This is a genomic window from Chryseobacterium sp. MEBOG06, from assembly GCF_021869765.1.
In the GTDB taxonomy this organism is placed as follows: Bacteria; Bacteroidota; Bacteroidia; order Flavobacteriales; family Weeksellaceae; genus Chryseobacterium.
This window is the reverse complement of record NZ_CP084580.1, coordinates 3,285,791-3,343,461: the sequence shown is the minus strand read 5'-3', so window position 1 is coordinate 3,343,461 and position 57,671 is coordinate 3,285,791. Positions and strand designations below refer to the sequence as shown.

The window sequence follows — 57,671 nt, the reverse complement described above, 5'->3', positions numbered from 1 at the left end:
ATCCTGATTATAAATCGGACGTATTTATTCATTGGAAAGGTTATCAAATAGAATTGGATAAAAGAGGAGATATTAGTACTATTTACAATGATATTATTGATATGTTAGAAGAACTAATTAATAATAATTCTCTATTTAAGTCAGGTTTTTTATCTAGTACATTCACGGCATATTGGAATTTCAAAGTTGAAGAAAGGACAATAAAAATAAAACCCCAATTTTTTGTAGCTAGTATAAAAAATAATGATATGTATTTAGCAAATGAAGAAATTAGAAAATTAGATTTAGATATTGAAATTGATTTTGATTATTTTATTAGTGAATGGAGTAAGCTTTTAAAAAGTATAAAAGAAGATTTATTAAAAGTCGGATATACCGAAGATTTAGAAAATTTTGAATATTTGAAAAATTTGAAATAGAAGTTGTTTAAACTTATTTTGGAAAAAAAGTTCCGAGAAAATTAGCAATTTTGGATTGCAATTTAAAAGACTAATAATCTGGAACTCATTAGCAAAGATAAAATAGAGAAATGGATTTTACCCCATTTAAGCAAAGGGAAAAGAGGATTTTCTACGAAGTTTGACTTGGTAAAAATAATTCAGACCATTATAAAACGGCTGAAAACTGGTTGCCAATGGCGGGAAATTTCGTTAAAGGACTATTTCGGGGAAGAAAAAATAAGCTGGCAAAATGTGTATTATTTTTTAATAAATGGAGCAAGGATGGCAGCTTCAGGAATATTTGGATTCATCTTTTGAATCGTAACAAGAGGATGTTGGATATGTCGTGTACTCAGCTTGACGGGAGCCAAACCCGATGTAGAATGGGCGGAGAATCAACAGGATATCAAAGCAGAAAATCGGCGAAAACCAGCAATATAATTTTCCTTTGCGACAATCGTGGTCAAATGATTTCGATGGGAAATCCCAGAAGCGGAAATCATCATGATTTATATGAAATAGAAGATGTTATGGGCGAGATTATTGAAATTTTATCCGAAGCGGAAATTTCTCATAAGGGTCTTTTTTTGAATGCAGATTCGGGATTTGACATTGAAAATTTAAGACAGAAATTAGAAATGGAGGAAATAATGGGTAACATCAAAACTAATCCCCGAAATGGAAAAACAGGAAATAATGATTACTATTTTGATGAAAAATTGTACAAAAGCAGATTTAAAATAGAGCAGGCAAATGCCTGGTTAGATGGCTTCAAGTCTTTGTTGATAAGATTTGAAACGCTGGATATTACTTGGAAGAATCTGCACTTTTTGGCGTTTTCCTTAAGACTAATCAAAAAATTAAAAGTTCAAACAACTTCATAGATAGTAAATTTATTACAAAGCATAATTTATTTGAGAAAATTAATAATGTGACAAAATCTTTAAAAGAAGAAGATTTAATGAAAATAGATCCAGGTTATCTAAAAATTTTAGAGGAAATATTTGCAAAAGAGACTAAAAACCAACTTGGTAGAAAAAGTACTGTGCGAATTTTATCAGAAAATGCATTAACAGGTAAAGAAATAATATTTTAAAATATGAAATTAGAAACATACATAGCACCAAAAACAAACTTTACTATTCATACTATTTACTGGAAACTAACAAAAAGTGATAGCTACATTCCGATAATAAATATTATTGGGAGAATTGATTCCATTAAGGAATTAGAGTTATTAAAATTTTATCTTAATGAAGAGTTTTATGATAATACTTATTATAGGATAATTAATTTTTCTGACCTACAAAATAATACAAATCAACCTTTTGAATTAAAACATATCTATAAAGATAGATTTATTTTTATAAAAGGGAATTTTATAATTGAAGAAAATAACGTTTTTGACACAAAATTAAATGCTATAAACTATTGTTCTGAATTATTTAAAAAAACATATTACGATGGAAAAACAAGAATATATGATGATAGATATAATAAACCTAAATTTATTAAGGCACTAGATCATGTCCATTTTTTTTCTTTTGAAATTAAACTCGACAAAAAAAATGAATTAGGCTATTTTAAAATAATAGGAACATATCCAGGATCCACCAACGATCTTGATGATGATATATTAGAAACTAAAAGACTTTATGCCAGTCTAAATAAATTTTTAAGGTTTTCAGGGGTAGAGCATATAATAATTGATATTACAAATTTTAAGTATCAATACTTAGACAAGTATTTAATGGATTTTATTCCTACTTATAAAGATTTTGATAATAACCCGTCTAAAGTAAGCTATATTATAAATAAGGATACGGATACTACGTATGGTTTTATAAAGAACTCAAAAATGTTTTATGATTTAGATGAAGCAATGAAAGCTTTTAAAGAGGAATAGAAAAAAATACTTTATTTTTATAAAATGTTTATTGTAAAGTATTAATTATTTTTTAATAAAATAGAGTATTGTCATGAAAATTCAGCAATAGTAAAAAAATATTTGCGGGTCTTTGTTGATTTAACAGAACCTGATAATTTACAAATTAGAGAAGTTTGCCATGTAATTTTACTTCATATAATTGAACTAACCATCAAAAATCTATCCCATGAAAAAAACACTATTCATTTGCTCCTTTCTCTTCACCCTTTCCTTTGCAAGCGCACAAACTATAGAATCCGGAAGTCACAGGGTAAAGTACTAACTATAAACCTGTTTGAAATTATTTGAAAAATGAGTTTCCAGAAAATTAGCAATTTAAAAGTCAAAGAAAAAGAATAAAAATAAATGAAGCTATGGAAAATATTGAGAAAGCTATGATTCAGATTTTATGAAACAGATTTACTAAAATATTGTTTTCAGGAGATGTTCCCCTGCTGCCGCATGAATCCCTTCGTTTGGCATTTTTACTATCCAAGATTTCTCAATAAGTTTTTTATCTTTATAAAAAACATACTTGATGAGTTATGATTACAAAAGCTAAAACCTTATTGAATCAAGGTTAGTTTTAGGAGCGGAAGTGGAAGGCTCTTAATCGTTAAAAATAAATATATGAAAAACAATGAATACATCATAAACATAATATCAAGTAAAAATATTGATGCTTTAAAAGAATGGATAAATAATGGTGGTGATGCAAAGACTATAATTGGCGGTCCTTATTATAAAGAGAGTTTAATACAATATATCATAGATGAGATTGAAGATGAAGACGAGGATACTTATGTAACAATGATAGAGGTTTTAATAGAAAATGGAGCAGACGTAAATTATTTTCATGAAGCTTATAATGCTCCCGTCTTTCAGACAATATATTTAAATAAACCAAAAGTTCTAAAGTTGATTTTGGAAAAAGGAGCTAAAATAGATATTGTAGGGGAAGAACGTGAGACACCACTCACAAAAACTTCTTTAAATCAGAATGTTGAGCTGATGAAATTATTATTAGCTTATGCAAATAAAGATCTTATCAATAAATCTGGGTCTTTTCAGGCGAAAACACCTTTAGGATTGGCATTTTATTTTGGAAATCTGGAGATGATAGAATTATTGCTGAAGTATAAAGCAGATCCTTATGTAAATGATGGAGAGGGTTATTTAACTATTGAAAATATTCCAAAAGATATTGATGAAGAATTGAAAAAGAAAATATTTAATCTTATAGAAAAGTATAAAGCTAAGTAAAAAGCTTTTAAAGCGAAACCTCAATTTGAAGTTTCGCTTTTTATTAAAAGTTTATCTTTCAAACAGAGAAGTAACAAAACAAACACCGGAGAATTTTTTTCTAGAATATTTAAAACAATAAATTAGCCTGAGATTTAAAACCAAATCCTGAAGTCGATAATAATGATGACCGATTTGAAGATTTAAACTAAAACCATGACAGATTTTATAAAAAAATTAGAAAAAGAATTTAACACTCAAATTATCTATTCCAATAAACATATCTGGAGAAATTATTATGATGTTGATAATGATGGAAATATTACAACGCTTTATTTAGATAAGATTGATTTAAAAGATCTTTATGTTTTATTGCCTGTCGCACACAGTTTGGTTAATCTGGGAGTTTTAGATTGCAATATCAGAACTTTAGTAACATTAAAATCATTTACTCGATTGGAAATTTTGAGCTTAAGGCAAAATAATTTATATGGTTCCACACTTGAACATTTAAGTTATTTGAAAAAGCTAAAAAAGCTTGATTTAAGAGGAACAAATCTTACGGATACATCATCACTCGGCACTCTTAATAATTTAGAGATGTTGTTTATTGGTGGAAGTGATCATCTTGATGAGATTAAAGGCTTGGAAAGTTTAAAATCACTATATCATTTAGATGTGTCTAACAGCTGTATTAATAGTATTGAGAACATCTGTGCAAATGAAAATATCCGTGTACTGAATTTAAAGGGCACTAATTTGAAAAAGATTACGCATTTGGAGCGATTTCCTAATTTGGAAAGTCTTAATCTGGATGGTACTTTAGTAGAAAAAATTGAAGGATTACAAGCTTCGAAAAATCTTAAAGAGCTTTTTATTTCTACATGGCGTATAAAGCGTATTGAAGGTTTGGAAAGCTTAACCAAATTGGAAGTTTTGGATTTATATTTGAACGAAATTTCAAAAATAGAAGGATTGGATAATTTAACCAATTTAAAATGGTTGAGTCTTAATAGCAATAAAATAACAAAAGTTGAGAAATTGGATAATCTGACAAACCTTGAACTTTTATTATTGGAAGCCAATGAGTCAATTACTTATTTTGATACTGCATTTTTTCACAATTTAGTCTCAGAATGTTATATATACATGCGAGATATGATGGAAATAGAAAGAATTCAAACGGCTGCACCCGAAAATGTAAAAATCAATTATAATGACGATTATCAATGGCCTACATCATTGTATAAAGTTCCTAGCAATATTTTGAATAACCTTTATTTACAATAGTATTCGAAAGATAAGTAATTAAAAAACATTTAAAGCGAAACTTCTACTGGAAGTTTCCCCTGCTGCCGCACGAATCCTTTTGTGTGGCATTTTTATTATCCAAGATTTTCTCAAAAGTTTTTATCTTTATAAAAATGGAGCTGATAAAACCATTTACCGATAGTATCAAAAGCTATTGCCAGCGGAAAATGTAGCCAAATCAATAGAAAATGCTTTGGGAAGAGCAATTCCTGTAGTGATTGGATTTTTTAGCTTCATTAGCAGGTCTTGAAAAAATGGTTACTCGAAAGGGGGACAGAAATACGAGAAGGTAATAATTAAATATAAATAAGATGAGTGATTTTTTCAATACTATAGGGAAATTAGAAACAGAAAGCAGAGCAGAGGATATTTTGCTACCTGTTCATGAATACTTGATTAACAAATTGAACGCTGAATGTAATTCAGAATGTTTTTATCTAATAAATGATTACGATAATAATGATTTTGATGCTATACCAATTGAAGACGTCGAAAAAATGTTAAATGATATACAAGAAGCGCCTAACTTAGGAAATGTTGAATACATACTTCCTTTTGGTAAAATAAGTATCAACTTTATAGCTAATCATCCGTTTTATATAAATTATATAATGATAAGTGCAGAGGATTTTGTTATTGAAAAATCAAGGCAAGAATTTTATTATTTTATATTGGAAATACATTTTAGATTTAATATATTACATACAATAGGAGGTTGGGGATTAGGACACTACTTAAAAGAGATAAGGCAAAATATCTATTCCTTAAAATATGAGCTTCTAATATCTTAAAAATAATAGCATAGATTGAAAGTTTTCTGATTATCCGTACACTCGAGTATTCAACTTTAAGAAAGTTAACCATAAAAGAGTATCAAAACCTAATGTCTATAATAAATCTAAAAATGTAGCGTAAAGAGTATGTGAATTTTGTTTCAAAAATTGTTGCAAGTTCATAATTATCAATGATTTGAAGATTAAAAAAAGATAGAAATTAAAACCATGACAGATTTTATAAAAAAACTTGAAAAAGAGTTTAATACTCAAATTATACATTCCAACGAACATATCTGGGAAAATTATTATGAGATGGATAAAGATGGGAATATTAGAACATTATATTTAAATGAGGTTGATTTAAAGGATATTGGTATATTATTACCAATAGCGGACAGTCTTGTTAAATTAGCTCTTCCATACTGCAATGTGAAAATGTTACGTCCCTTAAATGCTTTTTCACGGTTAGAAACATTAGATTTAACCGGTAATAAATTACCGGAAAAATCATTTAGGTATTTAGGAGATTTAAAAAGTTTGAAAAATCTGGATTTGGGAGCAACTAAACTTAAAGACACTTCTTTGTTGGGTGATTTAATTAATCTGGAAATATTATATATTAGTTGCAATCCGTATCTAGAAGTAAATGGTTTGGAACATTTAAAGTTCTTACAGCGGTTAGATGTCAGCCTGACTGAAATTGATCATATAAAAAAGATAAATGTTAATGAAAATATCCGCTCTTTAAATATTGGAGAAACTAATATTAAAAGAATAACTGATCTGGAGCGTTTTCCCTATTTGGAAGAATTGAGAATAAATGGAAGTAGGGTAGGCAAAATTGAAGGTTTGGATACCTTACACAATCTCAAACAACTTTTTATTTCGGCTACTCATGTAGAAGAAATTGAAGGATTAGATAGCTTGAAAAATTTAGAAGTATTAGACTTAAGTTATAATGAAATTTCAAAAATCAAAGGATTGGATAATCTGAAAAACTTAAGAGAACTAAATTTAAATGAAAATAAGATCACCAAAGTTGAGAATTTAGATCATCTCATAAATCTTGAGTATTTAATTTTTGAGGCGAATGAAATTAAAGAGTTTGATACGTCTTTTTTATCTAATTTAGTTTCCGAATGTTTTATTTCTCTATGTTTTACAGGAGATTATATTAAAGAGATTAAAGATGTTCCAAAGAATGTAACAATTAAGTTTGAAGATGATCATTTTGTACCAAGAACATTATATAGGTCAAAAAAATTGTTTCGATAATAATAAGAGCCTTGTTTTTACAAGGCTCTTTTACGCTCAAAATTTGCCCCTGCTGCTGTAATCTCAACCGATTTAGATACCCTCAAAAATATAGTTTTTCATTAAAGAAGAAAGCTCTTGTCAGATATATATCTTAATAAAGCAAGGCTCGGATTGTATAATCTGAGCCTTTTTTAATGATAAAACACCTATTGGTTGACTTTTAATTTTCGACACATTTATCCCAATTTATCGCACAAAAATAATCTGACCCGCAAAATACAGTTATGCATAATTGTTACTAGATATTACTGCAACTACAGAACACCTGGGTCGAAAAACTTTCCCGGGAGGAAAAAAAAGAGGAATTTTGAATTTCGAAATTAAATAATAAATCATCCGATCCTGAAAAATAAAGAATGCTGTAACCATAGCATTTCAAAACCAAAAAACTTTAACAGGAATACAAAAAGGATGAATTCTGAACTTTAAATCATTAACAGTAATAGGATCCAAAAAGTAATTGTGCTTATAAAATAGCAGTAAAGAATAGTAAAATATTATGAAAGAAAATAAACCAACACTCAGAGACCAATTAAAAACTTACTTTGAAAAAGGCAAATACCCAACACAAAGTCAGTTTGCCGATTTGATAGATTCTCTAAGGCTTAGAGAAGATGTCTATACCAGAAGAGAACTGGCAATCCTTGCCAATAGTTTAACGTCTATTGATAATATATTTGTTAGTTTTTTATTAAACAGTATCGGGAACTTAAAATTTTCAATAGTGGTAAGCACGAATGATGAACCTGACCAGGTGATTTCATCAGCGGATTTCAAAAGTTTTTTAGATAAACAATATTTAATCGGCAATGCACCTTACACAATTAAAGTAAAAGAAATCTTAGAGGGTGATTTAGGAGAAACTGAATATTATGGTTTGACTTATCAATTAAATCAGAGCTATTCTATTAACAGATTGTTCGGAAATAATTTGAAAACCCTTCCTGTTGGGTTTGACTTTGGAAAGCTTGATAGTATTGGATTACCCATACAACTTTCAAAGGGAGATTATGGAAAGAAAATAAACATTTTGAATACAGGGGTTACATTCGTTAATAAAACTGAAGTACCTATCCGGTATAGAATTGAAGCTCCAGGGTGGAGTAGCCAATATATAGCAGAAGATACCATTACTGATCATTATGATTTCGGAGATTATTTCTCTCTTTATTATAATGCGGACCTTACAAAAATTAATCAGTCCATAAAATGTGAGGTTTATAATGCTGATAACAATACCCTGTTGACGACAGGCTACTTACCTGCAGGGAAAAACCAAAATTCTTTGAACGGTGGTCAGGTCATAGCAGTCAGAAATATAAGAATCGAATGCAGCTATTCTCAAATTGAAAGCTAAAAAAATAAGCTGCTGAAACTACAGAACAGATAGGCTGAAAAACTTTCTTAGAAATAAAAAAATGAATTTTGAACTTTAAAAAGTAAGCATTAATTGAATCCCAAAAAACAAGATATAAGCAGTCATAAAAAGTAAAATATTATGGAAGAAAATAAATTAACCACAAGAGAAAAGCTAAAAACTTATTTTGAAAAAGGGAAACAGCCCACCCAAAGCCAGTTTTCGGATTTGATAGACTCTTTAAAACATAAGCAGGATTTACTGACTGATAGAGAAGTGATTATCCTTGCCAATAGATTGTCGTCTATTAATAGCCCATACATTAGTTTTGCAAACTATACCTCTGAAAATGAAAATTGTCCCATTGTTATAAGTTCACAGGATGAAGAAGATCAGATAATACAGTTGGGTAAAATAACCAACGGCGATCCGACAAAACAATATCTTTTGGGTAAAGGACCCTATAGCATTACAGCAAAGGAATTTTCAGCAAAAGCATTAACAGGCACGCAATACTATTATTTGCGTTACCAGATAAATTCAAACTATTGGATCTCCAGGCTCTTTGGGAGTAATCTGCCTGCCATTTCTGATGGGTTTAACTTTGGAATATTTGAAGATAAAGTATTTTACGTAGAAATCAGTAAGCTTGATTATGGAATAACCATGAACATTATCAATACAAAGATTAAGTTTCTCAATAAAACAGGAGAATCTATTCAATATATACCGTCTGGAGGGATTTGGAGCTATGGCTACACTGCTGAAGATATAGTGACTGATCATTATGATGCATCAGATTTTCTGGCTTTTAGCTACAAAGCGGACCTTCGGAACAGTAATAAATCCATTGAATGTAAAGTGTATAACGCAGATAACGACGATCTTTTAATGACAGCCTATCTGGCATCAGGACAGAATAATATGAATGTTTCGGGTGGCGGGTTGGCAAGCCAAATAAGAAATTTAAGAGTCGAATGTAATTATATGGCCGAATAAGAAATTACAAAGCAGCAAATAGCTAAGTGAGCCGGCATCTTTAATACATTTCATACAAAACTTAAATGTATTATTTTTCTTCTTAAAAAAACATGCCTTATAGACGCAATACCTGCAACGTTGGGCAATTATATTGTGTACCTGAATACATTTGCCGTTGTTTAAATTTGTTTTCCTTTTGATAGGGAAAGAACATCCGGAATAATTGAAATCTTTGTTTATGAGTAGAAAAATAGGCTTACTGCAGCTACAGAATAGATAGGCCGGAAAACTTTTATAAGAAGAAAAAAAGATCAATTTTGAACTTTCAAATAACGCACTTCATTATTAGAATTTCAGAAAATAATAGCTACTGCAACTACAGAATAGATAGGTCGGGAAACTTTTATAAGAAGAAAAAAAAGATCAATTTTGGACCTTCAAATAACGCACTTCATTATTAGAATTTCAGAAAATAACAGCTGCTGCAACTACAGAATAGATAGGCCGGGAAACTTTTATAAGAAGAAAAAAAAGATCAATTTTGGACTTTCAAATAACGCACTTCATCATTAGAATTTCAGAAAATAACAGCTTACTGCAACTACAGAATAGATACGCTGAAAAACTTTCCCAGGAATAAAAAAAGGATGAATTTTGAACTTTAAATCGTAAACAATAAGTAAATCCAGAAAACAATTATATTAAGGATATAAGCAATAAAGAACATTAAAATAACCATGGAAGAAAACAATAAACTAACCCAAAGAGAAGAGCTGAAAACCTACTTTGAGACAGGTAAATATCCCACGCAAAGTCAATTTGGCCAATTCATAGATAATTATGTCCATTTGAATGAGTTTAATTTTGGTCTTGATGTAAAACCCTCCGGAAAGTTTAAGACAAAATACTATCATTTCTATGTAGCTCAGGAAAAAGGTAAAACAAGTGTAGGGCATATAAACATCGAAGATAATGATGTAAAAGACCCGCAAAAGTTTGATCAATACAACCATGTTTTAAGTCGATACATAGCTTATAAATATTTAAATATAAAATTGTCAAACGAATTAGATATCGATAAATACCAGCCTAAGATCATCATAAAACGTTATAAACAAAAGAAAAAACTCAAAAGCGGGTATTTGAAAAAAGCAGGTTTTTACAAGGAACTTCCATCAGATGCGGAAGCTTTGGGGAGACAGTCCGAATATCCTGTAACATCTAATGAAATGGTTCTGGACATTAATCCTATTAACTATTTCAGACCTGGTAAGGATTATAAAGAATTTTATCCGTCAGGAACATTTAACAGACCTGGTTCATTTAGACATACCGTTCATCATAGAAAACCATATTCACTTATTCAGATGTTTTTGGAAATTGATGTGAACGGAACAAAATATAAGTCGCATCCCGTTGTTATAAAAATTATTTTGGGACGGGACGAGAATGATTTTATCAATTATATTATTGATTAATAATAAAAATTACCTCAATCGAGTAAGATACTCATTAAGGGGACGCCTTTTGCGCTTGGAATATTGGAATTTTCTGATGTATAAACATTAGAATCTCCTCCGGGAAGTGGAATAACCGTTTATCAGAACTGTTATTTTCTTTCAAGCGTAGATTGATTCTTTAAAAAGTAGGAAATCCAGTGAGTGAGAACCTCTCTGTAAGAACAGCTTCGGCGGTTCTGGTGAGACTCTCCAATGTGAGCTGCTTTTCGTTTGAGGTTTATTAAAGACACACACAATAAAGTGGAAACATCCTAAAGATGGAGTACACCTTATTTACACCCATAAAAATTACCTCAATCGAGTAAGATACTCATTAAGGGGACGCCTTTTGCGCTTGGAATATTGGAATTTTCTGATGTTTAGACATTAGAATCTCCTCCGGGAAGTGGAATAATAGTTTATGAGCACTGTTATTTTCTTTCAAGCGTAGATTGATTCTTTAAAAAGTAGGAAATCCAGTGAGTGAGAACCTCTCTGTAAGAACAGCCTCGGCAGTTCTGGTGAGACTCTCCAATGTGAGCTGCTTTTCGTTTGAGGTTTATTAAAGACACACACAATAAAGTGGAAACATCCTAAAGATGGAGTATACCTTATTTACACCCATAAAAATTACCTCAATCGAGTAAGATACTCATTAAGGGGACGCCTTTTGCGCTTGGAATATTGGAATTTTCTGATGTTTAGACATTAGAATCTCCTCCGGAAAGTGGAATAACCGTTTATCACCACTGTTATTTTCTTTCAAGCGTAGATTGATTCTTTAAAAAGTAGGAAATCCAGTGAGTGAGAACCTCTCTGTAAGAACAGCTTCGGCAGTTCTGGTGAGACCCTCCAATGTGAGCTGCTTTTCGTTTGAGGTTTATTACTTTTTACTGGTAAAATAACAGGTGTTTTTCAAAAATAAAAAAGACTAAAAAACCAATGGAGGCAAAACAAATACAAAAATTATTTACGCATTTAGAAGAGGTTATTACATGGCGTATAAACAATTCTTCAGAACATTTTAATGTTGGAGCACCTGAATTTAAAACTAGTGACCATGAAGGTTTTCAATTAGGAGACTATATTTCAGGGAAAGAGCTTGCCCATCAGGAAGTTGTTATTCTTTTAATGGCTTTACTACCAAGATTGGATCCGTCATTGCTGAAACGCATTTATTTAGAGTTTCCAGGTAGTGTCCTGTTTGACTTCTGTTCAACCAATGATAACGGCAGGCTCTTTTATCCAACAGTTCAGGCTGTTCAGTATATTTTGGGTGGAGACAGCATTTCAGAGCGATTGAAAGTAATGGATTATTTCGGCTCAAATTCAGTTTTGATTAAAGAAGAGCTTATTGTCTTTTCAGGCTCAGCACATGAGCATACCTCACTGAATAGCCAGATAAATATTCATTATGAAGCTTTTAATACTCTGATGTTTGGAACAGAACTATTGCCAAAAATGAGTAATGACTTTCCGGCAGAGCAACTACATACGCGCCGGTCATGGACAGATCTGATACTCCCGCCCGCCACATTAGATGAACTTCAAAGCATTGAGGCCTGGTACAACAGCAGCCGGATACTTATGGAAGACTGGGACATGCAGAAAAAACTTAAGCCGGGCTTCCGGGTGTTGTTTTATGGAGAGCCGGGAACCGGAAAAACTCTTGCCGCCAGCCTCTTGGGGAAATACACCAAACGTCCGGTCTTTAGAGTCGATGTTTCTATGCTGGTCTCAAAATATATCGGAGAAACAGAAAAGCAGTTGGCTAAGTTATTTGACAAAGCAGAAAATAAAAACTGGATTTTATTTTTTGATGAGGCAGACGCTATTTTCGGAAAACGAACCTCAGTAAGAGATGCCCATGACAAATATGCCAATCAGGAAGTTTCTTATTTGTTACAAAAGATAGAAACATTCTCAGGACTTATCATTTTGGCATCCAACTTTAAAAATAATATGGATAAAGCCTTTACGCGACGCTTTCATAGCTGCATACAATTCAATAATCCAAAGCATGAAGAGCGTCTGCGTATCTGGCAGCAGAATTTACCCGAACAATTAGACCTTGAAGACATTGATCTGGAAGAAATCGCCAAACGATACGAGCTCACAGGTTCTAATATTATGAACGTAATACAGGATGTAAGTTTAAAAACAATTGCGTTGAATGAACCAGGTTACAAAGTAAGCATAGAGATGTTATTAGACGGGATCAAAAAAGAATATGTAAAAGAAGAAAAGATCTTTTCATAAAAAAATCACACAGGTAAACGCATTCAATTTTAAAAACAAAAACTAATGAAAGCAAAGGTTCTGCTATTGATCATATTCTGCGGCCTCTTGTTGGGCTGCCGAAGCAAACACAAAATTACAACCACATATAAAGAAAATACAAAAGCAACAGAAAAAGTGAAAGTTGATTCTTCAGTCTTACAGACCTTACAATCAATTCAAAGCGAATCTACAGGTGCTACGTTGAGGGAAGAGAACAATAAAATATCCGGAGACCTGCTGATCAAAGGGAAATCTGATACCTCCAATCCCTTTGTATTCCATAATGTTGTGGGAAGCGATACTATTCAAAGCATTTCTATAATGGGAAACGCAGAATATACCATCAGTAATCATTATACAAAGGCTGGTAGTCAAAAATCTGAGATTAAAAAGAGCGAAGCTGTCTATGCTATTCAGGATATAACCCAGACAACAGCTTCAAAAGAAACTACCAAAGAAGTGACTTCAAAAGTCTCTGAAGAAACCAAAAAAATAAAACTTAATGGATTTGATATCGCAGCCTGGATCTTCATTACCATTCTTGGAATCACCTTAATACTCATCTTTTTCACCTATAAATATTTTAAGAAATGAAAACATCACAAAAAGGAATCAATCTGATTGTATCATTTGAAGGCTTCAGCTCTAGTCCTTATCTGGATTCAGCAGGAATTCCAACGATAGGTTATGGTAATACCTACTATCCGGGAGGAAAGAAGGTCACCATGAAAGATCCCGCAATCACAAGAGAAAAAGCGACAGAATTATTTTCGACTGTTTTACCAACTTACGAAAAAATTGTCAGCAATAAAGTGAAAGTGGTCCTTACCCAAAATCAATATGATGCCCTTGTATCACATACTTACAATACCGGAGGATCTGATACGCTATTTTCTTTAGTCAATAAAAAAGCAGGAGAGTCCGAAATCAGAAACTGGTTCACCACCAAATATATTACTGCCGGAGGAAAAGTTTTAAACGGTTTGATCCGCAGAAGAAAAGCAGAAGCTGATCTGTTCTTTTCGAAGTAAACAATGCGACTGTAAACAGTCTACAAAGTTTAAACAACTTTTGATCATAAAGAGTTCGGGATTCTATCGAACTCTTTCCTTTTAAATTAAATCATATTCTTTTGTTGTGATAATAATTAAAGATAGTTTCACATCGTATTATAGCTACTGTAAGGTGCTGATATAGAACTATTTATATTTGAGAGTGATCTTTCAAATTTATCATTTCTAAAAAAACAAAAAACCTCCTTATATAAGGGAGGTTTTTTACTTTTCTGTTATAATACAAATCTTCCCTTTTCCGAAAAAATATTCAGTACGATATAGATATAAAAATACTAAAGGGGTCAAATCCTCGTTGTGCTACAAAAAATATTCTCAGTATGGCATTTTAAAATAAAAAATGTACATAAAAAATAAAATCAGCATTATTTTTCAACAACTATTTGATAGATATCTGGAAAAATTTACTTTTGCAATTGAGAAAATAATACCATCATTGATGATATTGTTACAAAAAAACTAATAAACTAATCTTGAAAATTAATTAAACCATGAAAATGTACACAGCTACACTGTATTTATTTTACTAGTTTATCACAACTGATTGTTTCAAACAATATAGAACAATAGTAAGTCTTCAAAATTTTTTCAGAGCTACCAATCGTATTTAATCAATATGGTTAATTTGATTGTTTCCTCAAATTACCCGATAATAAGGTACAACGGATATTCCGTTATCGATTTGGAAAACAGAAATGCTCTTAGGGAAGTTGGATGAAGTCTGCTGTTGTATCAGTTGTAGTACTGCACTATCTGATCAATCAAAACATTATCAAAATCAACGTTGATTCACCGATTAAAATTCTTGTTTTTGCAAGAACAGGTTTTAGTTGGCAAAAAGTCTTCTCTCAGAGATCACTTTTTCATGGAGTTCAGAAACCATTCAAAGGAAGCGGAACCGAAAAGCTATATGAGTAGGAAAATATGACAAAATCTAAAATATGAGAAAAATACTTTTATTATTTGTATTCATCAGTTTGCATTCCTTTGCCCAATGCTGGCAAAGTCTTGGTGCAGGTAATGACCATTCAGTAGGAATAAAAACAGACGGCTCATTGTGGGGCTGGGGAGTTAATTTCTCCGGGCAACTGGCCGACCTAAACGTCAACGGCAAAAAGGTCCCGACCCGAATAGGAATATTAAGAGATTGGAAAATTGTTATTGCCGGCAATGACCAGACTTTTGCTATCAAAACAGATGGAACACTGTGGGCATGGGGAGATAATGATTATGGACAGTTAGGTGACGGAACTACTGTTTCAAAAAGAATTCCAATACAGGTGGGGACAGCCAACAACTGGCAGAGTGTCAGCATAGGAGAAAATCATGTGGCAGGACTCAAAACAGATGGAACATTATGGGCTTGGGGGAATAATAGTGATGGCCAATTAGGTGACGGAACTAAAATTACAAAAAAGACCCCAACGCAAATCGGAACCGCTACGGATTGGAAAAGTGTTGATGCTGGCAATAACTATTCTGCAGGAATCAAAACAGATGGGACATTATGGGCCTGGGGAACTAATTTTGACGGGCGGTTAGGAGATGGAACCAAAATTATAAAAATGATCCCGACCCAAATAGGAACCGATATCAACTGGAAAAGTGTTGATGCTTCTGATGGTTATTCGGTAGCGGTCAAAACAGATGGTACGCTATGGACATGGGGCTCGAATGTTTATGGACAATTAGGAAATGGAACGACGGTCAGCAGCAATATTCCTGCCCAAATAGGAACGGCAACCAACTGGCTCAATGCATCTGCCAGAAATGGGGCTACATTTGCAACGAGAGCAGATGGAACACTTTGGTCATGGGGGTATAATTATTACGGACATTTGGGTAATGGTACCAGTGGATCAGCCAATGGTGGAGCATCACCAGTACAGGTAGGCTCTTCTACGGACAACTTACAGATTTTTGCCGGAAAAAATCATGTGCTTGTAAAAACTATTGACGGTTCTTTAAAGGTTTGTGGAGTAAATAATTACGGACAGCTGGGTGACGGAACTTCTACTACCAATACCGTCAACAATGATAAAAATACATTTATTTCTATTGATTGTCCGGGGGTTTGCATTCCTCCCACACAATTGGCAGCAACCAATATTACTTCTTCAAAGGCTACTATTAACTGGACCGCAGCCACTCAGGCTCCCAGTAATGGATATCTGTATCTTTACAGCACCAATCCTGCTATTGGAGGAAATAATGGAGCTACTCCCTCTACAACAGTCAATTTGACTAATTTATTACCTGATACCACTTATTACTGGTGGGTGGCACCTGATTGCGGCTTCAGCTGGGTAGATTGGATAGCAGGAGGTTCTTTTACCACACTTCCTACAACTGAAACCGGATGCTGGCAAAGTGCTAAAGCTGGGAATTCTCATGCGATAGGGCTCAAAGCAGATGGAACACTATGGGCCTGGGGCGATAATTTTGACGGACAGCTGGGAGATGGAACCAATATTGATAAAAATAAGCCAACACCAGTTGGAACTGCAAATAACTGGACGAAAATAGCTGCTGGAACTTCTTATTCCGCAGGAATCAAAGCAGATGGAACACTTTGGACCTGGGGGAATAATTCCTGGGGACAGTTAGGGGATGGAACTACAACCAAGAGAAATACGCCAACACAGGTAGGAACAGCAACAGACTGGGTAAGTGTTGTCGCTGGATATAGCCATACAGTAGCTATAAAATCAAATGGAACACTGTGGAGTTGGGGAGGTAATTCCAAAGGACAATTAGGAGATAGTACAACGGTCAATAAAACCTTACCGGTGCAAATAGGAACAGCAGCAGACTGGCTCGCTGCCACATCCAAAGGAAATCATACGCTCGCCATAAAAACAGATGGAACGCTATGGGCCTGGGGAGATAATTCCAAAGGACAGTTAGGTAATGGTATTTCTGCAGCAAGCACTTTTCCTGTTCAAATAGGTACAGCAACGAATTGGAAAGATATTGATGAAGGAGGAAGCCACTCGATAGCCATTAAAACAGACGGAACGCTTTGGACATGGGGAGATAATAAATGGGGCCAGTTAGGTGACGGAAGTACAGGTTCAAGGAATATCCCAACACAGGTGGGAACAGATGCAAATTGGAGAAGTATTAACACCAACTTTAATGGTTCTGTTATTGCCACTAAAACAGATGGAAGTCTCTGGACATGGGGACATAATGGTTTGGGCCAATTAGGTGATGGTACAGAGACACACAGATCTGCACCGATGCGTATTGGGACAGCTTCCAATTGGGAGAATATTGCAGCAGGGGGAAATAATACACTGGCTGTAAATGCTAATGGATTTTTAGCCATCAGTGGTCAGAATACCTGGGGAACGATAGGAGATGGGACCAATATTCAAAGGAAAATTTTCACGCCTGTTGCCTGCCCTGCAGCGATTGTAGTTTTTAATGGAGGTTCAGCAAAAACGGCTAATGAAATTTCAGCGAAGGCAGATCAGCTGAAAGTTTATCCAAATCCTGTACAGGATATCCTGACGATCTCGTATGACCAAAAGATTCTTTCGGTAACGGTTTTCAATACCGCAGGGAAACCGGTACTTACGAAAACGATCAATGATACTAAAGGAACACTTGATGTTTCTGTTCTTTTATCAGGGGTTTATCAGGTGAAAGTAAATGGAGCTGATGGCTTTGTAAAAACAGTAAAAGTGATCAAGCGATAAATAATTTTAAAAACTGGCTTATTGAGATTTAAAATCCTGATAACCTGAGTTTTTAAAAGAGAATTTACGCGGATATTTCTTTTGAAAAAATTAAATATTTATTACATTTATGTTTAAAAGTAGTGTCACTTATTGATAAGTGGCACTATTCTTTAAAAACAGATCAGATAAAAGAGGCTTAAAATATCAGGTTACATGAATTTCTTTGTAACTAAAGAATGCGAAATTTGTAAAAGTGTAAACAAGTTTAATATCTTTAAGAAATCAAAAACAATAACCTTATTAAAATTTTAAAATCATGAAAAAAATAGGAATTATTTCCTTTCTTCTCTTCGGCCTTTCTATAGCAAGTGCACAAACGATAGAGTCGGGAAGCCACAGCACAAAAGGCTATATCAAATCTGACGGAACCATTGAAAACAGCAGCCATTCCACTGTGGGGTATATCAAGTCAGATGGAACAATCGAAAATAAAAGCCACTCCACCATCGGGTACATCAAAAGCGATGGGACTATAGAAAACAAAAGCCGTTCTACCGTAGGCTATGTCAAAAGTGACGGTACTGTAGAAAATAGCAGTCATTCCACCATGGGTTATATCAAAGACGATGGAACGGTAGAAAACAGCAGCCACAGTACTATTGGCTATGCAAGGGGCATTAAAAAAGAGTGGGCGGCTGTAGCGTATTTCTTCTTCAAAGTAGATTAATCAGCACTGCGAAAAAGAAATGATCCCGTTGAATGGATCAAAAAAATAAGGCTTGGATTTTTATAATCTGAGCCTTTGTTTTTTAGCTTATACATGCTTTACGGGACCATGTTCTTTTATTCTAATTCTAATGGATTTTCATATTTTAGGTTTTCTTCTCTTTCTTTTTCTCTTTGTCTTACCATTTCCTGCCCTTTTATGATTGTGGTTCCATAACTTGCAAGTACAGCAGCTGCATTGGCATCTGCATTTCTTAATGCCTGTTTAAGTTTCGGTTGTGTTGTTTCTATTGCTCCGGTAAATCTGCTTTTCTTAATGTTAATTAGTTTTCCTTTCAATTTAGAATCAGATACAGATTTTACAAGCTCAAAGCTATAATCTCCTTTATCATCTGATATCTTAATTATTAATCCTGGTAATCCACTAAATTTATATGGACCATAGGGTAGCGGAATTTCAGGAGAATACCATGCAATCCAATTTCTTCCTTTAAAGGTAGCTTCTGCTTTTTTACAACTAATTGTATTAATTATTTTTGTTTCATCTACAAGTTTCCAATTCTTTATTACTGGTTCTTTATAGGTGAGTAATGACATGCCAACCCATCTAAAGTATTGGACATTTTCATTGGATTGTATAATGGTAAATGATAAATTTGTTTTTGGAATTACTACTCCTTTTTTCCAACCAAGAGTTATACTTCCATCAGGATTATTTGTTGTTGTTCCAGAATTTGTCATTACTGAATCACCTTTAAGCGATATGGTACTAGCAAAAAATGAACGATTATCTCCTATTTGTAATGAAAATAGTTCTTCGTATCTATTCTCTGTTCGTGTATCAAATTTAGCTTTTAGCTGATAAGTAAACTCGCCACGCAAAGTATCCTGTTTGTATGATTGAGCATAAGATAAAACACTATAAAATAAGATGAATAGTTGAAGTAGCTTTTTATAATAATGCATAAGAGATATTTTCATTATAAAATTGCACTTATATTGGAATCGTTTCACTATAAGTGCAAAAATTTACATTACGCTAGATTATTGCCAGGACCACTATGAGTAGGCGTTGCGCAGTAATTTGCTTCAAGCCTCTCACGCCATGCATCAGCTTCTGCTGCAGTCCAATTCTGAGTCGTTGTAGCTTGTACACCACAAGATGTATCAGCAAACCAAGCTTGTCCTCCTTTTACATCTTTAAGATAATTACGAGATAATTTTTTTAAATTCTTCATTGTATTAAAATATTTAAAATTAAGTACTAAATATAAGTATATAAATCATACGATGGAGAGAGATTTTTGGTTTTAATTATTTGAATATCAATTTATTGAATGATAATAAACTCGTTAATTTATTTAAATAATAATTTAAAAATGTAGATTATTTTCCTGCATTAATTGATAAATAATGAACATTAAGTATGTGAAATTTTCTCACTTTGAGCCAGTAAAATAAAAATAATCTCCTTTTTATATGGTCAAAGTCAGAAAACTTCGGAGAGAATGGCTACAGTAGAGTATTTCTTTTTTAAGTTAGAGTGATGATCATCACTGCGAAAAATAAATGATCCCGTTCAGTGGATCAATGAAAAAGTAAGGTCTGGATTTTATAATCCGGGCCTTTTTTAGTCGTAAATGGGTAGCGCAGTATACCTTCGTTTAGATTACTTTTGGAGATCTTCTGATTTTATTTGTGAAAGATCAATCCCGAGTTTTGTAAATCCCTTTGTACCCTCATCGGTAATATAAAAATACTTGTCGGTGGCATGTTCTTTTGCAATCCATCCTTTATTAATAAACTCTTCCAGAAGGAGCATTCCCAGTTTCCCGCCAAGATGATTATAGCAGGTTTTGGCTGGTTTTTTATCTGTATTTTGTTTCATGGTAATATTTGATATGTATAGAATTTTTAATAATTATGCACTATGGGTCATAAAGCTTAATTTACCATAAAGTTCGGGATATTTTTTAAATAATATAAGGGTAAGCCTGAACAATTTGATCATAAATAAATCCCGACTCACGTCAGGATTTATTCATTTATAAGTGTAAAGAAATCAGATAAACTAATCTTTCTTGTTTCACACATTTTAAAAAGTGTTTCAACAGGTATTCTGTAAGATTCTCCGCTTTTAATTTTTCTAATAGTACTTTCTTCTATACCATGGTTTTTCGCAAAAGAAGTTTGTGACTTACCTTCTTTAAGCCAAGGTATTAACCAATTTTTTGTAATGAACGAACAAATTTTTTCGTTTATATCTGTCATATAAACAAATGAAATAATTAATAAATAAAAAATTACGGTCGATCGACCGTAATTGAAATGTTTTTACTACATTTGTAAAATAAGCTACAATAAATGTAGCTTTGCGATACTTCAAAGAACAAGAAAATCCTAACGAAACGTTAGGATTTGTTATTATTTTTTTCAGCGTCCTCATAGGCTTTTAGCACTAATGAGCCTTGTCTTTTTTTATCGAATTTGAGTAATTTATTTTTCTCTTCAACCTTTATGAAAAATTCAGACATTGAAATTTCAAAAAAGTCGCATATGGCAAATAGTTTACTACAAGTCACATTATGATCGGTGGAGGTGTACCTTTCTAATCCTAAATTTTTGCCTATCTCATTAAAATACTGATTATTTTCATCTAACACGGCAGTCCCTCTTTCTTTGTAAAGATCTTTTATAACCGTTGATATAGCTTCTGTTAATTCACTTATTTTAATTTGTTTTTTCATGAAAACAAAAGGACTAATAAAAAAGCATTGCAACAATTACACATGTGTAAATAAATTTGTATATTAGCAAAATGTTACATTAAAAATTAATGTAGCTTTGCGATACTTCAAAGAAATATAGAAGCTATTGCTTAGAGTCTCGACTTGAAAACTGGTAATTTAAAAGCAACGAGAGGATAAGCAGGAAGCTCACGACCTAGGCGTGGGTTCTCTTATCTGTTGCAAGGTATACCAGTACCTCAAGTCGGATATTGTAGAGTCCCATGCCGTTTTTATTTTCATGCCGTTCTGCTTTTCTACAATTCTCATTTTCTAAGCCCGCTTTACAACATAGAGTATCATGTGCGTTACAATGGGGGTGTACAATCCGTTGCGGCCTTCGGGCTTTCTGAAAAACACAAATTTTATCATAAGTTTTTATTTTTTGTCTTGTATGGGTGGGAAGTCCGGCATTGACAGGGCTTCCTCCCATTTTACAACCGGTAAAACGTGTAACAGAAAACAAACAGTATTAAACAAAAGTTCAGCTGCTGATATCATGAAATGTTCATGGTACAGGAAGAGCTGTGTTCAATGACTACAAACAATGAATGATGAAAATAAATAATTATTTAATTACAAAAAACAACCGCATGAAAAATAGAAGAACAGACTTTGAAGCCCATTTTTTGGAAGATCCTAAAAAAGATTCCGGTGTAGAGCTTATGGAGAATTTTTTTAAGTTCAATGAGCTGGCTGCCTCTAAAGAAAAGCTGAACAACATTACAAACTGTGCAGTAAAAGGAAATACGTGGCTAAAAGGAGATCCCTCTGCTATTTTTCACTTTCGCCAGTCGATGCAGTCGTTTATCCGTGCTGGCTATCTTATTACGCTGAAGAAAAAGAAAAGGTATGCCAACACTCCCTTAGAAAATGTTTCTCCCTGGCTTCCCGGCCTGCTTTCTGAGAAAGAATACCGAAATCCTTTACGGGTCTTCAAAAAAGCATTTGAAGAATACAGCATCAAAGAGTTTGACTATTTTATATCCGGCATGGTCTACTTTTCACTGGGAGCCTACGGCAATATACCGGAAAGTAATATCGTCAGTCCGTACATTCATCTGACGAAAATGCTGGATGCTGCGCACCTCATTCTTGAAAGAAGAGGGAAGAGATAGATAGATGTTCTGCTGCCGAATGGAGGCTTAAAAAGGGTACATGGCCTTCCAGAGGCCTGTAGGCTTGGTGAAAGAGCCTCGAGGTACTTGGTGAACGGCCTTTAGGTACTTCCGAAGGGGGGTATAGCCCCTTACCCAAGGGGGTACAGGTACTTGTATAAGGGGGTATAGGTACTTCCAAAGGGGGGATGTCCCTTTACCTAAAGGGGTAAAGATACTTATATAAGGGGTTGCAGGTACTTCAGAAATGGGTAAAGAAGGTTACATCAGCCATAAAAATGAGATAGCTAAGCAAAATGAAGTCCATCTGAATAGAAATTTTACAGACGCCAAGTTTTTAATTTAATAATGCATACTCTGGGAAGCAAAGAAAGAATCTGTCTTTGATTCATTTGATGAAGTATGTGTTTTATCCTAATGCTTAACCAGCCTTAAAAACACGATCCTTTGTATTAAAATAAGAATTTTTGTAATAGAAGTAAATTTAGAAAATAAATTTTTTCAACTCTTATTTTTATTATTATTGCTTGAAATTATAATCACCAAAGTCAGGAGGATTGACGATAGAGTGAAAATCATCCATAGAACAAATAAAAAACTATTGACCCAATGAAAAAGAAAATACTCGAAGAATTTGACGAAATAATATTGGACAGCTATTGGATAAGGGTTGTAGATGATTATGAAGATCCTGTGTTTTATTTAGTAGATATAAGAATCAGGGTAGATCATCATTTAAAATCCTATTATTTTCATGGTTTATCAGAAATGTATCAGAAAACCAGGCTTGTTCAGGAACCGAAAAATTATTTGGCAATTGACGAAACAGGTAACTGGGCTGGTGTATTCATGAAAAAAAATAAAGAGAAAGAAGCTGAATATATGGAGATTAATGGGAAATTGCTGAAGCATTATATATTTCAGATAGGAGAAACTGAATTTAATATACTGGCCGAAGGATATCAGGCAGATGACGGCTTTAGAGAAATGTTCAGAGAACAGGAGAAAATCAAAAATTTAGTATCATGAAAGCAATACCGGTATTCCCTTTTTTGTCAGAAGGTACTGTGATGTACAGGCATAAATCCATAGAATATTATCATTCATCAAAAAAAGTCTTTACCATAGCCTGCATTTATGATAAAGAAAAAGAAGAATCTGTAGCGGCAGGTTTTCTATTCACGGGAGTAGAAGAAGTAAGTCAGAAATTAAAGACCGATAAATTGCTCAGAGAATTTGGGTTGGAAGACCATCCTATGTTTGAATTTCTTTTTTGTTTGGAAGATGGCAAAGAACTAAAAACATATATATTGGCTATTGGTGTAATGGTCCTTATTATAAGAGCAAAGGACGTGGAATTGATTACAGAAGACATCCGTTATATGGCATAATACAAAACCGGGATTAAACGTCAAAGTTCTTTTATTTTGTGTTTTTAACAGTATTTTAAATTATACAATATTTAGGTTCTTTTGAAATGGAAACTAAACTGTGCCAAGACTTTGAGCCTAGACATGGTTGCGAGTTTTTACTTTAACCATAAACGTTTTCAGGCAGTTGAGCTATTTTAGGTTTCTGAAAATCTCTGATTTTTCTCTAAAGCGTACTTACCTTTGCAGGAAGATATTAGCCTTCTTTAATGATCTAAAATGGTTGAAAAAAACAAATTGTATGAATCTCATTGTGTATAAAGAATGACAAAACCTGTAAAAGTGTAAAGAAATTCCGTATCAAAAAGAAAGTTTGTATTTTTAAAATCTGGTATTGAATATTTCGGATACTATTCAAACCACTTATAAAGACTAATGAAATGAATAACCAACTCCATGAGCTCCTTTACTACTACAATGAGGAGGGCTTCGAAGGCTACGATTTGAATGAAGTACAGCTCCTTAAAAAAATAGATTTTGAACGGGTTGAACAATTAAAACGGCTTCTTCATCATGAAGACCGTTATATTGCGTATCAGGCAATGCTTATTTTACTCGCATGGTCTGTACCGGAAGGCTTTGAGCTGCTTGATCGTTTCGTTGCCGAAAAATGGGACGAAAAAGACAATTTTGAACCCCACAGACTCCTTGGTGAAGACAATGGGTATGATATCATTACTGATGCATTATACATTTCAACATTCAACGGGAAAAGCGAACAGGAGTTATATCCTTATATCAGGCAATTTCTAGATCTGTACGGCACACGGTTTTTTGAATCTAATCTGAAGACCTTTCTTTTACAGAAAGATTGCAGCCCACTTTTAAAGGAAATAGAACAGGCCATGCAGACTGCCCTGGAAAACAAAAGATATTACCAGGCCAGCCAGCTGCTTCCCGTTGTGGTTCATTATGACAAAAATATAGGGAGAAAATACCTGGATGTTTTTAGAGCTTTGATCAGTCAGGATAGTCGGATTGCTTATAATATAGAAGAAGCAGAAAAAAGTTTCAATGGATAAGAACAGACCAGTGTACACAGATTTAGAAGACCGGTTGACGAAAAAATATTATCGTGAAATCGTTGAAAAAGCTTTAGTACAGGCAAAGGAAGAATATGAGCAATTTCCCAATGATCCAATGAACATCTCTTTTTATAATCAATTGGTGGATATAAAGAAAACAGTCATTGAAGATCATGCAGTGTACACGGAAGAGGAGGCTTATCAAAAATATCCAATGGCTGTAATGGTCGTAAGGAATTTTCTTGGCGAGGAAGCCGATACAGAGTATGCTAATAGGCTGCAGGATGCCGTTTGGGGAATCTCATTATATCCCGCTATGATGGAAAACATTGAAATCATTAAGCAGAAATTATTTGATGGAGATGAAGCAGCAGGTGTAAAAGAAGTTTTTGAAATTGGAAATCAAAAGTTCAAATTCAGTGATTTTTATGACAATCCATTAAGAGAATTAAAAAAAGAAATAGGGGATAAGAGTTTTAACACAGTAATTAAAGAAAGCAAATTCAACCTTATCAATACTTTTGTTGAAAAGTATACCTCTGAAGAAGGGCTGGAAATTTATTATCTGAAGAAAAATGAGACGATCTGCCTTTTTTCCTGTGGAGAATATCAGCCGGGACGATATATGTTGTTTTTAGAAGGGATTTGCCATGATAAGGCTGGAAGAAACAAATTCAACCAGATCAATACAAAATCATGAAAGAAAAGAAACTACTGGAAAAAAAAGAATGGCACTATTATATCTATGAAGAGGGGAGCCATATTACCGTATCAGTTCCCATTGGTAAACCGGCTCCGGGATTCGATGTCATGTACACCCTGAACGAATCTGAGAAAGAAACCTATCTGCAGATGGGCAGTAAAGCCCTTGAGGAAAGGATAGAAGATATGAAAATGAACTTTTCAAACTATGAAATGAGTTCATGGAGGTAATAAAAATTAAATATTTATGTACTCATTTTTAAACCTAAAGCATCAGGAAATACCAGAGCTGGAAGATGCAGAAACAGTGTTTCAGAAATCTGAAGCGTTTTTAAGTCCAAATAATTTCATTGTTTTCCCAGACCCTGCTGTTTGTTTAGAGACTAGATTGAATAATCAAGTCAATTATTACGTCATCCATGACCTTGTATCCGTGAAGGGAAAGAGGAAAACAGTAAAGGGAAAGATTGTCCTTTCAACCAAGAAAGCACTGCTTGATGATGTCAGAAGTAATGATATAAGACCAATAAGAATAATGGCTGAACAGCATGCAGATTTTGTAATTACAATAACTGATGAGGGAACCGCATTATTATTTAGTAAATAGATCATAAGGTAGTAAGATACAAGATACAAGATACAAGATACAAGATACAAGATGCAGGACAATCAGAGATTTCTAGTTAAATATTTTATAAGCCACCCACCCTTGCATCAATGAAATTCCCGTTTTTCCAACACACCTTCTTTATACATTTCAGTATAGATCAATGGTCCTTTTTTCCTTGTACTTAATATAGGTTCTCCTGTTTCTTCATTATATTGCTGCAATAATTTATAAAATTTCCATGTTCCGTCAGGCAAGCCATTCTTATACTCGGCTTCCACATAAGTATAAGGATCTGTAAATTCCGGATATTTTTGTAAATCCAGATATCCATTGGGTTTGGATTCTGTCCATTTTCCTTCTTTACTGTGGTTTTTCACCACGCCCTGTTCTTCATTATTTTTATAAGGGCCATCATGATCATAGTACCTTGCCAATTTTCCGGAGGACAGAATCTGGTATTTCTGTAATGGTTTTAAGGTAAAAGGACTTTCCGTAAATTCATAATCCTGTAGAGAAATGATATGATTTTTATCGATATTAAACAAAGTATAGTTGGCATATCCCATTTCTCCCTGATGATTAAGATAAATTCTCTTCATATCAATAAGCTTACCCTCCTTTGTTGAAACTAAATATATTTTTTCTATAAATGGGTCCGCGTAGCGAACGGTATTATAAACTGCCATAAAATAGAGTGTATAGTCTTTGTAACAAAGGTGATGAGATGCTATTTTGATGAGGTCATACTTCTCACTGACGTTCTTACTGAATGGCAGAAAAACATCGTATTCTTCAGGAAGCAGTATAAGATTTTTTTTTATTGCTTTTTCAAACTGCAATGCATTGAGCTCTTTCAGTTTACTTTCATTCTGTATAACAGGCAGAACAGAATCAACGGTTAATCTTTTTGAAATCTCCGAATATCCAAATGGCAGCGTTATACAGTCCGCTTTATTCGTAGTAAAGAAAACTGATCCATTAGCTGTTTCTTTTGTGTTTGCTGCCTTGTTTTCCGTTTGAGCCTTACTGTAGCAGGAAAAAAGGAATAACAGAATAGCAAAACAAGCGATATTAATTTTAGGCATAGATATCTAATATTGGGGTGAAACCGTGAATATGCAGGTGATTATTGTGTCTTGGCGTAGCGGTATGGGTGGTATGAGGTAACCTTGTACTGGTATTGTCTGCCGTACTTGCATTTGAGGTGTTTGAAAAATCCTCTGACCGGCCCAGCACAAATCCAAAATCAAAAAGGATATTGCGAAGGATGACCTCATTATCATAATCAAAATTGGCTGCGGTAAGAATTGTATTGACACCATTCTGCTGAGTCGTTAATAGATTCAGGTCTCCCGCTTCTCCGTTCACATGTTCTGCGCTGGGATAGCATGAGGCATCAGAATAAGAAAATCCCTGAGAAACAATATAATGATTGTGTCCTTCCTGTCTGAACTGTGCCAATGAACCCAAGAAACCGGCAAATAAATCCGGCTGAATGCTTCTTCTTCTGGTATGCTGAAATCCATACCGGATGACAACGCCATTCTGGTTATAATTGAATGCTTCAAATATCTGTGGTCCTACGCCGGTATTCGCTATAATATCCATATTCACCAAATCTACACTTTCTGTAAGATTGGTATACCACTTGTCGGTAGCACCATCGCCGAGGGTTCCGTTGGAATACACCAGTAACTGATGAGCATCTATCTGTTCTCCGGCAGCTCTGTTCGCTGTGAAATCTATGGTATCCAAAAGAGTCCCTCTTTGGGCCAGCGGTGGTATAGCATTCACTCTTCTTTTTCTGGTGACACTTTCTTTAGTTCTGGCACAGATCCTGTGTTCATTATCATTCTGGTCGTAATAAAAAAAGATAACTTCCGTAGAATGGGTATTACGGACTTTCTGAATCCTTCTTCTTCTTTCCGGATTGGTACTGATTACGGCTAAAGTATTGTAAGTATTACTGCCATGATGGATGGTATAGATATTTCTATTGACCACCCTGAATCTTCCGGCATCTGTATCTAAGAACGTACCTGCCCCATTTACTTCCTGCTGCCCATTTCCATACGCACATGGCTGGTTGTCTGTTCTTTCTACCGCCACCTCCAGGTTGATCGTGCGATCTCCCAGTCTTCTTGTCCAGTCATCAAAAGCAGCCCTTGCATCCGGCCTTAGCTGCAGCTTGATAATAGCTTTATTGATATGGTCCGCCTGTAAATTGGTATAATGGGCATGGCTGCCATCTCTATTGTTAAGAGCATCAAAATTCCCAACCTGCACGGTCAGCAGCCCCTGTGCTTCATATCGATTAGGAGATACAAAACGCATGAGTTGCAAGGTATCTGTATTTTCGGTCATCGTATTGGCGGACGGTCTTATCACAGCATCTATACTCAAGGTCTGCATATTGCTGGTCTCAATGATCAGATACACCGTCTTTCCTAATATAGAATCGTAGGGAATTTCAATATTATCGTGATCCCGCTGTATATGGGCAGAATCAATTTTTGTGAAACTGACTCTTGTTCCATTGTCTGCTGTCACTTTTTTGGCAAAATAAACGTCACTGATGCGCTGTAATGAGTCATCGGGAGTATCCGGAGCCAATGGACCATTTAAGGTTTGTGTCTGCCCGGAGTCTGTTATGGTAATACGTGTTGCCATGTTACGATTTTTATTTTTTTAATACAGGATTTTTGATATTTCGTGATGAGAATGATCCGCGATTTTAATTTCCTTTAATGAGGGAATGCCCAGGCCTTGAGATTTTTGCTCCCGCTGCTCCTGCAGTTCTTCAATCCATCTTATTATTTTATAATTCTTCATGACTTACTTCTTTTATATGATAGATGATTGTCTTTTGATAGTTTTCGCCCAGAGAAAATTCTATGGTAAGTTTATGTTCCAACACTTCTTTGGTTACGAAATCCAGTAACATCTGCCCCTTATATTTGTCCAGTTTCGGGAAATCGGTTTCACGGTTACAAGTTATTTCCTTTCTTTTCATTTCTCCGTAGAACATTTCCCAGTTTTTATCTGATGGGATATTTCCGGTATACTGTAATAGCAATAATTCATCATCATTACGCATAGCTTCTGTTTGTATACGCTCGTCTATATCCATGACGGTATTATTCATAAAATTACGGTAGCGTACACTATGCTTTATCTGTTCTTCTTGATCATCATACCATCCATAAAATTTATGGACGATCATTCCAAAATGATTGTTCTTTAAAAAATCTGCGCAGATCAGATTTTCCTTTTGATAAAAATCTTTTAAAAATGTATAAAAATCACCGGCTTGCTTACCTACATAGGATCGGGAAAGTCTTTCTATTATTTTTTCTGTTTTATCCTGAAGAACAGACAATCCTTGTACATTTTTTAATTTGCCATATTCATCTGTTACAAGCACTACATCATTATTAATTTCTGCAACTCTGTCTAAAAAATCCTTTTCTGATAATGACAGCTCCTTATCCCGGTGAACTCTGTCAAAAATCTCAATATGATATTCGAATCTATCTGTTTCTAAAAGCTTCAGCGTAACATGAAAATTTTTGTTGAGCTCACTTCTGTGAGTTTTCCCATTGGTGGTGGTATACTCATTACAGGAATAGCGATAAAACTTCTTTCCTTCGAGAAGGTTTAATTTAATATCTATGGGAAACACTGGCTCCATAATTCTTCACCTGTTTTTTACAACTTGTAACTGCTGATTAAACCACTGCTTTTATTTAAAAAACAACTTTTCCACCAGAGGAAACCCATTGGCTTTTTTTGTTCCATGATCCATCGCAGTCCTGCTGCATTTGTTTTACTATTTTTGCTTTGTTCAGATCTATAATAGCACACGTATAATTTTCGTGCAGTGTACTGTCTTTATCACTTTCATGCACATAATCCTTGATGACGGCATCAACTACCACATATTTTGAATTAGGAGACAGGGAAGAAAAAAGCTCACTTCCGGTTCCTTTGTATTCGGTTCCTTTCCCCACTTTTGTACGTTTCTTTTTATTAATGATATGAAGATTGTACCATAATTTCATATCGCGGTTATATGAAGCGTAATACAATGCCCACGTGTCATTTAAAGTAATGAGAGTGTCTTTTTTTACCGTTTTATTCTGTACATAATGATTTCGATGGGGAAAAGTATTTCCACATGTAATACAAATGATCAAAATCATCAGGATAGATGTAATTTTTTTCATGACGACAAGTTTGAATTTTTTTTCATTTTCTCATACCGTTTATCCATATCGGTACCTCTTCTTTGATTACCATAATCATCAAGGATTTCCTGCTCATATTTAGGATGATTGTCTCCCCATTCTCCAGGATTTCTTGATAGTTTTTCTAATTTTTCACCTTCTTTTCTGTTTTTATTTTCTTTGGCTGTATCAGCATCTTTTTTAGCGAAAAACCGGCCTAGTGCTGCTCCAAAGTCATCTTTTACAAGTGCAGGTCTGTTAATGTGATGATCCAGTACGGTAGCTTTACCCAGTTTTGACTGTAAATAGTCTGACAGTTTATATGAATAGCCGGCAGGAACTAATGGAAGGACTACCTCTTTTAATCTTTTGATAAAATCCAACACTTGTTTTTCCTGAAACGATTTATCTATAACAGCATTTACTATAGGCTGCAGGGGTTTGCAATCTACCGTTTTTCCAAACAAAGATTCTTTGCAGTTTTCTCTTATTTTCTCTGATAATGTATTTCCTGTCATTTTATCTGCTGTAGGGTTTGCAGGATCTTTATAATACAAGACGCCGGCGTCTACAGTCCAGCCACACGATACAAACAGCTCTTCATATTTTTCAGGATATTGGGTTTTAAACTCTTCAACCTGTGTGGTAAATTCGCCTTTTCCAGTGTGATCTACTGTTTTTTGCATGGCCCCGGCAGTTAATATCATTTTTTCTCCGGAAAGATCCCAGTCATAAGATTGAACAGAATCTAATTTACCTTCATTTTCAGACATTCCCACTAAGATCGCTTTTTCTTCATCTGTTATCTTTTTATTTTCAATTAAGGTATCCCAATCAGCATAGTTTTCAAGTTTTTTAGATCCCCAGTAGGCAGGTCCGTATTTTCCACTATATCTTGTACAGGTAATATCATAATTCTTTCCACAATTACAATATCTGATTTCAAACCTATCATGGTCTTTATTCAAAAACTCATGGGTGTCATCCGGATATTTCACTTCATCCTGTGTATCTTTTACTTCACCTTTGAAATATAGAAAAGCATTAAGTTCGTCTCTTTTATTAAATTTTTCTATTAAATTTTTTAAATCTTCATCAGTTTTGGGGCGCAGAGTTATTTCTTTACTATATACCAATGCTCCGTTGATGCTGAATTCAATCTGGCTTTTTTCTGTGCCACCGTCTAAAAACTTTACAGGACCATCATATACGTTTTCTGTATTTTTTAATTTATTTTCATAGATTTCCACTGAGAGTTTTCCGCTGTTTCCCTGGCATTCTGCGACCACCCATACTTTATTTTTAATGGTAGTGCTGTTTATTCTTTCAAAATCAAAATCCGGACTGCCATCAGCTTTTTTTGCCTGTGCTTCTTCTTCCCAGGTCACTTTTACCTCTTCTTTGGCTGTTAATCTTACAGAATCTTCTTTATCGGCCTGTAAATTCCTTCTTCCTTTCTTTGCATATTTCTTTTTAACATCAGATACAAGTCCTCCGCTTTTTACAGTATAGGTATCTTCTTTTGTTTCCCAGATCATCTTAGGAATTGGTTTAGCAAAATATATTTTTACCACATTCACCTCATGATCTACCTGATGGGGTATATCATAAGTCTTTTGATTGGGGTTTGCAGAATAATTGTCTTGTTCTTGTATTTCACTCATCGCATTGTATTTTGCAGTTAGTAAAAATCATTTGGATTCTTATATTTAGTCGCTAAGTCCCGAATCACTTTCGCTTTTACCGGCGCAGGAAGATCTTTTAAAGTAACGTTCAGGTCATCTTTGACTTTACATTTATTGTCTTCACCACAATAGTACTTGATATGATGCAGGTACTTTTTATGTTTATAAAACGTAATATACGTGACCTGTGTATCATTATCCTGGTTTCCACAATAGGTAAAAGGGATGAAGACAGCCTGACGTTTATCTATGGTCACATCAGAGATATTCTTTGCTTTTAGATTGATTAAGCCGGATTGTGCATAAGGATAATTATAAACTACATTATCGGTGTAATTTTTATTTTTAACAGTAGCACTGATAAGGGTAACAGCTCCGTCAAATCTATTTTTTTCAGAGTCACAGGGATTAATGACTTTTATGGTAAGATTATTGGAGACAGCCCCGTCTTTAAAATTTTTATTAACCATCAGCGAATCCTGATAATATAACTTCAAACTATCATCTACAGGCTTTTGCCCGTAAATAGATATGCAGAAAAGTAATATCAGACTAGTAACTAAGCTTTTCATTTTTTGTATAATAAATAGGTAATTCCTCATCTTCCGTTTTTTTTGTATATTCTATAGGATACATGGCAGAGCTTCTATTGGCAAAAGCTCCTACACAAACCTTGTTTCCCTGATTTCCGCCCAGGTAATAGATGGTTTTACCATCACTGCTTTTTCCAACAGCCATGCTTACGTGATGTTTATTGGATAAAACACATATGGAACCTAAGTAAGGCTGATTGCCCGCTATCAGTTTTCCCCATACCGGATCATCAAATTCTTCTTTTTCCAGTCCTTTTTTATCGGTAGGATTTTTCTTAAATCCTTGTCTGTATCTGGTTTTTTCTTCACCATATGAATAGGCACCCGGATCTAATTGGGCCGAATAGCCGCTATTTTTTAAACACCAGCCCACAAATGAAGCACACCAGGAACTATTACCGGTATCCGCACAGGCTTTGGGTTTATTCTGCCGGTTAACGGCATGATATTCATCTATAATCTTGGAACAATGGGTGGATTCTGAAATACCAAGCTCCTGTTCTTCACGGGCTTTAACAATCCATGGCTGTTCAAGATATTTTATTTTAAAATAGTTGCCACCATCATTTAAGAAGGTGTTTTTTAAGCCCCCGCTTCCTTCTTTACCAAGATATTGAATTTTGGGATCATCAGAAGTAACTTCAATATATACGGATGCTTCTTTGTCTGCACTTGCAGCGATGAGCTTGGCCAGGTTAAATGATAAATCATCAGCACGCTGATTCAGCATTAGCTTGAGTACTGCTTTATTTTTGAATTGGCTTGCATTTTCTATGGTGGTATCATTAGCCAGATTATCAACTTCTACCTCAAATTCATTTTTTGCCTTTATTCCAGCATATTTTGAAGCATCGGTAATTTTTTCTACCTCTTTTAAATCGATAAGACTTACCTCAGTATTTACGTCACTTAAGACCTTATTTTTACCACTTTTAATCTTAACTTTTACTTTCTTTCCTGCTAGTCCTTCGGTCTCTACAACCACAGCAACCTGATAACTTAATCCTCGTTCAGATATCTTTTCTGCTGTTACTTTTGTGGTATTTTTCTTTTTAGCGTCAGTGCCTTTTTCGGATACCCATTTCACAAAATAAGCATCAATAATTTTAGGGCCATCGGTATTCTGAATTTCACTTTTTATACTATCAGCTTTCGGAATTGGAGAAGGAGAAGCCGAATTAAATTCAGGATCACAGGTGATATGAGATTCTTTTACCAAAACCTTTTGCTCCTGAATGGTAGAGGTACCCGGATTTTCCCATGGACTTAGTTTGATCACACTCATGCAGGGTGGGGGAGACATGTTTCTCGCAGGCCATTTCGGGTGCCCACAGGTTCCTTTAAACTGAAGGTTAACCATATTATTCCCATCACCAATGGTCGCAAATGGCTGATCCTGAAGGTAGATTTCGTTAGACGTTACTTTCAGGTCTCCGGGGGCCTGGGCATAAGGACAGCTCAACTTCGCTCCATGCATGACCATTTCTCTCTTTTCTGAAGGAGAATCTTCGGTGGATTTCTTCTGTTGTTCTGCTCTTTTTTCAGAAAGCTTTTGATCATGTGCTGAAGTCTTCTGATCTTCCATGTGTTGCTATTTTGGATTGGATTCAATGGTTAAGGCGGAAATCATAATTGCAGGCAGTAATGAAAATCTACTTTCATCGCCTGAATAGATTTAGCCTTTACTTACTTTAACGTCTTTTCCTCCCTGGAAGACAGCCAATGATGTTCCTCTCAGTTTCAGATCGCCTTTAGAAGTTTGTATATCTGCTTCTCCGGAAATGCTTTTAAAGGTATTTCCTGTACTTTCGGTTTGATCCTGTTTTACGGTAACTGTTTTATTTTCAGAAGTCTGAGTGTATCTTTTTGTGATAGATTCGGTATGGTCATTTCCGATATGCATCATACTGTCTTTTCCAATCTTGGTCGTCATATTTCTACCCACAGAAATCTGCATATCTTCACCAGCGGTAAAGGTCATATTCTTGGGTGCGGTAACATGAATATTTCCCTGGCCATCCATAAAATAGGTATTTCCGCTTGGGTCTTTAATGGTGACACTTTTTTCGGCATCATTCATTAAAACCTTAATGCCGCTTCTGGTCTGTATAGATTTCAAATGATTGTCCACACCTCCGCCCAGGCCTACCTGCCCATGAAACATTCCTCCCATGGCGAATGGAAAATCGGGATTGTGGTATTCAAATCCTACCATTACCTGATCGCCAATCTCTGGAACAGCTACAAAGCCTCTGTTTTGGGTGATGGCCTCTGTTCCCCCTGCATCGGGGCTCATCATTCTGATAAAGTGGGTGGTATCATTTAACTGCCAGTCAAACCGAACCTGTACTCTTCCCTGATTCAACGGATCTACATTGGAAATCACGGTAGCCACCTGTGGTTCTGCTTTGGGCATTTCAAAATCGGGTTTTGGCATAAATCCGGTTCCTTCAGCTATGGCTTCAAAGCTTCCGGTATAATATCCTCTTGCATTCACTTCATGGGTGACCTCGGTAATCATAAGGGTTGTAAAATGAGAGGTTTCGCTGCTGTCAGCCTTTCTCATCGCTAAATCTGCCACACAGCCAATATAGAGGAACGGAACAGTTGTTTGCCCTGTCACCGTAAAAACTTCTACTGCTTTGCTTCCTCTTGCGCTTTTTTGGGAATCATCCACATCCAAGAACATATTGGCATTTACAGGAGTAGGAGTTAATGATCTGGTGGTGAAAATAGTATCATTCAGTTCATAAGCTTTGGAAGACAGTTCTCCTAAATGCTGTATACGGTCATCAGCTCCCGTCATTTTAGTATGGTTGCTGCTGTTGTAGCCAAAATATTCCGGCTTGGTATGAACTGCTTTTAGCTCTACAAGTACATCCGTTACATTGCTTCCATACACCAATTGGATAGGCTTTTCTGAAGCGGGAAGTTTTCCGAAATGCAGGATTTCACCATCATAATAAAACTGTTCTCCGTAGGCTTCTGCAATCCTTGTCAGATAATTGTAATGGGTTTCATTATATTGCGCGCTGTAGCTGATGTAGCTTTTGTTTTGGGTATCTACTCTGAAATCAAATTTACTTGTTCCTAATGTCTCCCGGATAATGCGGTTGGCAATTATATTGGTATTCACCTGCTGGTTTCCTCCGAAACTCTGGGTATGCGGGGCAGCATCCATCAGAATCGTGGGGCTTTGTCCTTTTAAGATAATATTTCCCAGGCTCATTTTTTCCTGGCTGAAGGCTACTTTGGTGATGAGGCCCACAAATGTTCTTTCGGGGCTTTCATTTTCGTAATCTTTATATTTAAAAACAATGGTGATTCTCTTTCCTAAAAACTTTTGGGCCTGCTCAAGGTTGTGGTTTTGTACTTCGCCTAGAGAATCATGAGCCAATACCAGTTCGAAATCATGGTGCTTTCTGGCACTCTGTTGTAAACGAAAGTGTTTAAAATGATTGACAGCCTTGCCCTCAACCACTATTTCCAGCTTGACCACACGGTTGATACCCGAAATGTGGTTTTCTGAAACTTTCTCAGAATTTGAGGTGTTTTTCATAATATTTTGTGCGTTTTTTTTGGTATTATGTCACCGAAGTTAGAGAAAAAATAGATTATGAAATGGAAAACTATATTAAATTTGAAAAATTGTAGTAAAACTACGATTGAGGAAAAATCCTGTTCAGAATAACTTCAGACTGATGTTATGAAAATAAACTGTGTTAAGTTTGATTAAAGTTACGGATGAACAGCGTTCTAATATAGTTACCGGAAGATTTTTGTATTCTCTGATCGTGAGGCTTCCTGCTGATCTCAAAAAAAAGCCCGCAAATAGGGTTACTATTTTGCGGGCAATGTATTTTCTCCTGTGTGCGGTATTTTGTTTTAATCCGGTTGAGGGTATAGTGGAGGGCAGCTGTGACGATAGTCGCATCTGGAGTAATACTAAAAACTATATGAAAGGATTGGTGTGGTAGCGGTACAAATCAGATCTTGCAGGATCCGGCCTTAGCGCATAATGGAAGCTTTAGGAAGTATTTAGTAGCACTTTAGTTTTTTCTTTTTCAGAAGGCTTTTTGTTATATTTGTGGAAACTCATATTTAATGAAACCAAAAATATTTATTGGATCGTCTGTAGAATCTTTGGAAATAGCTCATAATATTCAAGAGCTATTGGAACATGAAGCGAATCCCACAGTTTGGACACAAGGTATTTTCGAATTATCAAATACAGCTCTCGAAGATTTGATCAAAGCATTAGATAGCTTTGATTATGCTATATTCATATTTAAACCAGAGGACGTTTCTACCATTAGAGATAAAAACTATAATATAGTTAGAGATAATGTTATTTTTGAACTAGGACTTTTTATCGGAAAACTAGGAAAAGACAAAGTTTTCTTTGTTGCGCCAAAACACACAAAAGATTTCCATTTACCCAGTGATTTAGCAGGAATCAATTATGGTACTTATGATGCAGATAGAGATGATGAAAATATATTAGCAGCATTGGGTCCGTTTTGCAATCAAATAAGAAGAAAGCTGAAAGATTTTAAATATAACAGTCTAAAAGGATTTGAAAATGAATCTAAGATTATTAAAGATATTCTAGTTGAAAAGAAAATTGCTTGGGAGTTCAGATTAGCTGCTGAATTTCTTAGAGAAAGACTTAAATATTTACAAAAGGATTATGAAAAATTACAAAATAACCTTTATTATAAAACATCTCGAACTTTAGATTATAAAGAATATTGTAGATTCATGAACGACAAGCTGCGAGACTTTTTACAGTTAATGAAGATTTTCACCAATACCTACAATATTGAGTTATACAAATCCTTTGGAGAAACTGGAGTTGCAGGAGATCCACATGCAATAAAAGCAAGCGTGGAAAGCTTAAAGGAAGTATGTTCTCATTTATTTCATTGGGAGGCGGAAGTTCTAGCAGTATCAGCGCCTGATGAAGTGGAAATGATTCCTATTTATATTAAAGGGTGGACAAGGGCTGTTTTTGATAGAATGAATGAGCTTCCGGATATTATCTATGCTAGGACAAATGCAGGAGCTTTGAAAGAAAATGAAAACACTGTTGATTTAAATTTTGAACAGATAAATTTCCCAAATTCCAAAGAGGTTTTCGTTTTAATGAATAATCTAATCGAAAAAATAAAAGAGTATATGTAATATAAAAAAAAGCCCTTAAATTGGCAGTTATGGTCGGAAGAAATTCCGGCCATATTTTTTGTGTTTATGTTTTGAAGACTTTAGCAGGATCACCTCCCGCTGCACAAAGTCTCCCGACTTTGAGCTAGTAAGTAAGAGGATTACTTCCTTTAAGTTTGCTCCAAAGTCAGGAGACTTCGGAGAGCGGGTATTTCTTAAAGATTTCAAAAGTTTCATCACAAAAAAAAATCCCAACTTTCGTCAGGATTTATTTGATAGTTTAATGTATTTTTTCATATCAAAATCAAAGAGCTCTTGTAGTGTAACATTGAGTTCTTTGCTGATTATAAGTAGGGTGTCATAGCGAGGATTTGTATTTCCTCTTTCTAATTCTCCGATTGTCTTCTTTGCATGCCCAGTTCTTAAACCCAGTTCTTCTTGTGAAATAGGTTTATTCGTCTCGGGATTTATAACTTTCTTTCTCAGTTCAGAAATTCTATAACCAAGAGCTTTTTTACAGTTATTAAGTTCGATTTCATTCATTAACTGTAAAATTCTAAGTTTGAAGTTAAAATTTAGGATACTTATATGTATCCTTTTTGGTTTTTTTTATTACATTTGTACAATAAGCTACAATAAAGTAGCTTTGCGATACTTCAAAGAATATTAGAAGCTATTGCTTAGAATCTTGTCATTGAAAACTGGTAATTTTTAGACACACAAGACGATAAGCAGGAAGCTCACGACCTAGGCGTGGGTTCTCTTATCTGTGTGCAAGGTATACCAGTACCTCAATGACGGATATTGTAGAGTCCCATGCCGTTTTTATTTCATGCTGTTCAGCTTTTCTACAATCCTCTTTTTCTAAGCCCGCTTTATCACATAAAGTATCATGACGCGTTACAATGGGGTGTACAATCCGTTGCGGCCTTCGGGCTTTCTGAAAAACACAAATTTTATCATAAGTTTTTATTTTTTGTCTTGTATGGGTGGGAAGTCCGGCATTGGAAAGGCTTCCTCCCATTTTACAACTGCTAAAGCAATGTAACAGACAACAAATAAATAAACGTTCAGCTGCCGGTATTATGAAATCTTCATGGTGCAGGAAGAGCTGTGTTCAATGACAACAACCAATGAATGATGAAAAGAAATAACTACTTAATTACAAAAAATTATCGCATGAAAAATAGAAGAACAGACTTTGAAGCCCATTTTTTGGAAGATCCTAAAAAAGATTCCGGAGTAGAGCTTCTTGAGAATTTTTTTAAGTTCAATGAGCTGGCTGCCTCTAAAGAGAAGCTGAACAACATTACAAACTGTGCAGTAAAAGGAAATACATGGCTAAAAGATGATCCCTCTGCTATTTTTCATTTTCGCCAGTCGATGCAGTCGTTTATCCGTGCAGGCTATCTTATTACGCTGAAGAAAAAGAAAAGGCATGCCAGTACTCCCTTAGAAAATGTTTCTCCCTGGCTTCCCGGTTTACTTTCTGAGAAAGAATACCAAAATCCTTTGCGCGTCTTCAAAAAAGCATTCGAAGAATACAGCATCAAAGAGTTTGACTATTTTATATCCGGCATGGTTTATTTCTCACTGGGAGCCTACGGCAATATACCGGAAAGCAATATCGTCAGTCCGTACATTCATCTGACGAAAATGCTGGATGCTGCACATCTTATTTTGCAAAGGAGAGGGAAGGGATAGATAGATCCACTCAATATTTGAAAAGAAAAATAGAAGCAAAGATTAAATTAATGACTATTATTGTGCTATGAGTTTCGGATTAATTGAATATTACTGTAATTAAAGTAAGAACCGGATAAATACTATTATATATACCAGTAGAGATTGAAAAAAATTATTTGACACATGAAGCTACCTATCGAATTAGAAACCCAATATGTGAAAGATGTTCTTTATAATACTTCCTTAAAAGATCTTCCGGAAGAGGTCTGGAAGTTAATTGAAGGTTTTGAGAATTATGCAGTTTCCAACTACGGCCGGGTAAAAAGTTTGGAGCGTCTCACTCTAATATCTAACGGGAGACCAGGAAAGATAGAACCCGAATTGATCATGAAACTGATTTTTGTAAAACAGTTTAATAATTATCTGAAAAGTAATATTTATAATGTTCATTGTGGGCTCTCTTTGTATGGTCAGAAATACCGTAAATCTGTAGCCCGTTTAGTATACTATCATTTTGTTGAAAAATTTGATGTGAGCGACCGTACTATAGCCATCGTCTCAAAGGATGACAATGGACTGCACGTTCATAGTGGTAATTTGGAGAAGATTTCTGCCCGTGAGAGGAGTGCTAAAATATACCAAAAGAACAGAGCCCGGAACCGGGATGTCATCTATCAGCAGCCTGTAAGCCAATACTCTGTAGAAGGTGAACTGATCTGTAATTTTGAAAGTATGTATGCTGCTAAAAAAGCCCTGGATATCGGATGTGAAAGTATAATGGATGTTATCAATAAAGAATTTTTGACAGCAGGAGGATTCCGGTGGTTTTTACAAAGCTACATTCCGAAGAAAGAGGATTTTATAGTAATTACAAAATCCAAGATCTCCGATAGAAGGCTTAACACATCTCTTTGGGAAAAGCTGGGCAAACCTCCAATAGATGAAAGTAATCCGCCTGCCTGTATGAATCTTTCACTCGAAGATCTCCCAGGCGAATACTGGAAACCAATCCCCGGTTTTGAAGCCCGCTTTGCTATTTCCAATAAAGGAAGAATAAAACGGCTAAGCGGCTGGACCTCTATAGGAAGGAAAATATTTTTGAAAGAGCACATTCTTTCCCAGATTATGGGGCCCAGCGGTCATACAACTTATCTTTTTTACTGCTTGTTGCGGGAGAATGGTAAAAATAAGAGTGTGACAGTTACCCGGTTGCTTTATTATTGTTTTGTAAAAGAGTTTGATCTACATAGCAGAACCCTGGTGGTCGTTAATCAGAATGAACCGTTCTGGAATATAGATCTATCAAAACTATCATTACAACCTATTTATTCTGTGCTTAAGAGGGGAAGGGATAATAAAGCATAAGAAGACATAAGTTTTTGAAAATCTTTTATTTTCATCTAAAGTACACTTTCTTATGCGGGAATATATAAAGCTTCTAAAGTGGAGTAAAGTCTTTTGGGATTACACTTCTGCAAATTGGAAAGAATTATAAAAAAAAGCGGCAAATATCGTAGATATTTGCCGCTTTTCTAAGTAAAATAAAATGGTCTTCAGACTGTGTAAAACAAGGTTATTCTATCCATAGATATCCCATAGAATAAGTTCTGGCCTTACCTGCCACAATCACTCTTTCATCTTTGTTTTCGCAATAAAGCTGGCCGCCTCTTTCTGAAAGCTGGCGGGCAAAAAGCTTATCTTTTCCTGATCTTGATGACCAGAACGGAATGAGTGAGCAGTGCGAAGAGCCGGTTACAGGATCTTCAAGAATGGAGGACTGCGGTGTAAAATACCGCGAAACAAAATCACTGTCAGAACCTGGTGCTGTCACAACAACGCCTCCGGGGTCCAGATTGATAAGGTCAAAAACTGATCTTTCAATTTTGATTTTTTTGAGGTCTTCTTCAGACTCGTATACCAGAACATAGTCTCTGGATTTGTAGACTTCCTTAGGCTGTATATTGAGAGACTGGGCTATATTATCCGGAAGGGTAGATGCTTCAGGCATTCTTGACGGGAAATCCATATAGTAGAATCCATCTTTTACCTCTACTGTTAATTCACCGCTTTTGGTTTCAAAAACGATCCTGCTGTTCTTATAGTTTAAGATGGAAGCCAGGCAATGAGCCGTAGCAAGGGTAGCATGTCCGCATAGGTCCATCTCTATTTCAGGGGTAAACCATCTCAGATGAATGGTGCTGCCATTATCAATGAAAAAAGCTGTTTCTGCTACCGCATTTTCACGGGCTATTTTTAAGAGAATCTCATCGGGTAACCAGTTTTTTAACGGAACAACACATGCAGGATTTCCATGGAAAATCTCTTCTGTAAATGCATCTATCTGATATAATTCTAACTTCATGATTGAGAAATTTTAGGTGAGCGGCAAAGATAAATAAAAACCAGTGTTTTCTAATAACTCAGAGCATTTGTTGTAACCGCATTTTCAACATTCTGTTTACTGATTACTGAGCATTTGTTGTCAAAGGCAAGAATAAAATCTCCTAAAGCGGTCCCCACAGGATGATCTAAAAACGAATTTTTAGATGGCCCGGCTCTGTTGGGGCAGGGGACAGCCGGACTGGAAATGTCCTTTCATCGTATCATACAGTCTTAATTGGATTTAAGAATATAAGAGTCTGCTGCAGCTACAGAATAGAGGGGGCAAAAAACTTTCATAAGAATAAAAAAAAAATGAATTTTGAACACTGTAAGTAAATAATTCACTGACGAATAAGATGATAAAGTACGGATAGGTCAGAGATCACTCAAAAAAGCATAGAATTCCGCTGTAACCCATACAGGCATTTCCCGAATTATCAGTTTGTCAAAACTAATTCCAATAATCAAAATGAGTACACCATTAAATATAATTTTCAGCTGGTTTGAAAAAGGTGATATTCCCACAGAATATCAGTTTAAGGAGACCTTTTCTTCATTCCGTCATTTAGATGAAAAAATCAGAATGGATGAGGTGATGGGGCTAAATGAAGCTTTTCAAAAAACGCTGCCAGCCACCACTTTTACAAATCATCTGGAAGATGAAAGCGCGCATATTTCGGTGCTGGCAAAACGTAATGCCTCCAATCTTACTGCCGCTAATGTAAACGAATGGAAAGAAAAATTAAAAATCAAATTTGCAGCTACTATAGATGAGGGTGAAGAGACAGGAAATGTCTATACAAAAGAGCAAATCGGAGAAATTGTAAATAGGTTTCAGGCAAAAGATGATGAATTACTTGAACGTATTGCAAAAATTGACGGAATGCTGGCCTCTAACGATGTAAACCTGGATGAACTTCAGGAGATCGCAGACTATATCAAAGAAAACAGAGCGCAGATAGAACTGCTTAAAGAAACTGTTATCGGAAGCAACTCAGATGATAAGATCAACCTTGTTAAAATGTATTCAAACTGGGGCGCGGTCACTCATCAAAATCAGTTTAATGATTTGGTGTATGATAAAATCAAAAAAATCGAAGATGCAGCCAGTTCCGAAAAAATGAAGCATGAAGAGAGAGTAAGGGGGGACAGCAGGATAAAACATGATCTTGATACACTAAGTTTTGTGATTGATGCTTATGACACCGTGACACTATTTACAATACCTCTGAAGGTGAGAAGAATAGATACCAATACGATTGAAGTGCTTTTTGATTCACTGCCTCCGAATATAATTCAAATAACCATTAAAAAAATATAATTATGGACATTAAATACGCTTATTACCGAAGTTCTGTTGGATATAAAATAGAAGGGAAAACAGACAATGATATTTTAACTGCCGGCGGCAGCACGAGGCCAATCAATTCTTTCTGGCATGATGGAAATTTAAATCCCTTGGATTATGTACCCAAAACACGAACTCTGACCATTAATGGTACGACGTATGATTTGTCAGCAAACAGATCATTTACAACGTCAGACACCATTACCCGCCTGAAAGGTGGCGCATCCGGTTCTTTGGTGTCCGGGGATGTCACCCTTGCAGCAGGGGCTAATATGGTGATTAACCAGGCCGGCAATACCATCACATTAGCCTCTACAGATACCACCTACAGTGCGGGCAATGGGTTGACATTGACAGGAACTTCATTTTCTTTACCCGTTGCTACTTCAGGTACAGGAAATGTGGTTACGGGAGTTACTCAGACGCCCAACGGAATAACGGTGAATCTGGGCTCTGTGCCTACCTCAGCAGATCTGGCCAACTATATCCCGTTATCACAAAAAGGGACAGCGAATGGGATTGCTACGCTGGATGCAGCCGGGCAGGTCCCTGCCTCTCAGTTGCCATCTTACGTGGATGATGTTTTGGAGGGATATTATAAATCTGCTGACGGAAAATTTTACAAAGAAGCGGCTTTTAACAACCTCATCGCCGGAGAAACGGGTAAAATTTATGTATCTCTTGATACCAACAAAACGTACCGATGGACGGGAACAACGTTCGTTTATATTACTTCCGGAGCGGTAGATTCCGTCAATGGATTAACGGGTGTTGTCGTTTTAAACAAATCCCATGTCGGTTTAAGTAATGTTGATAATACAGCAGATGCCGCGAAGAATGTTCTTTCCGCTACCAAGTGGATTACACCTAGAACGGTTACACTTTCCGGAGTTACTGCAACGGCACAAACCATTGACGGTTCGGCAAATGTATCAATTCCTGTTACAGCTGTTCCTGCGACATTACTTACAGGGACTGCAGCCATCAATACAACCGGATCAGCAGCAAAACTGACAACACCGAGAACAATTTCTGCAACAGGTGATGCCGCTTGGACCACAACTTTTGACGGTTCAGCAAATGTTACCTCAGCGTTGACATTAGCTGCAACAGGCGTGACTGCCGGAACTTATGATGAGGTGACAGTTGATGCTAAAGGTAGAGTTATTGCCGGAAGTAATAACGTAAAATCATACACTACGGCTATTTCCGGAACAGCGAGTGTGGCACACAATTTAGGAACCAGAAATGTAGATGTTGCCATGTATGACACAGTGACATTCTACAAAATCGAAGGCAGGATAAAATTAACCGATCCTAATAAAATAGATGTTGAATTTGATTCTGCTTTGCCTAACACTGTATCCATAACAGTAACCCGTAAAGATATTTAGAATGGATGTAAAATATGCATATTATAGCACTTCTAAAGGCTATAGAGTAGTGGGCGGTACAGCCGCCCACTTTTTAAAGGCGGATGGTTCCTTAGATGGTAAAGAGTATATTGATAAGAATTCAGAACAAACCATAGATTCTACAAAAACCATAGGTATTCAAAATACTCTATATTCCGGATGGGACAGATCATCAGTAGCCAACCCGCAGATGGGGCCAATCTCTTTACTTAATCTTGCATTACAGGGAGCTTATCCTTTATATGGAGATGAGGAATTCAGAAATGGGAACAATAATATAGCCGTTTATAATAACTCCGGTAATGGTACTGTAACTATGACCAGGGAAGTGGCCTCTAATCTTCCGAATAGGTCAGGAGTGCAGCTGAGATTCAATTACAATGGTAGTGGAGCCTCTCCTGGTTTAGGTGGATTTATATTAGGGTTTATGGCACGAACGAATGCTGTATTTATTCAGAAGTTTATGGCCAAACTTCCTGTAGGATATTCATTTAATAATGCTGAAAACTACATGGGAGCCAATGCTTCAGTCACTTGGTTAACATCAAGAGCCGGGACCGGGAAATGGGAAACCTATGTAAGAGCAGTGATGTGCGGAACCGGAACCGGTTTTGGAAATGGAGGCCATGTATATGTTAGCGGTCCCAATACGGCACTGGAATTCTATTTAGCTTTTGCTGAAATTTATGAAGTAAACAGCTCCGTATTTTCCAGAATAAAAGAAGCTTTCTATGCGAAGAATGAAACAATCCATTTTAATGGGGCTGTATCTGACTTAATTACTGTTGGGGATTCATATACCCAGAAAAAATTATTGTCCACATCATGGGATGGAGCTACTGGGGATCAAATTCTCTTAAGGGTTCCGGGAAACCAGAATAATGGAGCTTATCTCAGATATTCTCAGAATGGAACTTTAAATGGTAATATAGGATCATTGGGGTCAGATAATTTAACGGGAGGTCAGATACTCAGTTCTCAGGGAAATATTCTTTACCTGGGAAATTCATCTTTACCCAATATGATACTTCAGAGTACCACTAACACTCAGTTTAATTATGCAGGAGCAGGCAGCATTTATAACTTTAATGTTAATGGCGTTTACTTAGATAGAAATATTAATTTTAATCAGGATAACTCTGGCGTTAATTTCTTTGATGGAGGTAAGATCTATAAAAAAGCTGGAGGGGGAGTCCATATCAATAAAGGAAATAATGGACTGGATCCCAGAATTGAAACTGCAGACGGGTCTCAGTCATGGGTAATATTCCATGGAGGAAATTATAATCCTTTTAAGAATTTAAGAAATGGAGTTGTTTTAGAAGATGTTTCAGAATCAGGTATTTACAGACAGGAGGTGCCGACATCCGAATATAATTATACAACTACTTTAAACCTAAACTCTTCTGACGGCAGGCAGCAGCTTACTATTGACAGAAGCGGAAAGGGAATGAAATTCCGCGGAACTCCTACGGGTTCAGGAAATGCAAGCTGGTCAGATTGGAGGGAAGTTTATCATTCAGGGAATTTTAATCCTGCTAATTATATAACACAGTTTACTTTAAATAACCAGTTAGGTAATTATGCTGCACTGAATGGCGTTCAGACTTTTACAAATACCAATACTTTTCAGCGGAGCCCGGTTATTCCGGCGGGAACTTTAGGAACTCATGCCGTGAATCTAAACCAGCTGAGTACAAAAGCTAATGGTCAGGAAAATGCTTTGGCAGTTGGTTTCTCATCTGGAGATGTACCGACTCCGGATGGAAATTCGTTTCCGTATATGTATCATAATTCAGGATTGTATGTAGCGTTAGCAACACAGTCTTATCTGCAAACAAACTTTTTAAGTACACCGAATGGTACCTCTGTCATCATATCAGGTTCGAATCTGAATAATTACCTTAAAACAGGTTTTTACAGAGGTTCAGGATTAGCTAATGCACCAATCAACAATACCGGTTGGTGGTATGTGACCATTGAAACCCATGATAGTACCTGGGTTACCCAAAAGGCAACCTCATTTGGTTCAGGTAACACGCCCAATGTGACTTATCATAGGACGATGGCTGGAGGCAGCTGGTCAGATTGGGCACAGGTTTGGACCGCTCAGGATTTTACGGCAGGGAGTATTCAGCAATGGAATTATATGGCGCAGTACGGGTTACAGCTCAACTCTGAATTTTCAGTTAATACAGGATCAGCTTTAGCCATTGGAGATGGTCATTTTGGAGGGGAATCCGGGGTTATAGACTTTAAATGGGGTGCCCTTGTAGCGGCAAAAAGAAAAGAATATTACTGTTATGGTTCAGAGCATGATGCATGGTCTGGTCTCAACTACCATGGGGAGAGTAAACTCTTCGGAATGGGAAGGGAAGCTAATAAGGATGATAAGTTAACCGTAGCAGGCTCCGTAAAAGCCAGTAAAAACTTTAAATCAGAGGATGAAAGTCCGGATACCATTTTTATTCCTAATGGCAGAACAGCTGCTCTGAAAGATGAAATTGTTAATGATCAGTCTGATTCTTATAATTATGCCGTCAGATTAGACCCACACGAATATGAGTTCGCTTCTTCCGGGGCTCTTAATATAGACGATAGAAACAGGCTTCTCCATATTATTGGAGAAAAGATTAAAATGATGGTGAATTTCAAGGAAATCTATCCAAAACAGCAGATCGTTATTTATAATTTTGACAAATCCGGCGGTACGATGGAAGTTAAAATATATGGCAAAACGGTGTATAATATTAGTCCGGACTGTTCTCTCAGATTGTATGTGACAAAATCACGAAGAGTGATTGCAGAACAGGAACAGAAATCTATGTTTATTTGGTAAGAAAATAAAATAGGTATTCTACGGGATATAAAAATTAAAAAACTTCTCACCATAATTTAAAATAAAACCCACAGTCAGAGGATGAAAGCCTTCTGATTGTGGGTTTTGTATTACCATGAGCGTTGTAATAATAAAATTGGCACCTATACCGATGAAAATATCAAATAGATGAAGAATATATAAGAACATCAAACAAGAGTATTGAGCGTTTTTAAGTTAAAGGAGAATTACAGAACGCTTTTTCAGCCTTAAATTCTGATATCATAAGCTATGGACTTTCCGCCATTGCATTGGGAAAAGAGGTTGAACTTCCTTACAAGCACCATAGAGTTGAAATAAACACAGGTCTATACGATCAATATGTTGGTCAATATGATACAATTACCATATTGAAAATTGACGGTAAACTTTATTTTAACAATGCAGACATGGAGCTTATCCCAGAATCTGAAACCAAATTTTTTAGAGCGGATAATAATGACAGAACAGTTGAATTCATTCCGGACAGTGCGGGTCTTTACCATTCTATAATTCTGACAAAAGGAGGAGTAAAAGAAGTGGTAAGAAGGACGAAATAGCCACAATGGTCTTGAAAGTTACATACAAAATTTAAACAGGTTTATTTTCATTAAATACAAAACAAGAAATCCAGTGAGCTACTGGATTTCTTCGATATTTAATCATATACGATTATTATCTGTTTTATAAAATAGCATATGATCTACTTGATCACAGTCGCCTTAAAAGATAAGGACGAGCCGCCACCACTACCGGAATCATATATATAAACAGTGACTGTATTTGCTGCTGTTACTTTTGTCGTATAGATAGGTGGATAAGTACTGGTTCCTGCCGAAATAGTACCAGTTGGGTTTACAATAACCGCATCACCCACAGCTGCGCCATTGACTGTAATGGTAAACGTACCTGCTGATCCTGCTGCTGGCAGGGTGATATTAGCTGTTCCTGTTAATAACTGTACACCACCGCTGCCTGGCGCAGACCAGGTTCCATCCCCTCTAAGATATGTGGAAGAACTCGCTGTACCGGAAGAGGTAGATATTTTGGCTACGGTAACAGACGCATCAGCAATTTGACTTGTTGTTACCTTCGAAGTTCCAATAGTTGTAACTCCAGAATTGTTCATTGTGATGTCACCGCTTATACTTACCGGATTAGAAGGAGCAAATGGAGTAGATCCTGTTATGTAGACCTGTCCTGAAGCTGTTCCATTGGCAAAACCTGCCCCCGTGACTCCAGCTATTCCCTGAACCCCTTGGGCTCCTGTTGCTCCCGTTACACCAGCTATTCCCTGTGCACCCACCGGCCCTGTTGCTCCTGTAACTCCAGCAAGTCCCTGTGCACCCACTGGCCCTGTTGCTCCTGTAATTCCCTGAATCCCTGTTGCTCCTGTTGCTCCCGTTACACCAGCTATTCCCTGTGCACCCACCGGCCCTGTTGCTCCTGTAACTCCAGCTAGTCCCTGTGCACCCACTGGCCCTGTTGCTCCTGTAACTCCAGCTAGTCCCTGAGCACCAACTGGCCCTGTTGCTCCTGTAACTCCAGCTAGTCCCTGTGCACCCACTGGCCCTGTTGCTCCTGTAATACCAGCTATTCCCTGAATCCCTTGGGCTCCTGTTGCTCCCGTTACACCAGCTAGTCCCTGAGCACCAACTGGCCCTGTTGCTCCCGTTACACCAGCTAATCCCTGAGCTCCTGCTGGCCCTGTTGCTCCAGTGGCTCCTTGGGGTCCAGGAAGGGAACTTCCTGAAGTTTTCGCATATAAAGCATAAGGAACACTTAATAATTGTGATGTTCCTGTTATGGTATAGTTGTTTGATCCACCAGGATCTGTTTCTATTTTTATAAAGTAAGTATCCGCTCCCCAGTTAATTGTAGAATAAGAACCACTCACTAATGTACCGGCACCTATTTTTACAGTCACCAAGCCATTGCTATTGGTAGGCTGAGTTTGAGTTTCAGAGTATACTACTGCTCCTGTTGTAGAACCTTTCAATATAGAAAATCTCATTCCTACATTCTGATTGCTAACCAATTGATTACTTGAATTTCTGATAATAGCCTGATAGCTCATTGCATCCTGCACTTGCGAAAACACTAAAGCAGAAGCCAGAGAGGCTGCTAGAAAAGAAAGCTTTTTCATAGGTAATTAGTTTTTTATATTTTATTTATCTGTTTTTAGAACCTTAAAAATTTTGATGGTCTTCCCTTCTTTTGATACTTTTAATAAATAGATTGAAGCTGGATAAGATGCCATTATAATTTGAGTTTGTGCCTGAAGAACAGGTTGGCTTGCCAGTAACTTGCCGCTGCTGTCAAAAATATCATAACGATATTTATTATAATCTTTAAACCCCATTTTCAAATTAAGAATATCTGCTGTGGGGTTGGGGAAAATAGTAAGGTTCAAACTGATTTCGGTGATATCAACTCCTAATGTTGGTGTGATTTCATAAGAATGCTGAACACCTGTTGCAATATTTCCTGCAGGAGAAGATGCTGTTTCATAAAAAATCTGGCCTAAAGAAGCTGTAACATTCCCTGTGGTGCCTGACATATTAGTGCCACTGGTATTTAGAGTTTCTTGTCCCGAAACCTGAATCGAGAAACTAGCAAGAAACAAAGAAAGTGTAAAAAGTGTAGTTTTCATATCATATTAGCGAATATATTATTAGTTTTTTATTATCTATCAAATATATAATTATATTATGATAACTATATTAATTTATAATTAAAAAGAATCATACTATATTTCTGCTATTTCTATCATTCTATCCTTTTACATTAAAACTGATTGATGAAAACTAAGAAAAGAGAATTTTGATACATCGTACCCATTAGATAAGATCCCTTAAATACTCTCTATTTTGTTTTACAGAAAGACAATCTGGTCTTGAAAGAGATGCTTTCTCATTGTATTCATGGGCCTTTTTATAGTCTCCTAAAAAAGATAAACAGACACAAGCCTCAATATTAGGGATATATCCTGAATAATCAGAAAATACAAAACCAACAGGATTGGCATTAGGAAGCCTTGTAGCCAAATCAAACCATTTAAATGCCTGATGATAATTTTGCTCCTCTTTATAATAATATCCCAGTTCACAACAAATATCCGACCTTGGAACGTCATATTCAAAGCTTTTGAATAAAATCGGCAGAATTTTTTCTTGAGCGCCCATCTTTTTATATTCAATAGCTAATTGATGGCAAGCCGTTATGATATCTTCTCCCCAGCCTGATCCCAAATTTAAAAACTTTTCATAGCAGGCTATAGCTTTAGCCGTCTCGTTATGATCTTTCAGTTCCCTGGCATAATAATACCATTGCCTTGCAGAAAATTCTTTTCCATTCTTCTCCAAAGCTCTGTATATATCTATATTTCTTGTAGAAAGTTCTTCAGTTTTTGTTTTTTTATGCCAAATTTCAATATCCGTATACTGCAGATTACCGATCAGAGGAATACATTCATGAACCGGATCGATCCATTGATAGTTTTTACTTCTTTTAAATAATCTCTCCCGTGTTGAATGAAAAGAAGGATTGTTGTTGTGATCAAATGACAAAACATATTTCATAGTGACCATCTCAACATGATCTTTCAGGGTTTTCTTCAGGTCATTAATTTCTGCCACTGATTTTTCCGGGACAACATCATCAGCATCCAGCCACATCTGATAATCCATAACCGCTTTGGAAAATGCAAAATTGCGGGCTGCGGAAAAATCATTAACCCATTCAAAATCGAAAATTTTGTCTGTAAATTGTTGAGCAATTTCTTTGGTCCTATCAGTAGAGCCAGTATCTACTATGATGATTTCGTCTGCAAATTTTATTGCACTCTCCAAACATCTGCCTAGAACTTTCTCTTCATTTTTAACAATTAGACACAGGCTTATTTTCATTGGCTTCAAATGATTTTTAGGGTATAAATATACAGGTATTAATTGTAGCTATTTACAATAGGAAGCTATAGGTGTAAATATACTGGATCAAAAAACAATATTTGTTTTATTTTTAGGTTAATTACCTCTGCTTTCCTTTGAATAAATTTAGTCATTTTTATAGAATTCAAAGTAAAGGCAAAGTCTCCCGACTTTGCGCTGGTAAATAAGATGATTCCCTTTATACTTGCTCCAAGCCAGGAGACTTCAGAGAGCGGGGGATTTTTTACTCTGATTTTGTTTTTTATTGGCTTATTTTTACTCTAATTAAGAGGCTTTCTGCCGGTAAAGATGTTGATAAGAACAACAATAATAGCAATAACCAAAAGCGTGTGAATCAAACTTCCTGTGTCCATTCCCGGAATTATTCCAAGCATTCCTAAAAGCCATATAACGATGCAGATTGCTGCAACAAGCCATAATAAATTTCTCATAATACTATTTTTTGTGGTTAGTGTTGTGGTAGAATATAGGTTGGAAGGTTCAGTCTATTGATGCCTTACACCTTTATGATGGTAATTAGTGTTTTTCTGAATCGTTTTATACTGTATATGAACATGATCATTACTGTACTTTGTATTTGAATAATGATGGTCATCTAATTCAGGTAAGGAGTAGTGAAATTCCTTGCCGTTCCTATAAAGCCTGTTATTATAAGTCCGGTAAATCTGATTTTCTTTATAAGTGTTTCCGTCAGGAGCCAGGTATATTTTAGTCTTTTTCTTCTTTTTTCGCTGATCCAGATAAAGCAAAAAACTTCCTGCTGCAAGGGCCAATGTAATTTTTACTATTTTGTTCATACGATTGTTGTTTATTTTTAAATAACTACAATTTTTTTGCCATAAAATAGAAATGTGGTATATTTTAAATGAAAAATATTTATTGTTATATTGAATTTAAAGAAAAAAATAAAGTCCGGAAGAACCGGACTTTATTTTTTATAAGGTGTGTTCCTGATGCTTTCCTTCCTTAATCTCTTCTACAATTTTAGCATTGAAAGCGGGAAGGTCTTTCGGAGTCCTGCTGGTAACGAGTCCTGCATCTACTACCACTTCGCTGTCTTCCCAGCGGGCGCCTGCATTTTTTAAATCCTGGCTGATTGAATGTACAGAAGTTAGATTTCTGCCCTCTACAACACCGGCATTTATTAATACCTGCGGACCATGGCAGATGGCTGCTACAGGTTTGTGCTGGGCAAAAAAATCTTTAACAAAGCCGATCGCTTTTTCGTTGGTTCTGAGCTGATCCGGATTGATCACACCTCCCGGTAAAACCAACGCATCATAGTCTGAAGCATTTGCATTATCTAAACTTTGATCTACAGGATAGTCTTTACCCCAGTCTTTTTCTGCCCAGGCTTTGATGCTGCCGTTTTCGGGGCTTACAATATGGGTGGTCCATCCCTGCTGTTCCAGATATTCCTTAGGTGAGCTTAGCTCACTTTCTTCGAAGCCGTGTGTGGCCAGTATTGCTATTTTTTTTGACATAATAATATTTTTGTGTTATGGGTTGATCAGGATGTCCGGTAAAAGAGCTCTGATCATGCTCTGAAGATTCATAGAAAAACTCCACTTCATGCAATGAAGCGGATATTCTTTTAAATCTTTAAATCCTCAAGGTTCTGAAATTTATCATGGGAAGCTTTTAGCTGATGAAGCTGATCCAGTACAACTTGTGAGCTTTGCGGACAAAGATCACCACTGTCTAATGCCTCCTGATAGGCATCAATAGCTGCATTTTCGCCATATACTACATTTCCCAATGTGGCGTTAGCTGTATCTCCTGCAAAAGAGTTTTTTACATCTATCCATGCCCTGTGGAGTGCCCCGGCAGCTGATCCGGATTGATCGGGTACGCCGCCTCTCTCTGTAATAAGGCCGGTAAGTTCATTTTTCATCGTCTGAGATTGTGATACCATAGTATCGTAATCTGCCCTCAAATGAGGGTATTGATCCCATACCTTATCTTCAACTTTAGAAAATCCCTGAATTCTGTCATTCGTAATGTTCAGTAAATCATTTAATACTGAAACTGTTCTTTCGGTACTCATATTTTATATTTTTAAATTGGTACTATAAACTTTGCAAATGCCATGCCTTAAACAGGAGATTTGATAAGATGTGGTACATAAAGAAATCTTAAAATTTTAACAAATAAATCTTAAATATATAACAGAAGGCATCTTAGAAAGTAGGGAAAATTAACTGACGTACTTCTATTTCCCCCTAGATAATTTTTACTGATTATTTGGTGGGATTGAATATAATTAGGAAAGAAGGGTAAGGCTCATTTATCAGAAAATTTTAAACATTTCCTGTAATCGTAATCTAAAGTTTTTTAAAATTTAAGCATAAAAAACAATCGAAAATTGGCATAGTTGGATCTTATCGTACTTTTCCATAGGCTTTGATTGCTAACCTGCTTTTTTATATTGTTTATTTTTTAGCTTGCATGTCATTGTACAGGTTACCCACTACTTTTTCCAAAATTTCTCCTGTTTCATTAAAGCTGGTGTTTGTTAAAATGGATATTCCTATATTTTGTTTAGGAAAGATCACAAACCAATTTTGCATTCCGTAGATACCGCCATGATGTCTGTACATTAATTGATGATCATTTTCTATGATGTACCAGTGATAGCCTTCCCAAAAATCAGAACCTTCTTTGTATAGTTTTTTATGAGATTCTTTGACAATAGAATTGGATGGGTTCAGCTGCAGTTTCATATATTTCACCAAATCCGTAGTCGTAGAATGCAATCCTGAAATTCCACCCCATAAAGTTCTTTTGAAGTTGGGCATTAGCTCGTTTTTATCGTTATAGCCTTTAACCAATCTTGTTCTGTCATTTTCAGTGAGTGTAAATTTTGTTTGGTTCATGGTATTGGGCTTCAAGACAAATTCAATAAGCAGTTCCTCAAAAGATTTTTGATACACTTTTTCAAGGATATAGGCGGTCAGCTCCGGAGCTATGTTTGAATAAGAATAGACTTCTCCGGGCTTCGTTTCAATGTTGATGAGTTTTAATCCTTCAAAAAAGCCTTTTTATTTTCGCTTTTTATAGGGAAATTAGGAAATCCACTGGTATGGGTGATGAGGTGTTTGATTTTGATAGGTTCACCTTTGAACTCTAAATTGGGATAAGGTTCGTTAAGATAGGTTCTGATATCATCCTCTAAATTGAGCTTTTTATCCAGTACGGCTTTAGCGGCGATATAACCTGTAAAAGTTTTAGTGACGGAAGCTAATTCATAAAGGGTGGAATCGTTGGGTTTGTTTCCCTTTCCAATCGTTAATTCTCCAAAATGTTTGATGGTAGATTTTCCATCTTTAAGCACGGCAATAGAAACAGAATGAAATCTTTTGTCCTCTAATAACTGAAGGGCATTTTTTGTAATGGCGCTTTCAACATTTTGTTGATGGGTTGGGGGAACACTATTACAGCCAAGTAAGGCAAAAAATAAAACAGGGATTACATATTTCATGGTCAGAATTTTAATTTAATATTGATAATCTGATGCAAATATGCTGTAGGGAATCCTGAAAAAAGTCCGTATAAAAAAGTCGGACTCATTTTAATGAATACAATGAGTCCGATTATCTGCAATGCAAAGTTCGATTTTTTACAATGGATTAATTATCAATTGTTTCTGAATGCCGTTGGCGTTTGGTTCGTGTATTTTTTAAAAGAAGTATGAAAAGAGGATTTTGAATTGAAACCCACTTCATATAAGATTTCCAGCACCGTATATTCTTTTTTCGTGGGATCTTTCAGAATCGTCATTGCTTTTTTAACGCGGTATTCATTCACAAAATCAAAAAAGTGCTGATTGAGGTGATGGTTAATCAATACCGACAACTCACGAACAGGAATATTCACCTGATCTGCCAGTTCCTGAATCGTTAATGAAGGTTCAAGGAAAGGTTCCTTTTCAACCATAAATTTCTTAAGCTGTTCGATCTGAAAACTTTTTGTTTCATCGGTTTTATTTTCAGTTTCTAATGTTTCTGCAAAATCTTCTGTCGGTTGTAACGTAGAATCAATTCTGCGAAAAAGCTCAGGATAATTTAATGCCTTTAAGATAAACCAGCAGGCAGCCAGTAAAAAGGAAGTTCCTGCCAGAATATGCAGCCAGATAAACAGATCGTTGTATGCGGTATACCGCATTATATTTTTTAAAAAAATACAGACATGGATGAACAGGAAAATGAGGGTAAGCTGAAACAGCCATTGGTATAACAAGGTGTTGGGATTGGTGTAGTTTTCAAGATAAATCTTCTTATATCTTTTGAGGATCATGAATACAGCAACAATGTAATAGAAAAACTGCAGTTCTCCGATGAGCTGATACACAAACATTTCAGGAGAGTGCCACATTGTTGTAAAGAAAGCTTCTTTAGCAGCACCTTCTGCCAGATAAAGCCTTGGAACCAACATTAAGTTGGCAACAATAAAAGGAATAAGATGCAGTAAATGCTTTCTTTTTAAGATGAAATCAGAATAACAAACAGCATTCACATACAGATAGAAAAGAGGCATTACCAATAAGTAAGCAGATATTTTGAAAGCTTTCAGATTGTAACTCTCCACAAAAAGATGCATGAAAATTCCGCTGATATCAATGGCATTCATGATAAGGAACGCTGCAAATAACCTGTTTTCCAGTTTTCTTTCCGTTTTTACCGTTAACAAAAATACGGCAAGCAGCAGCGATATAAAAACAGCCATCGCAGCAATAACTTCCAGAAAACTTAATTTGTCCATGTAATCTTTTTGTAAAAATAGGATATAAGTAACAAAGAAATAGAATTACCAATAAGGAAAAAAAGGAAAATCAATTTATGAGACCCCTCTTTCGTCAAAAATCGAAGATTCTACAACAATAGTATAAAATGGTGTATAGTATCCCCAATTTATTATGAATAACCTATTTAATTTATCATTAAATTAGTACTAAGTTAATTTTTAATCAATTATGAAAGCATTGGTCATTTCAGGAGGAGGAAGCAAAGGTGCTTTTGCAGGAGGCGTAGCTGAACATCTTATAGAAAATCATAAAAACGACTATAAACTTTTTGTAGGGACTTCAACAGGAAGCCTTCTGATTCCTTTTCTCGCTCTTGGAGATATCCAAAGAATTAAAAAGCTTTATACCACCATCGAGCAGTCGGATATTTTTACGGTTTGCCCATTTAAAATAACGAATAAGAATGGTAAAGTAAAAATAGGGATCAACCATCTGGGGATTATAAAGCAGTTTATAAAAAAGCAAAAGACATTAGGAGATAGTACCAACCTCAGAAATCTTATCCGCCATAGCTTTACAGAGCATGATTTTGAAAAAATAAAAGAACTGAAAAAAGAAATTGTGGTTACAGTGGCCAACCTTACCACGCAGCAAATAGAATACAAATCTTCTAATGACCATAGCTATGAGGATTTCTGCGACTGGATCTGGGCTTCATCCAATATGGTTCCTTTGATGAGCTTATGCCAAAAAAACGGAAATGAATATGCAGATGGAGGCTTTGGCAATCTTATTCCTTTACAGCACGCCCTGGAAAAGGGAGCATCATCCATAGATACCATTGTATTGAGACTGGAAAAAACGTCATACAATAATCCACCTCTTCAGAATGTATTAGATGTTTTCGCCCGTACCACAGATTTTATGCTGAACCAGATTGCCAGTGATGATCTTATTATTTCACAGTTGGAAGCGGCAACCACCAATGTACACATCAATTTCTTTTTTATCAACAGGATACTCACCACCCATTCATTTATATTTGATAAAGAGGAGATGACGAAATGGTGGCAGGAAGGGCTCGAGCTTTTCCAGACCACCGAATGCAAAAGCCTAGTGTTAAAAGCGAAACCTGTAGATCTTATTTGAATTGATCATAAGGAAAGTTGTGAAGAATCTGTTTTCCGATTTTCATTCTGTTTATTTGGGGAATACCATTATATCTATGCTATAGAATACTTGTATTTGTAGATCTGCGAATTCTGTTGCAAAGTCTCCGAACATTGAGTTAGTAAAAAGATCATTTCCTTTAAACTTGCTCCAAAGTCAGATACTT

59 protein-coding genes (1 of these 59 cut by a window edge) are annotated in these 57,671 nt (G+C 35.7%); 32 read left to right on the top strand and 27 right to left on the bottom strand.

Going from position 1 to position 57,671, the window contains the following annotated elements:
• The 17 genes from LF887_RS15375 to LF887_RS15295 form a co-directional block, all read left to right on the top strand.
• A protein-coding gene (locus tag LF887_RS15375) for a hypothetical protein (RefSeq protein WP_236855128.1) crosses the window boundary here: on the top strand, nucleotides 1–419 show its 3' portion. The gene continues 88 nt to the left of window position 1, outside the view; the window shows 419 of its 507 coding nt (coding positions 89–507); its start codon lies beyond the left edge, outside the window; the stop codon is at nucleotides 417–419.
• Nucleotides 420–781: 362 nt separating this feature from the next.
• Entirely contained in the window at nucleotides 782–1,324 is a 543-nt protein-coding gene (locus tag LF887_RS15370) for a transposase (protein WP_236855127.1), read from the top strand.
• A 47-nt stretch (nucleotides 1,325–1,371) separates the two neighbouring features.
• Nucleotides 1,372–1,536 carry a hypothetical protein gene (locus LF887_RS15365; protein WP_236855126.1) on the top strand — a complete coding sequence of 55 codons (165 nt, stop codon included), beginning with the start codon at nucleotides 1,372–1,374 and terminating at the stop codon, nucleotides 1,534–1,536.
• Between the two features lie 3 nt (nucleotides 1,537–1,539).
• On the top strand, nucleotides 1,540–2,346 hold the full coding sequence (locus LF887_RS15360) for a hypothetical protein (protein ID WP_236855125.1): 807 nt from the start codon (nucleotides 1,540–1,542) through the stop codon (nucleotides 2,344–2,346).
• 651 nt (nucleotides 2,347–2,997) lie between these two features.
• Nucleotides 2,998–3,630 carry an ankyrin repeat domain-containing protein gene (locus LF887_RS15355; RefSeq protein ID WP_236855124.1) on the top strand — a complete coding sequence of 211 codons (633 nt, stop codon included), beginning with the start codon at nucleotides 2,998–3,000 and terminating at the stop codon, nucleotides 3,628–3,630.
• 195 nt (nucleotides 3,631–3,825) lie between these two features.
• Nucleotides 3,826–4,899 carry a leucine-rich repeat domain-containing protein gene (locus LF887_RS15350; protein WP_236855123.1) on the top strand — a complete coding sequence of 358 codons (1,074 nt, stop codon included), beginning with the start codon at nucleotides 3,826–3,828 and terminating at the stop codon, nucleotides 4,897–4,899.
• A 332-nt stretch (nucleotides 4,900–5,231) separates the two neighbouring features.
• Nucleotides 5,232–5,711 carry a hypothetical protein gene (locus LF887_RS15345; protein WP_236855122.1) on the top strand — a complete coding sequence of 160 codons (480 nt, stop codon included), beginning with the start codon at nucleotides 5,232–5,234 and terminating at the stop codon, nucleotides 5,709–5,711.
• A 210-nt stretch (nucleotides 5,712–5,921) separates the two neighbouring features.
• Nucleotides 5,922–6,971, top strand: a complete 1,050-nt coding sequence (locus tag LF887_RS15340; protein WP_236855121.1) for a leucine-rich repeat domain-containing protein — start codon at nucleotides 5,922–5,924, stop codon at nucleotides 6,969–6,971.
• 541 nt (nucleotides 6,972–7,512) lie between these two features.
• Nucleotides 7,513–8,370 (top strand): hypothetical protein, encoded by an 858-nt coding sequence (locus tag LF887_RS15335; RefSeq protein WP_236855120.1) that lies wholly within the window; start codon nucleotides 7,513–7,515, stop codon nucleotides 8,368–8,370.
• Between the two features lie 141 nt (nucleotides 8,371–8,511).
• A complete protein-coding gene (locus tag LF887_RS15330; RefSeq protein ID WP_236855119.1) occupies nucleotides 8,512–9,369 on the top strand; it encodes a hypothetical protein in 858 nt (285 codons plus the stop codon).
• A gap of 719 nt (nucleotides 9,370–10,088) precedes the next feature.
• Complete coding sequence (locus tag LF887_RS15325; protein WP_236855118.1) at nucleotides 10,089–10,829, top strand: hypothetical protein; 741 nt, start codon at nucleotides 10,089–10,091, stop codon at nucleotides 10,827–10,829.
• A 963-nt stretch (nucleotides 10,830–11,792) separates the two neighbouring features.
• Nucleotides 11,793–13,109 carry an ATP-binding protein gene (locus LF887_RS15320; RefSeq protein WP_236855117.1) on the top strand — a complete coding sequence of 439 codons (1,317 nt, stop codon included), beginning with the start codon at nucleotides 11,793–11,795 and terminating at the stop codon, nucleotides 13,107–13,109.
• 45 nt (nucleotides 13,110–13,154) lie between these two features.
• Entirely contained in the window at nucleotides 13,155–13,724 is a 570-nt protein-coding gene (locus LF887_RS15315) for a hypothetical protein (RefSeq protein ID WP_236855116.1), read from the top strand.
• Complete coding sequence (locus LF887_RS15310) at nucleotides 13,721–14,161, top strand: lysozyme (RefSeq protein WP_236855115.1); 441 nt, start codon at nucleotides 13,721–13,723, stop codon at nucleotides 14,159–14,161. Before LF887_RS15315 ends, LF887_RS15310 begins: the two co-directional genes overlap by 4 nt.
• 756 nt (nucleotides 14,162–14,917) lie before the next feature.
• Nucleotides 14,918–15,121: a hypothetical protein gene (locus LF887_RS15305; RefSeq protein WP_236855114.1), complete on the top strand. Its 204-nt coding sequence runs from the start codon at nucleotides 14,918–14,920 to the stop codon at nucleotides 15,119–15,121.
• Nucleotides 15,122–15,144: 23 nt separating this feature from the next.
• A complete protein-coding gene (locus LF887_RS15300; RefSeq protein WP_236855113.1) occupies nucleotides 15,145–17,907 on the top strand; it encodes a T9SS type A sorting domain-containing protein in 2,763 nt (920 codons plus the stop codon).
• Between the two features lie 298 nt (nucleotides 17,908–18,205).
• Complete coding sequence (locus tag LF887_RS15295) at nucleotides 18,206–18,616, top strand: 5-fold beta-flower protein (RefSeq protein WP_236855112.1); 411 nt, start codon at nucleotides 18,206–18,208, stop codon at nucleotides 18,614–18,616.
• A gap of 116 nt (nucleotides 18,617–18,732) precedes the next feature.
• Here the strand turns inward: LF887_RS15295 and LF887_RS15290 are convergent, their stop codons facing one another.
• The 5 genes from LF887_RS15290 to LF887_RS15270 form a co-directional block, all read right to left on the bottom strand.
• Nucleotides 18,733–19,581, bottom strand: a complete 849-nt coding sequence (locus tag LF887_RS15290; RefSeq protein WP_236855111.1) for a GLPGLI family protein — start codon at nucleotides 19,579–19,581, stop codon at nucleotides 18,733–18,735.
• A 68-nt stretch (nucleotides 19,582–19,649) separates the two neighbouring features.
• Nucleotides 19,650–19,853 carry a bacteriocin-like protein gene (locus LF887_RS15285; RefSeq protein ID WP_236855110.1) on the bottom strand — a complete coding sequence of 68 codons (204 nt, stop codon included), beginning with the start codon at nucleotides 19,851–19,853 and terminating at the stop codon, nucleotides 19,650–19,652.
• Nucleotides 19,854–20,284: 431 nt separating this feature from the next.
• Nucleotides 20,285–20,503 (bottom strand): ArsR family transcriptional regulator, encoded by a 219-nt coding sequence (locus tag LF887_RS15280; protein WP_236855109.1) that lies wholly within the window; start codon nucleotides 20,501–20,503, stop codon nucleotides 20,285–20,287.
• A 149-nt stretch (nucleotides 20,504–20,652) separates the two neighbouring features.
• The gene (locus LF887_RS15275; protein WP_236855108.1) at nucleotides 20,653–20,886 is read right to left on the bottom strand and encodes a helix-turn-helix domain-containing protein; all 234 of its coding nucleotides are present in this window, start codon (nucleotides 20,884–20,886) and stop codon (nucleotides 20,653–20,655) included.
• 140 nt (nucleotides 20,887–21,026) lie between these two features.
• Entirely contained in the window at nucleotides 21,027–21,362 is a 336-nt protein-coding gene (locus tag LF887_RS15270; protein ID WP_236855107.1) for a hypothetical protein, read from the bottom strand.
• 632 nt (nucleotides 21,363–21,994) lie between these two features.
• Here LF887_RS15270 and LF887_RS15265 point away from each other — a divergent pair.
• The 7 genes from LF887_RS15265 to LF887_RS15235 all read left to right on the top strand — a co-directional run bounded on the left by LF887_RS15265 (nucleotide 21,995) and on the right by LF887_RS15235 (nucleotide 26,283).
• On the top strand, nucleotides 21,995–22,519 hold the full coding sequence (locus LF887_RS15265) for a hypothetical protein (RefSeq protein ID WP_236855106.1): 525 nt from the start codon (nucleotides 21,995–21,997) through the stop codon (nucleotides 22,517–22,519).
• A gap of 609 nt (nucleotides 22,520–23,128) precedes the next feature.
• Nucleotides 23,129–23,548 carry a hypothetical protein gene (locus LF887_RS15260; protein ID WP_236855105.1) on the top strand — a complete coding sequence of 140 codons (420 nt, stop codon included), beginning with the start codon at nucleotides 23,129–23,131 and terminating at the stop codon, nucleotides 23,546–23,548.
• Nucleotides 23,545–23,910 carry a hypothetical protein gene (locus LF887_RS15255; RefSeq protein ID WP_236855104.1) on the top strand — a complete coding sequence of 122 codons (366 nt, stop codon included), beginning with the start codon at nucleotides 23,545–23,547 and terminating at the stop codon, nucleotides 23,908–23,910. The genes LF887_RS15260 and LF887_RS15255 overlap by 4 nt, the downstream gene beginning before the upstream one ends.
• Before the next feature lie 419 nt (nucleotides 23,911–24,329).
• Nucleotides 24,330–24,971, top strand: a complete 642-nt coding sequence (locus tag LF887_RS15250) for a hypothetical protein (RefSeq protein WP_236855103.1) — start codon at nucleotides 24,330–24,332, stop codon at nucleotides 24,969–24,971.
• Nucleotides 24,964–25,674 (top strand): hypothetical protein, encoded by a 711-nt coding sequence (locus tag LF887_RS15245; RefSeq protein WP_236855102.1) that lies wholly within the window; start codon nucleotides 24,964–24,966, stop codon nucleotides 25,672–25,674. The genes LF887_RS15250 and LF887_RS15245 overlap by 8 nt, the downstream gene beginning before the upstream one ends.
• Entirely contained in the window at nucleotides 25,671–25,907 is a 237-nt protein-coding gene (locus LF887_RS15240; protein WP_236855101.1) for a hypothetical protein, read from the top strand. The genes LF887_RS15245 and LF887_RS15240 overlap by 4 nt, the downstream gene beginning before the upstream one ends.
• Before the next feature lie 16 nt (nucleotides 25,908–25,923).
• Nucleotides 25,924–26,283: a hypothetical protein gene (locus tag LF887_RS15235; RefSeq protein WP_236855100.1), complete on the top strand. Its 360-nt coding sequence runs from the start codon at nucleotides 25,924–25,926 to the stop codon at nucleotides 26,281–26,283.
• Between the two features lie 107 nt (nucleotides 26,284–26,390).
• On the opposite strand, the gene LF887_RS15230 is transcribed toward LF887_RS15235, so the two are convergent.
• The 9 genes from LF887_RS15230 to LF887_RS15190 all read right to left on the bottom strand — a co-directional run bounded on the left by LF887_RS15230 (nucleotide 26,391) and on the right by LF887_RS15190 (nucleotide 36,349).
• On the bottom strand, nucleotides 26,391–27,371 hold the full coding sequence (locus LF887_RS15230) for a hypothetical protein (RefSeq protein WP_236855099.1): 981 nt from the start codon (nucleotides 27,369–27,371) through the stop codon (nucleotides 26,391–26,393).
• Entirely contained in the window at nucleotides 27,364–28,956 is a 1,593-nt protein-coding gene (locus LF887_RS15225) for a hypothetical protein (protein ID WP_236855098.1), read from the bottom strand. The genes LF887_RS15230 and LF887_RS15225 overlap by 8 nt, the downstream gene beginning before the upstream one ends.
• A gap of 18 nt (nucleotides 28,957–28,974) precedes the next feature.
• Nucleotides 28,975–29,118, bottom strand: coding sequence for a hypothetical protein (locus tag LF887_RS15220; protein ID WP_236855097.1), 144 nt, complete (start codon nucleotides 29,116–29,118; stop codon nucleotides 28,975–28,977).
• Nucleotides 29,105–29,977 carry a hypothetical protein gene (locus LF887_RS15215; protein WP_236855096.1) on the bottom strand — a complete coding sequence of 291 codons (873 nt, stop codon included), beginning with the start codon at nucleotides 29,975–29,977 and terminating at the stop codon, nucleotides 29,105–29,107. The genes LF887_RS15220 and LF887_RS15215 overlap by 14 nt, the downstream gene beginning before the upstream one ends.
• 55 nt (nucleotides 29,978–30,032) lie before the next feature.
• Nucleotides 30,033–30,512: a hypothetical protein gene (locus tag LF887_RS15210; protein WP_236855095.1), complete on the bottom strand. Its 480-nt coding sequence runs from the start codon at nucleotides 30,510–30,512 to the stop codon at nucleotides 30,033–30,035.
• Nucleotides 30,509–32,176 carry a hypothetical protein gene (locus LF887_RS15205; RefSeq protein WP_236855094.1) on the bottom strand — a complete coding sequence of 556 codons (1,668 nt, stop codon included), beginning with the start codon at nucleotides 32,174–32,176 and terminating at the stop codon, nucleotides 30,509–30,511. The genes LF887_RS15210 and LF887_RS15205 overlap by 4 nt, the downstream gene beginning before the upstream one ends.
• A gap of 17 nt (nucleotides 32,177–32,193) precedes the next feature.
• A complete protein-coding gene (locus tag LF887_RS15200) occupies nucleotides 32,194–32,769 on the bottom strand; it encodes a hypothetical protein (protein ID WP_236855093.1) in 576 nt (191 codons plus the stop codon).
• Complete coding sequence (locus LF887_RS15195) at nucleotides 32,750–34,375, bottom strand: PAAR-like protein (protein WP_236855092.1); 1,626 nt, start codon at nucleotides 34,373–34,375, stop codon at nucleotides 32,750–32,752. Before LF887_RS15195 ends, LF887_RS15200 begins: the two co-directional genes overlap by 20 nt.
• 90 nt (nucleotides 34,376–34,465) lie before the next feature.
• Nucleotides 34,466–36,349, bottom strand: coding sequence for a type VI secretion system Vgr family protein (locus LF887_RS15190; protein ID WP_236855091.1), 1,884 nt, complete (start codon nucleotides 36,347–36,349; stop codon nucleotides 34,466–34,468).
• Between the two features lie 545 nt (nucleotides 36,350–36,894).
• On the opposite strand from LF887_RS15190, the gene LF887_RS15185 reads away from it, so the two are divergent.
• Nucleotides 36,895–37,974 carry a nucleotide-binding protein gene (locus LF887_RS15185; RefSeq protein ID WP_236855090.1) on the top strand — a complete coding sequence of 360 codons (1,080 nt, stop codon included), beginning with the start codon at nucleotides 36,895–36,897 and terminating at the stop codon, nucleotides 37,972–37,974.
• A 240-nt stretch (nucleotides 37,975–38,214) separates the two neighbouring features.
• Here LF887_RS15185 and LF887_RS15180 read toward each other — a convergent pair whose 3' ends face one another.
• Complete coding sequence (locus LF887_RS15180; RefSeq protein WP_236855089.1) at nucleotides 38,215–38,496, bottom strand: helix-turn-helix domain-containing protein; 282 nt, start codon at nucleotides 38,494–38,496, stop codon at nucleotides 38,215–38,217.
• 220 nt (nucleotides 38,497–38,716) lie between these two features.
• Nucleotides 38,717–38,977 carry a hypothetical protein gene (locus LF887_RS15175; protein WP_236855088.1) on the bottom strand — a complete coding sequence of 87 codons (261 nt, stop codon included), beginning with the start codon at nucleotides 38,975–38,977 and terminating at the stop codon, nucleotides 38,717–38,719.
• A 155-nt stretch (nucleotides 38,978–39,132) separates the two neighbouring features.
• Here LF887_RS15175 and LF887_RS15170 point away from each other — a divergent pair, with 155 nt between their 5' ends.
• Nucleotides 39,133–39,657, top strand: coding sequence for a hypothetical protein (locus LF887_RS15170; RefSeq protein ID WP_236855087.1), 525 nt, complete (start codon nucleotides 39,133–39,135; stop codon nucleotides 39,655–39,657).
• A gap of 165 nt (nucleotides 39,658–39,822) precedes the next feature.
• Nucleotides 39,823–41,004, top strand: coding sequence for an NUMOD4 domain-containing protein (locus LF887_RS15165; protein ID WP_236855086.1), 1,182 nt, complete (start codon nucleotides 39,823–39,825; stop codon nucleotides 41,002–41,004).
• Between the two features lie 208 nt (nucleotides 41,005–41,212).
• Here the strand turns inward: LF887_RS15165 and LF887_RS15160 are convergent, their stop codons facing one another.
• Complete coding sequence (locus LF887_RS15160; RefSeq protein WP_236855085.1) at nucleotides 41,213–42,001, bottom strand: PhzF family phenazine biosynthesis protein; 789 nt, start codon at nucleotides 41,999–42,001, stop codon at nucleotides 41,213–41,215.
• A 489-nt stretch (nucleotides 42,002–42,490) separates the two neighbouring features.
• Here LF887_RS15160 and LF887_RS15155 point away from each other — a divergent pair, with 489 nt between their 5' ends.
• The 4 genes from LF887_RS15155 (at nucleotide 42,491) to LF887_RS15140 (ending at nucleotide 48,201) form a co-directional block, all read left to right on the top strand.
• Entirely contained in the window at nucleotides 42,491–43,342 is an 852-nt protein-coding gene (locus tag LF887_RS15155; protein ID WP_236855084.1) for a hypothetical protein, read from the top strand.
• A 2-nt stretch (nucleotides 43,343–43,344) separates the two neighbouring features.
• Nucleotides 43,345–44,763: a hypothetical protein gene (locus LF887_RS15150; protein WP_236855083.1), complete on the top strand. Its 1,419-nt coding sequence runs from the start codon at nucleotides 43,345–43,347 to the stop codon at nucleotides 44,761–44,763.
• A 1-nt stretch (nucleotide 44,764) separates the two neighbouring features.
• Nucleotides 44,765–47,623 (top strand): pyocin knob domain-containing protein, encoded by a 2,859-nt coding sequence (locus LF887_RS15145; RefSeq protein ID WP_236855082.1) that lies wholly within the window; start codon nucleotides 44,765–44,767, stop codon nucleotides 47,621–47,623.
• Between the two features lie 290 nt (nucleotides 47,624–47,913).
• Entirely contained in the window at nucleotides 47,914–48,201 is a 288-nt protein-coding gene (locus LF887_RS15140; RefSeq protein ID WP_236855081.1) for a hypothetical protein, read from the top strand.
• Nucleotides 48,202–48,344: 143 nt separating this feature from the next.
• Here the strand turns inward: LF887_RS15140 and LF887_RS24330 are convergent, their stop codons facing one another.
• The 10 genes from LF887_RS24330 to LF887_RS15095 all read right to left on the bottom strand — a co-directional run bounded on the left by LF887_RS24330 (nucleotide 48,345) and on the right by LF887_RS15095 (nucleotide 56,352).
• Entirely contained in the window at nucleotides 48,345–49,787 is a 1,443-nt protein-coding gene (locus LF887_RS24330) for a hypothetical protein (protein ID WP_317207775.1), read from the bottom strand.
• Between the two features lie 21 nt (nucleotides 49,788–49,808).
• Nucleotides 49,809–50,294 carry a T9SS type A sorting domain-containing protein gene (locus LF887_RS15130; protein WP_236855080.1) on the bottom strand — a complete coding sequence of 162 codons (486 nt, stop codon included), beginning with the start codon at nucleotides 50,292–50,294 and terminating at the stop codon, nucleotides 49,809–49,811.
• A 187-nt stretch (nucleotides 50,295–50,481) separates the two neighbouring features.
• The gene (locus tag LF887_RS15125; protein ID WP_236855079.1) at nucleotides 50,482–51,549 is read right to left on the bottom strand and encodes a glycosyltransferase; all 1,068 of its coding nucleotides are present in this window, start codon (nucleotides 51,547–51,549) and stop codon (nucleotides 50,482–50,484) included.
• Between the two features lie 302 nt (nucleotides 51,550–51,851).
• Complete coding sequence (locus tag LF887_RS15120) at nucleotides 51,852–52,022, bottom strand: lmo0937 family membrane protein (protein WP_236855078.1); 171 nt, start codon at nucleotides 52,020–52,022, stop codon at nucleotides 51,852–51,854.
• A gap of 54 nt (nucleotides 52,023–52,076) precedes the next feature.
• Complete coding sequence (locus tag LF887_RS15115) at nucleotides 52,077–52,388, bottom strand: hypothetical protein (RefSeq protein ID WP_236855077.1); 312 nt, start codon at nucleotides 52,386–52,388, stop codon at nucleotides 52,077–52,079.
• Between the two features lie 138 nt (nucleotides 52,389–52,526).
• Nucleotides 52,527–53,075, bottom strand: a complete 549-nt coding sequence (locus LF887_RS15110; protein WP_236855076.1) for a type 1 glutamine amidotransferase domain-containing protein — start codon at nucleotides 53,073–53,075, stop codon at nucleotides 52,527–52,529.
• 110 nt (nucleotides 53,076–53,185) lie between these two features.
• Nucleotides 53,186–53,638: a PA2169 family four-helix-bundle protein gene (locus tag LF887_RS15105; protein WP_236855075.1), complete on the bottom strand. Its 453-nt coding sequence runs from the start codon at nucleotides 53,636–53,638 to the stop codon at nucleotides 53,186–53,188.
• A 385-nt stretch (nucleotides 53,639–54,023) separates the two neighbouring features.
• Nucleotides 54,024–54,536 carry a serine hydrolase domain-containing protein gene (locus tag LF887_RS24260; protein ID WP_262912554.1) on the bottom strand — a complete coding sequence of 171 codons (513 nt, stop codon included), beginning with the start codon at nucleotides 54,534–54,536 and terminating at the stop codon, nucleotides 54,024–54,026.
• Between the two features lie 74 nt (nucleotides 54,537–54,610).
• The gene (locus LF887_RS24255) at nucleotides 54,611–55,072 is read right to left on the bottom strand and encodes a serine hydrolase domain-containing protein (protein ID WP_262912475.1); all 462 of its coding nucleotides are present in this window, start codon (nucleotides 55,070–55,072) and stop codon (nucleotides 54,611–54,613) included.
• A 155-nt stretch (nucleotides 55,073–55,227) separates the two neighbouring features.
• Nucleotides 55,228–56,352, bottom strand: coding sequence for a helix-turn-helix domain-containing protein (locus LF887_RS15095; RefSeq protein ID WP_236855074.1), 1,125 nt, complete (start codon nucleotides 56,350–56,352; stop codon nucleotides 55,228–55,230).
• Nucleotides 56,353–56,563: 211 nt separating this feature from the next.
• On the opposite strand from LF887_RS15095, the gene LF887_RS15090 reads away from it, so the two are divergent.
• Entirely contained in the window at nucleotides 56,564–57,484 is a 921-nt protein-coding gene (locus LF887_RS15090) for a patatin-like phospholipase family protein (protein WP_236855073.1), read from the top strand.
• The last annotated feature ends 187 nt before the right edge of the window (nucleotides 57,485–57,671 follow it).

What these genes read in the sequence shown, in the direction of transcription:
- LF887_RS15370 (WP_236855127.1), top strand. Translation starts at nt 782, where the DNA reads ATGTCGTGTACTCAGCTTGACGGGAGCCAAACCCGATGTAGAATGGGC.
- LF887_RS15360 (WP_236855125.1), top strand. Translation starts at nt 1,540, where the DNA reads ATGAAATTAGAAACATACATAGCACCAAAAACAAACTTTACTATTCAT.
- LF887_RS15355 (WP_236855124.1), top strand. Translation starts at nt 2,998, where the DNA reads ATGAAAAACAATGAATACATCATAAACATAATATCAAGTAAAAATATT.
- LF887_RS15350 (WP_236855123.1), top strand. Translation starts at nt 3,826, where the DNA reads ATGACAGATTTTATAAAAAAATTAGAAAAAGAATTTAACACTCAAATT.
- LF887_RS15345 (WP_236855122.1), top strand. Translation starts at nt 5,232, where the DNA reads ATGAGTGATTTTTTCAATACTATAGGGAAATTAGAAACAGAAAGCAGA.
- LF887_RS15340 (WP_236855121.1), top strand. Translation starts at nt 5,922, where the DNA reads ATGACAGATTTTATAAAAAAACTTGAAAAAGAGTTTAATACTCAAATT.
- LF887_RS15335 (WP_236855120.1), top strand. Translation starts at nt 7,513, where the DNA reads ATGAAAGAAAATAAACCAACACTCAGAGACCAATTAAAAACTTACTTT.
- LF887_RS15330 (WP_236855119.1), top strand. Translation starts at nt 8,512, where the DNA reads ATGGAAGAAAATAAATTAACCACAAGAGAAAAGCTAAAAACTTATTTT.
- LF887_RS15325 (WP_236855118.1), top strand. Translation starts at nt 10,089, where the DNA reads ATGGAAGAAAACAATAAACTAACCCAAAGAGAAGAGCTGAAAACCTAC.
- LF887_RS15320 (WP_236855117.1), top strand. Translation starts at nt 11,793, where the DNA reads ATGGAGGCAAAACAAATACAAAAATTATTTACGCATTTAGAAGAGGTT.
- LF887_RS15315 (WP_236855116.1), top strand. Translation starts at nt 13,155, where the DNA reads ATGAAAGCAAAGGTTCTGCTATTGATCATATTCTGCGGCCTCTTGTTG.
- LF887_RS15310 (WP_236855115.1), top strand. Translation starts at nt 13,721, where the DNA reads ATGAAAACATCACAAAAAGGAATCAATCTGATTGTATCATTTGAAGGC.
- LF887_RS15305 (WP_236855114.1), top strand. Translation starts at nt 14,918, where the DNA reads ATGAAGTCTGCTGTTGTATCAGTTGTAGTACTGCACTATCTGATCAAT.
- LF887_RS15300 (WP_236855113.1), top strand. Translation starts at nt 15,145, where the DNA reads ATGAGAAAAATACTTTTATTATTTGTATTCATCAGTTTGCATTCCTTT.
- LF887_RS15295 (WP_236855112.1), top strand. Translation starts at nt 18,206, where the DNA reads ATGAAAAAAATAGGAATTATTTCCTTTCTTCTCTTCGGCCTTTCTATA.
- LF887_RS15290 (WP_236855111.1), bottom strand. Translation starts at nt 19,581, where the DNA reads ATGCATTATTATAAAAAGCTACTTCAACTATTCATCTTATTTTATAGT.
- LF887_RS15285 (WP_236855110.1), bottom strand. Translation starts at nt 19,853, where the DNA reads ATGAAGAATTTAAAAAAATTATCTCGTAATTATCTTAAAGATGTAAAA.
- LF887_RS15280 (WP_236855109.1), bottom strand. Translation starts at nt 20,503, where the DNA reads ATGAAACAAAATACAGATAAAAAACCAGCCAAAACCTGCTATAATCAT.
- LF887_RS15275 (WP_236855108.1), bottom strand. Translation starts at nt 20,886, where the DNA reads ATGACAGATATAAACGAAAAAATTTGTTCGTTCATTACAAAAAATTGG.
- LF887_RS15270 (WP_236855107.1), bottom strand. Translation starts at nt 21,362, where the DNA reads ATGAAAAAACAAATTAAAATAAGTGAATTAACAGAAGCTATATCAACG.
- LF887_RS15265 (WP_236855106.1), top strand. Translation starts at nt 21,995, where the DNA reads ATGAAAAATAGAAGAACAGACTTTGAAGCCCATTTTTTGGAAGATCCT.
- LF887_RS15260 (WP_236855105.1), top strand. Translation starts at nt 23,129, where the DNA reads ATGAAAAAGAAAATACTCGAAGAATTTGACGAAATAATATTGGACAGC.
- LF887_RS15255 (WP_236855104.1), top strand. Translation starts at nt 23,545, where the DNA reads ATGAAAGCAATACCGGTATTCCCTTTTTTGTCAGAAGGTACTGTGATG.
- LF887_RS15250 (WP_236855103.1), top strand. Translation starts at nt 24,330, where the DNA reads ATGAATAACCAACTCCATGAGCTCCTTTACTACTACAATGAGGAGGGC.
- LF887_RS15245 (WP_236855102.1), top strand. Translation starts at nt 24,964, where the DNA reads ATGGATAAGAACAGACCAGTGTACACAGATTTAGAAGACCGGTTGACG.
- LF887_RS15240 (WP_236855101.1), top strand. Translation starts at nt 25,671, where the DNA reads ATGAAAGAAAAGAAACTACTGGAAAAAAAAGAATGGCACTATTATATC.
- LF887_RS15235 (WP_236855100.1), top strand. Translation starts at nt 25,924, where the DNA reads ATGTACTCATTTTTAAACCTAAAGCATCAGGAAATACCAGAGCTGGAA.
- LF887_RS15230 (WP_236855099.1), bottom strand. Translation starts at nt 27,371, where the DNA reads ATGCCTAAAATTAATATCGCTTGTTTTGCTATTCTGTTATTCCTTTTT.
- LF887_RS15225 (WP_236855098.1), bottom strand. Translation starts at nt 28,956, where the DNA reads ATGGCAACACGTATTACCATAACAGACTCCGGGCAGACACAAACCTTA.
- LF887_RS15220 (WP_236855097.1), bottom strand. Translation starts at nt 29,118, where the DNA reads ATGAAGAATTATAAAATAATAAGATGGATTGAAGAACTGCAGGAGCAG.
- LF887_RS15215 (WP_236855096.1), bottom strand. Translation starts at nt 29,977, where the DNA reads ATGGAGCCAGTGTTTCCCATAGATATTAAATTAAACCTTCTCGAAGGA.
- LF887_RS15210 (WP_236855095.1), bottom strand. Translation starts at nt 30,512, where the DNA reads ATGAAAAAAATTACATCTATCCTGATGATTTTGATCATTTGTATTACA.
- LF887_RS15205 (WP_236855094.1), bottom strand. Translation starts at nt 32,176, where the DNA reads ATGAGTGAAATACAAGAACAAGACAATTATTCTGCAAACCCCAATCAA.
- LF887_RS15200 (WP_236855093.1), bottom strand. Translation starts at nt 32,769, where the DNA reads ATGAAAAGCTTAGTTACTAGTCTGATATTACTTTTCTGCATATCTATT.
- LF887_RS15195 (WP_236855092.1), bottom strand. Translation starts at nt 34,375, where the DNA reads ATGGAAGATCAGAAGACTTCAGCACATGATCAAAAGCTTTCTGAAAAA.
- LF887_RS15190 (WP_236855091.1), bottom strand. Translation starts at nt 36,349, where the DNA reads ATGAAAAACACCTCAAATTCTGAGAAAGTTTCAGAAAACCACATTTCG.
- LF887_RS15185 (WP_236855090.1), top strand. Translation starts at nt 36,895, where the DNA reads ATGAAACCAAAAATATTTATTGGATCGTCTGTAGAATCTTTGGAAATA.
- LF887_RS15180 (WP_236855089.1), bottom strand. Translation starts at nt 38,496, where the DNA reads ATGAATGAAATCGAACTTAATAACTGTAAAAAAGCTCTTGGTTATAGA.
- LF887_RS15175 (WP_236855088.1), bottom strand. Translation starts at nt 38,977, where the DNA reads ATGGGAGGAAGCCTTTCCAATGCCGGACTTCCCACCCATACAAGACAA.
- LF887_RS15170 (WP_236855087.1), top strand. Translation starts at nt 39,133, where the DNA reads ATGAAAAATAGAAGAACAGACTTTGAAGCCCATTTTTTGGAAGATCCT.
- LF887_RS15165 (WP_236855086.1), top strand. Translation starts at nt 39,823, where the DNA reads ATGAAGCTACCTATCGAATTAGAAACCCAATATGTGAAAGATGTTCTT.
- LF887_RS15160 (WP_236855085.1), bottom strand. Translation starts at nt 42,001, where the DNA reads ATGAAGTTAGAATTATATCAGATAGATGCATTTACAGAAGAGATTTTC.
- LF887_RS15155 (WP_236855084.1), top strand. Translation starts at nt 42,491, where the DNA reads ATGAGTACACCATTAAATATAATTTTCAGCTGGTTTGAAAAAGGTGAT.
- LF887_RS15150 (WP_236855083.1), top strand. Translation starts at nt 43,345, where the DNA reads ATGGACATTAAATACGCTTATTACCGAAGTTCTGTTGGATATAAAATA.
- LF887_RS15145 (WP_236855082.1), top strand. Translation starts at nt 44,765, where the DNA reads ATGGATGTAAAATATGCATATTATAGCACTTCTAAAGGCTATAGAGTA.
- LF887_RS24330 (WP_317207775.1), bottom strand. Translation starts at nt 49,787, where the DNA reads ATGAAAAAGCTTTCTTTTCTAGCAGCCTCTCTGGCTTCTGCTTTAGTG.
- LF887_RS15130 (WP_236855080.1), bottom strand. Translation starts at nt 50,294, where the DNA reads ATGAAAACTACACTTTTTACACTTTCTTTGTTTCTTGCTAGTTTCTCG.
- LF887_RS15125 (WP_236855079.1), bottom strand. Translation starts at nt 51,549, where the DNA reads ATGAAAATAAGCCTGTGTCTAATTGTTAAAAATGAAGAGAAAGTTCTA.
- LF887_RS15120 (WP_236855078.1), bottom strand. Translation starts at nt 52,022, where the DNA reads ATGAGAAATTTATTATGGCTTGTTGCAGCAATCTGCATCGTTATATGG.
- LF887_RS15115 (WP_236855077.1), bottom strand. Translation starts at nt 52,388, where the DNA reads ATGAACAAAATAGTAAAAATTACATTGGCCCTTGCAGCAGGAAGTTTT.
- LF887_RS15110 (WP_236855076.1), bottom strand. Translation starts at nt 53,075, where the DNA reads ATGTCAAAAAAAATAGCAATACTGGCCACACACGGCTTCGAAGAAAGT.
- LF887_RS15105 (WP_236855075.1), bottom strand. Translation starts at nt 53,638, where the DNA reads ATGAGTACCGAAAGAACAGTTTCAGTATTAAATGATTTACTGAACATT.
- LF887_RS24255 (WP_262912475.1), bottom strand. Translation starts at nt 55,072, where the DNA reads ATGAAATATGTAATCCCTGTTTTATTTTTTGCCTTACTTGGCTGTAAT.
- LF887_RS15095 (WP_236855074.1), bottom strand. Translation starts at nt 56,352, where the DNA reads ATGGACAAATTAAGTTTTCTGGAAGTTATTGCTGCGATGGCTGTTTTT.
- LF887_RS15090 (WP_236855073.1), top strand. Translation starts at nt 56,564, where the DNA reads ATGAAAGCATTGGTCATTTCAGGAGGAGGAAGCAAAGGTGCTTTTGCA.